We start from the raw sequence: 57,671 nt of genomic DNA on the forward strand, positions 1-57,671 counted from the left end.
ATGGGGAATAACCACACTTCACAGGCTCTGCCTTGCCTAAAAACCAAACATACTGCTGCAAATTCAAACGCCAAAGGTCAACACGCTCTAGTTTAAAATTAAAAATAACCCCATACTGGCAAGCGTTGTGTAATAAATATTATGTGTTTTATAGGCAACAATAATGGCAACGATGGCTGCGCTTAAATAAGGGTTGTGCCAGTTAAGGTTGAGCCCGTCTTCATTTATAAAAATAATGGGTACCCAAATAGCGGTTAGTACAGCGGGTGCGCTAAAGCTTAAAAACTGCTGCATTTTAGGGCCCACTTTAAAACCAAGGCGTTGATGTAAAAATAAGTAACGAGTAAAAAAGGTAATACACGCCATTAATAATATAGTGAGCATCATAATGGGCTGTCCTTTTTTTGTGTAAGCCTTGCAGTAAAGTAGCCTGCACTCATTGCAAGTAGAGCAGCACAAACCAACCACAACTCAAACCCCGTGCTTTTTAAAACTGTGGCGCTAATACCCGCAACAATCACTGTAACCAGCGAGGCTAAATTTTTTATGCCCGGTACCACAAGAGCAATAAATGTAGCTGCAATAGCAAAGTCGAGCCCTAAATTTGTTAAATCAGGGAGCACACTTCCTGCAACTATGCCTATGAGTGTCCAAAGGTTCCATGCAATATAAAAACTAAAACCCGCGCTTAAAGCGTATATTAGGCGCGCTTTTGTTTTATAGGCTTTGCGGTGATGCGAAAAGGCAAACAGCTCGTCGGTTAGTACAAAACTTATTGGTAAGCGCCACCGAAATGGCTGTGAAATAACTTTATGGCGTACGGCTAAACCGTATAAAAAATGCCGAGAGCTAATAATAAATGTGGTAAATAAAATAGTCAGTAAAGGGGTGTTACCGGCCATTAGTTCAATTGCAACTAATTGTGCTGAACCCGCGAATACAAGTAATGACATTGCTTGTGTTTCAAAGGCACTAAAGCCATTTTGAATCGCTAAAGAGCCACATAATATTCCCCAAGGAACGACCGCCAGGCAAAGCGGGAGCATATCAAAAAAACCTTTTAATACTGCGCGTTTAGTTATATTCATTAATACAAGTAAGTAATAAGTTTGTGCGTTTAGTGTGCCATAAATAGTGCTTTATGTAATATCATTAATGCAGCGGTAGTAAAACTTTGGAATAATGGCTTTAGTATCAAAATAATGTGCCAGAGCCTGGCAACAAGTTGAGGATTTATATGCAAAGTATAAAAGTATGGGATGGCTTTATAAGAAGCTTTCATTGGTTATTAGTGATTAATATTGCTGTGCTTTACTTTAGCATTGACGAGGGCATGATTGAGCTTCATTTTGTGGCTGGCTTTTTCGCAATCGCATTAATAGTGACCCGTTTAGTATGGGGGCTGGTGGGCAGTAAAACGGCAAAATTAAGCGCGTTACTGCACTCGCCAATAGCAGTACTTAAAGAGTTCAAAAACCCCAGTAAAGGAGTGGGTCATTCGGCGCCAGGTAGCTACATGGTTTTGTTGTTTTTTGTACTTATTATAGTGCAGTTAGTGACCGGGCTAATGAGCAGTGATGGCATTTTGACTGATGGGCCTTTGGTTGAGTATGTGTCGAGCTCAACGGTTGATTTTGCAAATTGGCTGCACCGCCTTAATTTCGATATTTTATTTTATGCCATTTGCCTGCATGTTACTGCCATTGTTGTGTATAAAATAAAAGGAAAACCACTTGTCAAAGCAATGATCACCGGTAAACAGGCTAACAGCGAGCAAGCCACTCAAACTAATATAGATAACACGAAAGCTCCTTGGTTGGCGTGGGCTATTTTTGTTGGGTTGTTGGTGCTACTGGCTGTTACGTGGGGCAAAGAACCACTTAGTTATTTGCTAAGTTAATAGCTAACAAAAAAACAAAACGGCGCATAAAGCGCCGTTTTAGTGTGTATTGTTTTAATTGTAATTAGTCTTTAAATTGCTTGTGGCAATCTTTACAGCCTTTGGCCCATGCGCCAAATGCTTTACCAATTACCGCCTTATCGCCAGATTGAGCTGCTAAAGCTAGCTTATCTGCATTGGCAGCAAAGGCATTGGCTTTTTTAACAAAGGTTGCATTATCAGACCATACATCAGCTAATGCTGCTGTATCACCTTTATCAGTGCCTTCGTAAAACGCTTCCCACGGCATTTTAGAAAGGGCTGCTGCGTTATTAGCGCGCATTTTAAATTGCTCTGCATCAAAAGGAATTTTACCTTTTAGCATCGCGCCCATATCGCTAATTTGCACTGAAATCATAGAAAACGCAGCTTGACGGTATTCAATAGCATCACTTGGCTCTTTAAATGCAGTATTTGCAGATACGCTAAGTGTACATGTTGCTAAAGCAACCCCTGCTAAAAATTGTTTTAATTTCATGTTTTGCCCCTGTAAGAAATTATATCTACTAATTAGACATCTTGAATCGATTACTTATTTTATTCAAGTGAAACTTTAATGTCTCGCAGCTTGTTTTCTGAATATATCATTACACCTTGTCAGTTTATTGTTAACGACTGTAAACGGTGAGTTGCTATTAAGTGCCCTGTTGTGTACCTTGAGTCATCATAAAAATAATTAACGAAGGAAGTTTATGAAGCATAATATTTTTAAAATGTCGGCACTTTCTGCCGCAGTAGTTATGACGCTAGCAGGGTGTGGTGGCAGCGACAATGACAATAATAGCCAAGTTGCTGTAGTAACTGATGTTGCACCAAAAGCAAGCGATGTAGCCGTTGCCGGTTTAAAGCAATGGGTACCTGTAACTGCTGAGTTTAATGCAAGTGATAACGATGGCGATACACTTAGTTATACATTTACTGAAAATGATGAAGCGGTTGAAGCGCAGGATGGCGTATATACTTTTAGCCACGGCTTACTCACTGTTGAAGGCGATACCTTTACTTACGTTCCTGTTTCAGGCGAAGACGCGGTAATTGATTACACCGCTAATGCAAATGGCAAATCGGCGTCTGCGCAATTAACGATTAGTGATATTGCGTCAGATCCTTTGGCTAATCAGCAATGGCACCTGCGTAACACAGGTCAAAAGTCGTACGCTCTAAGCGATGAAATGAAGCAAGGCCTAATTGATTTATATGTCAACCAATTAGGTTACAGCGAAGAAGAAGCGCAAACTATTTTTGACGAGGATTTTGCTGAATCAGAAGCAGAAGAATTGGTTGCTGGCGAAGATATGAACGTAGCAGCTGCGTACGCTCAAGGTGTTACAGGTGCTGGCGTAACGGCGGTTGTTGTTGACTCTGGTATGGAAATTCGTCACGAAGACTTAGTTGATAACGTGTTACCAAACCGTTCTTTAAATTTAGATGTTGATGTGTTGGATCGCACCGACCCTACTAGCCTGTCAAATAGCGGCGACCACGGTACCAGTGTTGCAGGCTTAATTGCAGCGAAAGGTTGGAATGGTAAGGGCGGGCGCGGTGTTGCACCAGATGCTGGTCTAATTGGCATGAACTACCTAGGTGGCGATAAAATTGAGCAAACTGATTTACTCGCGCATGGTTTCCCAGGTAGCGGTATTAGCACATCAGAAAATATTTCTGCGTTTAACCGCAGCTACGGTATTACCTTCCCAACGTTTATTGGCTACTCAGAGCTAGATGAAGCTATCGAGTCTTACCCTAACCTTAACCTTCGTGATGGTAAAGGTGCCCTAAACATGAAGTCGAGTGGTAACTCGTTTGTAGATGGTGGCGATGAAGGGTCATTATGTGCCGATAATGGCGCAAATGAGCTAGGCCTTACTTGTTATAACGGCGCGTTTGAGCCAAGCCAAGGTCACCCATATTACTTAAGCGTTGCAGCTGTAAATGCTGATGGTACGCATACAAGCTACTCAAGCGGTGGTGCTAACTTAATGGTTTCAGCCCCTGCGGGTGAATATGGGCGCTGGGCGCCTGCCATGGTAACGACTGATCAAATGACCTGTATTAATGGGTACTCAGGCTTTAATGGTAGCTCGATTACGGCATGGGCTGCAGCATATGGCGAAGACTTTGCTGCATCGCAATACCCATTCAACTACCCAGGACATGAAGATAACGCTAGCTGTAACTATACCTCTACGTTTAATGGTACTTCTTCGGCAGCACCTAATGCGTCAGGTGTAGTATCACTGATTTTATCAGCTAATTCAGAGCTAACATGGCGTGATGTCCGTCATATCTTAGCTACTACAAGCACAGTTAACGATGCAGAAGATGAAGTTGTAACACTTAGCGTTGGTGAAGGTGAATTTGTAGCGCATGACGGCTGGGTTGAAAATGCAGCAGGCTATAACTTTAATAACTTATATGGTTTTGGACGTGTAGATGCTGGTGCTGCAGTTGCGATGGCAAAAGAGTACGACGTAGCATTAGGTGAGCAAGTTATTACAGATTGGAGTGGTGTTGGCTCTGTTGTTGAAGAAGATGCCCTTACGCTAGAAATCCCAGATAACAGTGCCGCGGGTGTTACACAGCAAATCACTGTTGAAGAAGAGCTAAACATTGAAGCAATGCAGTTTAAGTTTGATGTGAGCAATACTGAAATGGGCTTTGGTTTAGCGGATGGTACGCAAACCTCTGCTGGTACCGATTTAGCAATTGAAGTGACGTCTCCATCAGGCACGCGCAGTGTATTACTAGCGTCTAAGCAAGCTCTATTTTACCCAGCTTATAGCTTTACTAACGGTTGGAACACAGGCTATGTTTTAAAAGATGCGGTACTACTGTCTAATGCTTTCTATGGCGAGACAACAAAAGGTACTTGGACTATTCGTGTTCTTGATGCTGCAGCAGATAGCTTTGCATTCAGCGATGGCGGGGATAACGGACTTGGTGCCGTAGGTATTTCAAATAACCGTGCCGCAAGCGTTTTAGAAGGCGTTTCGTTGAGAGCATTTGGTCACGCAGGTCAAGAGTAAGGAATATAGATATGAAAATGAATAAATTAGTTATTTTAGGTGCTGCTGCGTGTATTTCTCTAAGTGCAACAGCGAGTTCATTAGCAGATAAAGAGCTGCAACTTCCAAAAAAGCCGGTAAATAGTGTGAAATACAGCAAAACCGACTTTGGCTCTTACGTTGTAGAAAAAAACTTACGTTTAGTACCAACAAGTGTTGCTGCTGATGAGTATGTTGTTTCTACCAAAGGTGAGATGGCGGTTGTTGAGTCTTCTGAGGCTTCATCGTTAGTAACAAAAGGTACACTGGTACGTAATGTCCTAACAAACAACTTAACGTCGCTTTCTGGCAATATTACTGTTTTGCTTAAAGATGGCATGAACGCAACAGAGGTAGCTCAGCTGTCTGGCTTAAAGGTAGTGTCTGTTTTCCCAGGTACTAAAATAGCGGTTTTAGCTGTTAATGAGGGTCAAGATATTTTAGCTGCTGCAGAGCAATTAAAGTCAACTGATTATACTAAAGAAGCGCGAATTGAAGTGTTAGAGACTATTTATACTGCACAATAAAATTAAAATGTTGTGATAAAAGCCCGAGAAAATCTCGGGCTTTTTTATTGCTAATCGTTAATATCAGCAAATATCATCCCTCGGCGCATACTACGTGTGGCCAAAAATACCTCGCCAAGTAACGACATAAAACCACATATTAATAAGGCCATTGCAGCCACAAAACAGCTGGCAATTGTTACCCCTAAATTAATAGACTGAATGTGTGATAAAAACAACAGCATAACCACAGCGCATACTAGCAAGGCGCTTAGCACGCTCATACTAAAAGCAATATGAATACATCGAGAGCGCTTTAACAGGGCTCGCAGCTCTGTGGCTAGGGTTTTATTAAAGTCTTCATCGGTGCTTACCTTGAGTTTTCGCTCAAGTTGTCGCGCACGGTCAGTAATGCGGGCTAAGCGATTAGATAAAACCCCGAGCGTGGCAGCAATACCCGTAATTAAAAAGACTGGGGCGACGGCTGTCTGAATTACTTTAGCCATGGTTAAAATATTTATAACGTCGTTACTCATTCATTTTCCATAGAGAAGTTAGGTTTTGTTTACAGTGATTTACAAATTACAGAAAGAGAAAAACTTATTTAAAATTAGTTTGTTGTGATGTTTTTGCGATGCTATTCCTGCAGTTTTGTAATCCACTTGTAATTGAGTTGTTGCTAGCCTGAGGGCTGTAGTTCTATATTAAAATCACAATTCTAATCACATTGAATTGAGTAAATACAATAATATAAAACTCACTCCAGGGGAAATAATGTCTAATATAACACTGAAAAGAACCGCTATTTCATCAGCTATAGGTTTAGCTATGATGTCATACGATGCAGCCGCCGCACCTGATTTATCTAAAGGATATGTCCCAGAAACATCAAGTGTAAAAACATACTCTCAAGATAAAACCATTTCTACTAAAGCACGCTATATTATCCAGCTTGAAGACGAGCCGCTAGCAACCTACAAAGGCGGCATTGCAGGGCTTGAAGCAACCTCTGCAGCAGTAACTGGGGATAGTAAAGTTAATCTATCTTCAGCACCTGCGTTAAAGTACAGCAGCTACTTAAAAGCAAAACAAAAAAGTGTAGCGCAAGTAGCCGCATCTGTTAGCGGTGGCTCGGTTTCACATTCATTTAGTACGTTATTCAACGGTATCGTGGTAGAAGGTGAGCAAGGTCAACGTGAAAAGCTCGCTAAACTTGCGGGTGTAAAAAAAGTATTTTTAGATACTGAGTACCACACATTAATGGATGCTTCTATTGATGTGATTAGAGGCGTTGAGGCATGGCAGGCGCTTGGTGGTCAATCTGAAGCTGGTAAAGGCGTTAAAGTTGCTATTATTGACTCGGGTATTCGCCCAGAAAACCCTATGTTTTCAGATGTGGGTTTTGCAGCTGCAGAGTTTAGTGAAGAAGAAGCGGCTTACATCGCAGAAAACCCCGATTACTGTCGTATAGAGGGTGGTGAAGCCGATTTTTGTAATAATAAATTAATAGTGGCGCGTGCATTTGGCCCAACACCAAGTGATGTTCACCCTGATGAATATATTGGTTCTCCACTCGGTTACGACGGTCACGGAACGCATGTTGCTGGTACTGCTGTAGGTAACCCAATTGAAATTACTTACCAAGACAATAACGTGTCAATTTCAGGTGTTGCACCAGCGGCACAGTTAATGGCTTATAAAGCGCTTTGGCACACAGCCGATGGACGAGGCAGCGGTACTACCGTTGCACTAATGGGGGCATTAGAAGCGGCCATTAAAGATGGCGCAGACGTAATTAATAACTCGTGGGGCGGTGGTGCAGGTGGTAATCCATCAAGCAGTGCATACAGTGATTTATTCACAGCTGCAGAAGAAGCGGGTGTAGTGGTTGTAACCGCAGCAGGTAACGATGGTAACGGCGCACAAACTATTGGTTGTCCTAGCTGTATTGAGTCTGGTTTAACAGTTGCCAATACGCAAACAGGGCGTTTCTTCTCTCAACAAATTGAAGTGGCAGGTGAAACCTATTTAAGCATTGAAGGAAGCAATGGTTTATTAACCGACCCTATTTCACTTCCTATTATTTCGGCGCAAGTGATTGCTCCTGATAATTTTGAAGGGTGTGAAGAGTTTGCTGAAGATATCTCATTTGCAGACTCTGTAGCATTAATCTCTCGTGGTAGCTGTGCGTTTTCAGCCAAAGCTGAAAATGCGGCGAAAGCAGGTGCAACAGCGGTAATTATCCACAACAATGTTGCTGGCGGTGCAATGGGCATGTCTATGGATGACGCCACAATTCCAGCCTCAGCGATTAGCCAAGAAGATGGTTTAAGCTTGGTTGAGCTGTTAACTGCAGCTGAAGAGCCGGTTATTGCTTCACTCGACCCTAGTGTTAAAAGAACAATTCAAGAGAAATTTACTGATGCAGTAAACTCTTCAAGTTCGCGTGGTCCTAATGGTGAGCCTAGCTTCTTAAAACCTGATATTGCAGCGCCAGGTACAGATATTTTATCTGCGTACTCGCCAGATGAAGGTAATGGTATTACCTTTAATGCGATTACAGGCACAAGTATGGCAAGCCCTCATGTTGCTGGTGCAGCAGCATTGATGAAGCAAGCTCACCCAGAGTGGAATGCGGTACAAATCAAAACGGCGCTTATGAGCTCATCTAAAATGGATGGCCTACATAAAGAAGACTTAGTTACCAAAGCTGATGCATTTGATGTAGGTGCCGGTCGATTAGATATGCCTAATGCGCTAGAGGCAGCACTTACATTTGATCATGGCTCTTACGCTGACCCTAGTTGTTTAAGTGTTTGTAGTTTCTCAAATACCGTGCAAAACATGACTGATACTGCCGGTGAGTGGACTGCAAAAGTAGTAACCGATATGCAAGGCGCTGAAATTACAGTTTCGCCTAGCACCGTTATGCTTGGCGCGCATGGTTCTACCTCAACGGATGCAGAAGGTACAGAAACAAGCACTGACATGGCTGAATTTAACTTAGATATTGATTCAACATTTAACGATGTAAAAGGTTGGAACTTTGGTCATGTAGTGTGGACTCATACTGAGACAGGTCAAATCGCTCACTTACCATTTGCTATTTACGATAACGAAGCAACAAATAGCAGTGTGTTTAGTGCAACAGTCGATGCCGATTCTTTAAATTCTTCTACTCCTGCAAAAATAGGTGTGCAATTTAATAATACTCTGTTCACTGACGAGCTATCAGTAAATGTAAAACTTGACGAAAATGCAGAACTTCTTAAAGGTGCTGCCCCTGTTGTTGAAGTGACTAATGGTGCAGGTGAAGTAACATTAAGTGAAGACAATAAAGAACTAACTTGGACGGGCACATTAGGGCCAAAAGAATTTGCTATTAACAGCAGTGATTTCTTAGGTACCTTCTCATTGGCTGATGAAGGCATTGAACCACAAGCGTGTCCTGACGGGTGTGATGAGATAACCATTACGGTTGAAGCTGACTTTATTTTTGATGGGAAAGAGTACTCAGCATTTACTATCTCAGATAACGGCTTTATTGCTGTTGGTGCAGATGTAAATACAACTAACTCTTGGAGCCCTCAAGCAATGCCTAATGCACGTACACCTAATGGTGTTATTGCGCCGCTTTGGGCTGACTTTGATTTAGCGGGTGGCACGAGCGGTGGCGGTGATCTTTATGTGGCTAAATTTGATAGCGGCTATGTAGTTGTAGAATGGCATGACGTTGAGCTTTGGGGTAGTTCTTTAGGTGATAAGTACACGTTCCAAGTGATCTTAAAAGAAGGCACTGATGAAGTTCGTATGAACTACATTGATGTGCCTGCTTTACCTGCACCTTACTCAGCGGGTGTAGAGTCTGCTGATGGCAACGTAGGTGCAATGCTGGACACAGTTCCAACGGGTAATGCTATTGGTAGTGGCTACTTAGTCGATCAAATCAAAGGCGGTGTTGTTGATATTCAATATCAAGCTTTTGCAAAAGATCGCAGCCATTACACAGCTGCAGATGCAGTAGAAGTTGATGAAGAACAAACAGTGACTATTGATGTATTAGCTAATGATATGGCTGAGTCGCGTTTTGTATTTGACGCAGTAGCTTCTTCAGAAACAGAAAACGCAGAATTCTCTGCCCATAAAGGTGTAAGAATTAAAGGCAGCTTAGTGGCATCAACTGTTGAGGTGGTTTCTGCACCTGCAAATGGCTCTACAACCGTGAATGAAGATGGCACGATTGATTATACGCCAAATGCACAGTTCTCTGGTGAAGATAGCTTTACATACACAGTGCGTGAAGCATCAGGCACTAGCGCCGAAGAAACTATGGTATCAATCGTTGTTAACGATACCATTGCAGACCCTCAGCCAGTGACGCCAACACCAGAGCCTGAAAGCAATGGTTCATCGGGCTCACTAGCTTGGTTAACATTACTTGCTGCGCCGTTTGCATTTATGCGTCGCCGTAAACAAAAGTAATTTTATAACTAGCACGTTATTTTAAAGGGAGCCTCGGCTCCCTTTTTACATAGCTTCACAAACTAAATTACACCACGCTTTATTATTAGGTATATTTAATAGCACCAATAATAAAAACTATAGAGATTTCATAATGATTCGTTCTTCATTCACGCTAGCCGCGTTATCACTCGCTGTGCTAGCCGGCTGTGATAATGCGCCTAAAAGTACACCTTCAGATACAGCAACTACTATGCAAACACAACAAACAGAAAAACCAGTGAGCGCCGTGGCGCCAATTGCTAAAAAAGTACCTCATGAAATGACGATTCATGGCGATACGCGTATTGATGATTACTACTGGTTGCGTGATGACGAGCGTAAAGCACCAGACGTTATAAGTTACTTAAATGCTGAAAACGTTTATACCGAGGCAATGCTTGCGCATACTCAAACATTGCAAGATAAGTTATTTGAAGAGTTAAAAGGGCGTATTAAAAAAGACGATGACTCGGTGCCTGTTAAAAAAGGCGACTATTTTTATTCATCGCAAACGCGTGGCGAAAACGAATACCCTACCTATGTTCGCAGTAGCGATTTTAAAGGCACTGATCAGCAAGTTATTTTAGATGTAAATGCGTTGGCCAAAGATCACGACTACTTTGCTGTTAGTGGCTTATCTGTAAGTACTAACGGAAATTTAATGGCGTACGGGGAAGACACCGTTAGCCGTAGAATTTACACCATAAAGGTAAAAGATTTAACCACAGGCCAATTACTCGAAGACACGCTTGAGGGAACAAACGGCGGCGTTATTTGGGCAAACGATAATAAAACCTTTTACTACATTAAAAAAGATGCACAAACCTTACTTGGCTATCAAGTTTTTCGCCATACGTTAGGTACACCGCAAAGCGATGATGAACTTATTTACGAAGAAGCTGATACAAGTTATTACACGGGTATTAGTAAGAGCAAAGATGGCTCAGAAATATATATTTGGCACAGCAGCACCAATGCCTCTGGTATGTCGGTACTCAGCGCAGATGATAATAAAGCAAAACCTAAGCGCTTAATTGAGCGTGAGGACGACCTAGAATACAGTATTTCAAAGCTTGGCAATACGTATTACATCGTCACTAACTTAAATGCGGTTAACTTTCAGCTTATGAAGGTGGATGTAGATAAAGCGCATGATAAAGCAAATTGGCAAACGGTAATTGCGCCGCGCGATGATATTAAGCTAGAAGGCGTTGATTTATTTAAAGACTACCTTGTATATCAAGAGCGAGAACTGGGTCAGTCGCGCCTTATTGTTCGCCATTTATCGACTGGAGATGAGCACACGCTAAGCTTTAACGACAGTGCCTATACCATTGCAAGCTATGGCAACAACGATATAAACAGCGACAAATTACGTGTTTATTATACCAGTATGACGACACCGGTTTCGTCTTACGATATTGACCTTAAATCGGGTGATAAAACCCTACTTAAACAGCAAGCCGTGTTAGGTGATTTTAACGCAGATAACTATGCCTCGGAGCGTATTTTTGTAGGTGCGCGCGATGGTATAAAAGTGCCGGTAAGCTTAGTGTACCGTAAAGATACATTTAAAAAAGAAGGGACTAACCCGTTATTGCAATATGGTTATGGCTCGTACGGCGCCACCATGGATCCTACTTTTTCAAGCTCACGTTTAAGCTTATTAGACCGTGGCTTTGTGTTTGCTATAGCGCATGTGCGTGGTTCGCAAATGTTAGGACGCCCATGGTATGAAGACGGAAAGTTATTAACTAAAAAGAACACTTTTAACGACTTTGTTGATGTAACCAAATCATTAGTGGCACAAGGTTATGGCGCAAAAGACGAAATATTTGCCTACGGTGGTAGTGCTGGTGGTTTATTAATGGGCGCGGTGGTTAACCAAGCACCAGAGTTATATAAAGGGGTGGTTGCAGCAGTGCCTTTTGTTGATGTAGTCACCACCATGCTTGATGCAAGCATACCACTTACTACCAATGAGTATGGTGAGTGGGGTAACCCAAATGAAAAAGAGTATTACGATTACATGCTGTCGTACTCGCCGTATGATCAAGTCTCAAAGCAAGCGTATCCTAATATGTTAGTGACTACCGGTTTACATGACTCACAAGTTCAATATTTTGAGCCAGCTAAGTGGGTTGCAAAGCTGCGTGACTATAAAACAGATGATAATAAACTGCTGTTTAAAATAGATATGGAAGCCGGCCATGGCGGGGCGTCTGGTCGCTTTAAACGCCTAGAAGATACTGCGCTAAACTATGCATTTATGCTTGATTTAGCCGGTATTAAAAACTAACAAAATCAAAATTAAGTAATGTTCTAAAGGTATAGACGTTGGCTATACCTTTATTTTTTGCGGCAAGTTAAAGCTAAACATAGTGCCTTTGCCCAGCTCACTTTGTACATTTATTTCACTGTCCATAAGTTTTAGTAACCCCTTACAAATAGCCAACCCTAAGCCACCTTGTTGGCGCCCTTCATTATTTGAATTTGAAGCCTGGTAATGCGGATTAAAAATCGCGTTTAGCTCATCATGCTTAATACCCACGCCGGTATCAGAAACCTGCACAAATAATTGCTTTTCATCAATACGCTTAACATTTACAGCTATGCTGCCGCCTTTAGGTGTGTGCCTTATTGCGTTATCAATTAAATTACTTAAAACACGCTCAAGTTTTGCAATATCGGCTACAACAGGAAAATCGCAAATTGCTGGCTCTACCGTTAAGTTAAGGCCTTTTTTCTCGGCGGTTAGAGAAAACTTAGCAATACAATCGTAAATAAGCTCACCTAAATTAAAGGTTTCTTTGTGTATGCTTATTTCACCGTTTTCTAAATGGGCTAATTCAAAAATTTGTTCAATAAGCTGTTTAAGCTGCGCGCAGTTATTAAGGGATACATGTAAGTATGCTTGTTGTTCTTGAGCGCTTAATTGTGACCCCGACTGATTAAGCACCTCTAAAAACCCCTGCAAGGAGGCTAAGGGGGTTCTTAAATCGTGAGATAAGTGAGTAAGCAACTCCTTGCGCTGTTTATCGCTTTGCTCAAGTGCTTTAAATTGCTCGTCAATCCGGGTAACCATGGCTTGAATGTTACGGCCTAAACTGTGCACTTCGTTACTTTTTTGGGTTGAATAGTTGCTGAGTTTGGTATCGGTAAGGCTGTAATTAGCTGCTTCAATATTGCTTACATCACGGGCTAATCGCTGAATAGGGTTGGTAAAAAAGCGCAGTAAAATAAGCATCGCAATCAGTAAAAATGCAAGTGCAGCTCCAAGCCATAATGCGGCAAGCCATAGTTTGTCATTATTTTTAATTGTGTTTAAAGAGGTATCGTAAGCTTCACCGCCAATAATTACATACAAGTACCCTTGCAGCTTATCGTTATTAAAAACAGGCGCTACAGAGAATATTTTTTGCTGCGCTTTATTTCTTGGATCATCACCATAAATTGGCGCTGCAGCTGGGTTGTTAATCAGCTTTTTTAAGGGGGCTAAATTAATATGAGTGCGTTTAACTTTACCAGGCTCTGCTGAGTAAGTGAGGATTTTTCCATTTTCATCTACAAAATAAAACTCAAATGCGGGGCCTAATAACATTAAGGTATGAAATAGGTTTTCTAGGGCTGCGTAGTCGTATACACCCTCTTTTATTAATGGGTTATCTTGTACTAAATGCTCAGCAAGGGCTAAGTGCAGGTTTTGCTCGCCATGATGTTTTGAGGTGAGCTCTAGTTGTTTACTCCAGCTGTAAACGAGTGCACAAATAAAGCAAAATATAACCACCAACGACACCGCTAATTTTTGATACAAAGATAGGTTCATAATAAGGCTCTTAAGTAAGTTGGCTTGGATTTAGTTTGTAGCCAACGCCCCAAACGGTTTCGATAATAGGCGCTTGATGATGTAGCTCAAGTTTGGCGCGTAACCTATTTATATGTGAGTTAACGGTATGCTCGTACCCGCTGTGCTGATACCCCCATACTTTGTCGAGCAATTGCTGGCGGCTAAAAACATGGTTTGGGTGGCGAGCAAAATATACCAGTAAATCAAATTCAGTGGCGGTGAGGTTAAGTGCTTGTTCGTCTAAATAAACTTGATGTGAGCTAAACTCAATATTGAGTGAGCCAATATTTAGCCTTTGTTCGCTGCTCGGGCTGTCGTTTTCGTTATTTTGAATTGCTAGAAGCTGTGAGCGGTGGCGTAATTGTGTTTTAACGCGGGCTTGTAATTCGCGAGCAAAAAAGGGTTTGCAAATATAGTCATCAGCACCCATTTCAAGGCCAATTACACGGTCCATATCGCTACTGAGCGCGGTAAGTAAAATAACGGAAATGGTAGGGTAGTGCTCTTTAATTTTACGGCATAAGCTTAAGCCATCCATTTGTGGCAGGTTTATATCCAGTAAAATAAGCCCGTAAGGTTGTTTTGCTATTTTTTTAAGTGCGAGCTCAGCGCTTACAACATGATCAACATGCAAATTTAACGCAGCAAGTTGAGTTGTTATTAATTGCCCTATTTCTCTGTCGTCTTCTACTACCAGTATTTTTTCGTGCCGCATAGTTAACCTCGTAAAAAAGGGACATCCGTGTCGCCTCACATCCCCATTACAAGCTGTTTTACTGTGTACGAGTGATCACGATTTTTGATACTGGGTTATCAAACTTATGTTCAGCACCTAGTGCAGAGGTTGATAAGCCATCTTGATTAGACACAACACCTGGGTGCATTGTGATTATATCGGCAATATCGTCGCGTATTTCGTTAAACCCTTCGCCGCCAGCAGCGGGACCAGGCACAGTGTCAGCTGTTTCTGTATTCGCCTCCGTACCTGCATCGTAAACGGGCGTCGTTCGTGATATTGAACTGCCTACTTCCAATGTTGATACATCTACAGAACTAAGACCGGTAAAAGCGTCATTTGTATTCCCAAGCATGGCAGCAAAAGATAAATTAAGAACATCTTGTGCATCAACTAAAAGGGTTACAGAGGTTGTTTCGCCAGGGCCAATGCCGCCTTCAGCCGAGGCTGAAGCAAGTGCATTTTCATCGCTAAGGTACTCTTCATTAGCGCCGCTTTCAGCAATCATTTCTAAACCAACAGAAGCCGTCTCACCAAATTTCCATGGTGGGGTTTCATCAAATGCAATGACCGAGAGTGGTGATAGTGGTTGTCCAGCCGTTAAGTTACTAAAAGTGATAGTAAACTCATAAACAACAGGTTCGGGCTCTACAACAACCACAGGTTCTTGCTCTTCAATAGAGTCGTTATTATCGTTATCGCCACATGCGGATAGTGAGCTGGCTAACAGTAAAATAAGCGCACTTTTTTTAAAATTAGAAAGAGATGACATAATTAACTCTCCTATTTAACCGTCACAGTTAATTTTGCAACGGGGTTTAACCATCTGTGTACAGTGTTATTCAAATCACTGTTTCCACCTTCTAGGTCATCATCGCCAAGGGCCCCTGGGTGAATGTGCACCATCGTATTTGTATCGCCAGTTGTAATACCTGTGCCGTTAGTACCAGCTTGGCCGCCCGGCGCAGCAGGGATACCTAATACACCAGGTGCACCCGAGCCTTCTACTACAAGTTCGTTATTTGCTTCTGTACCTGCATCATAACCATTGAGGTAAACAGTGTAGGTGCCTGCTTCTGTTGGAACTTTCCAGCTATCAAGGCCTACAAAGCCATCATTGGTTGGCAGTAACATAGCCGCTACAGATAGGTATTCGTTGCCATCGGTAGTTGTGAGCTCTGCTGTTGCAGACGCCGCGGGTGCTAAAAGGCCTGCCGCTGGGTTTTCTGCAATATCGCTGCTCGATGCTGACGCTTGAGTAACAAGTGCTGATATATCGCCGCCTTCAGCCATTGCTTGCAGTGCAGCAGAGGCTTCGGTTGCAACTTCAAATAGTTTATCTTCGCTATCGTGTGCTGTTATTAGTACCGGTGTAAAGTAAAGGCCTTTAGTAAGGTTAGTAATTTCTACTTCTAGCTCTGCTGCCAATGTTGATTGGCTAGCTACTGCTAAAAGGGTTGCAACTGTAAATGCTGAAGCTTTCATTATTATTTCCTGTAAGTGATGATTCAGACTAAGTATTGAATAACCACCTCAAGAAACTCTCACAAAGTTATCACTTTTTTATCACAGCGGGTTAGGGCGTGTTATTTAACAATATAGCTGCCTCTATATAGACACCTGCTCAATAAAAAGGCAGTATGTATTAACTAATAAGGAGAGCGTAATGGAAGAAAATCAACAGCTTGAGCCGTTATCAAAAGACGAAAAAACATGGGCTATGCTTTGCCATTTAAGCGCTGTAGCCGGTTTTGTTATTCCGTTTGGCTCTATACTTGGGCCATTAGTGGTATGGCTTATTAAAAAAGATGAAATGCCAATTGTCGATTTACACGGTAAAAAATCGCTTAATTTTCAAATTACTATGGCTATAGCTTACTTTGTATGTTTTTTACTAGTCTTTGCCGTAATCGGCCTCGTTTTGCTGCCTTTAGTGGCTATTTTTTCTTTTATCATGGTGGTTTTAGCCAGTATTAAAGCCAACGAAGGGAAAGAGTTTAATTACCCACTGAGTCTAAATTTGATAAAATAAATGACGACCCTTTAATAAACCCAGCTGTATGCTGGGTTTTTACTTTAAGTACTTAATGCTTTATATCACCTTATTTTTTAGTGCGTTTGTGTCCGCTACTTTATTACCAAGTTCTTCAGAAGTGGTACTTGTTACCATGATAAGCCAAGCAAAAGCTAATCTGTGGCTGCTGTGGTTAGCCGCTACTTCAGGTAATGTGCTAGGAAGTTGTGTTAATTATTGGTTAGGAACTCATGTGCTACGTTTTAAGCACAAAAAATGGTTTCCGGTATCGGCCAAGGGGCTTGAAAAAGCGCAATCTCAATTTAAAAAATATGGGGTATATAGCTTACTGTTTGCTTGGCTGCCGATTGTGGGCGACCCACTAACGGTAATTGGCGGCATATTTAAAGTGCGTTTTAGTCTGTTTTTATTATTAGTGAGCATTGGCAAAGGCGCGCGGTATTTAGCCGTTATTGCCCTTGCCAGTGGTGCACAAGCGGTTTTGTAAAGTTACTTTGACCAATCAAGCGTGAGCGAAACTGAGTCGGCAAAGCGCAGTGCATGCGGTTTATCTACTCTGGCTTTTGCGTAATGTACGCTTGGATGTGTATGGCATACTGCAAGTATTTCGGCAACCAGCTTTTCAAGCAACAAAAAGTGCCCTTGCTCTACTAGGTTTATCACCTCTTTGGTGATCACTTTATAGTTAAGCGCTTGGTCTACTTCGTCTGTTTTACAGGCGTCATCAGCAGGGTAGTGAATTTCTAAATTAATCACTACATCTTGCTTTTTTTCCCGTTCTTCTGGGTTAAAACCAATAAATGTACGTAAGCGTAAGTTGGTTACGTTAATAATTGCGTTGGCCATAATTAACCCTTAATAAGCTGTAAAAACTCGTTACGCGTTTTAGAGTCACTTCTAAAGTTACCTAGCATTACAGAGGTACGCATACTTGAGTTTTGCTTTTCTACACCGCGCATCATCATACACATGTGTTTAGCTTCAACAATAACACCTACGCCTTTAGCACCGGTTACTTCTTCAACTGCTTTAGCAATTTGATGAGTAAGTTGCTCTTGTATCTGAAAGCGACGAGCAAACATATCAACAATACGCGCAAACTTAGATAAACCTAGTACTTTGCCATCGGGAATATAAGCAATATGGCAACGACCAATAAAAGGTAATAGGTGGTGCTCACACATAGAGTAAAGCTCTATATCTTGGACAAGTACCATATCGTCAGCGTCTGAGCTAAATACCGCATTATTGGTAATTTCATCAAGCGTTTGACGATACCCTTTGGTTAAATACTCCATGGCTTTTGCTGCACGTTTTGGTGTGTCGAGAAGACCTTCTCGGCCTGCATCTTCACCCACAGCGGTAATAATTTTTTGGTAGCTTTGCTTTAAATCGTCATGCATAAATTTCTCAGTTTAATGTGTGTTCTACTTTAAATGGCGGCCGCCATCAACAGGCAAAGCGCGGCCTGTGATGTAGTGGCTGCGCAGTAATAAATCAATACTATTAATAATTTCTTGGCAACCTGGCTCTATACCCATAAGAGATTTTTTAAGGGTTTTAGCACGGTAAGCCTCGTCATCGTGCTGATTAAAAATAATCAACGATGGCGCAACCGAATTCACCTTTATGTTTGGTGCGTACTTAGCGCTTAACGACTTGGTTAAGTTATCAAGTGCAGCCTTACTTGCGGCATAGGCAATGTGCTTTGGGCTACCTGTTTCAACAACGTAATCGGTAAGATGAATAATGTCAGCCGGTGTGCGAGCATCAGCTTGGTATGCCATTAATAGCTGTGCACAGGCATTATTAATTAAATACGGTGTTTTGGCATGAATGCGCATCATGTTATCAAACAAACTCGAAAAATCAGGGTTACTGGCTTCGCAGTCCCAGCTGGAGGCATTGTGCACAATGGCACGTAAAGAGTGAGTTTGCTGTTTGAGTGTTTCAATAAAGCTAGCTATACCGGCATCGCTGCTAAAGTCGGCGTGTATACATACGGCGCCTTGTTGTTCTAAGTCGTCGACTGCATCGTGGCGCGTACGATAGGTAATAATAATAGCTTGGCCTTGCGATAAAAAGTGCTTAGCAAGCGCAAGGCCAATACGTTGACCAGCGCCTGTTATTAAAATAGGAGATGTCATGTAATGCAGTTTTCTCTTTGGCAGGCGTTAAAATTAACTATAAATCAATTTTTTGTTTTACGTAACAATACGGTGAATAGATCAGCTAGTGCATATGCAGCACTAGCTGTTTAGCCGTTATAAATCATCGTAAATAGTCGGAATGGGTTGGCGCTTATGCTGAGTGCGAACATAAATATCAGTTAGCTTTTGCTCAACCTCTGCAGCCACCGGCTTGCCTTCTAAAAAGTCGTCAATTTGATCATAGCTCAGTCCTAATGCTTCTTCATCGGTGAGGCCTGGGCGGTCACTTTCTAAATCAGCTGTTGGGGCTTTTGTTACTAATAGCTCTGGCGCACCTAAGGCAGTTGCAAGTGCGCGAACTTGACGTTTTGATAAGCCAAATAATGGGGCTAAATCGCATGCGCCATCACCAAATTTGGTGTAAAAACCAGTAATGTTTTCAGCGCTGTGATCGGTACCTACAACGAGGCCTTGGCAAAAACCAGCTATTTCGTATTGCGCTACCATGCGTTGGCGTGCTTTTACATTACCTTTTACAAAGTCAATTTTAGCTTGCTCAGGTAGCTCTTCACCACTGCCTACTACCGCCGCCATAGCTTGCTCGTGTAATGCATCGGCAGCAGGTTTTACGTTGACGGTCATGCGTTTACTTGGCTTGATAAAATCAACGGCCATTTGCGCTTCGTCTTCATCTGCTTGTACACCGTATGGCAAACGAACCGCAATAAATTGGTACTTATTAGTGTTTTGCTCTGCGTTTAGTTCATCTACGGCTAATTGGCACAAGCGCCCGCAGGTCGATGAGTCAACACCGCCGCTAATTCCAAGCACTAGCGATACACTATGGGCTGCCACTAAACGTGCTTTTATAAAGTTAACTCGACGGGTAATTTCGGCGTTTACATCAATAGTTGGCTGAACTTTCATTTCAGCCATAATTTCGGCGCGCATGGCCAGCTCCTCGTTATTTAATAAGTTGTTTTTAAATAGGCTTACATTATCTGGTTTAGTGGTTATTAATTAAAGTCCTAAATGTGCTTTTATACGGCTAAGCTCGGCTTTTAGTTCCTCAATTTCTGCAAGTAACTCGTTAATTTCATCGTTTTTAACTTCTGCGACTTCTGTAGCTGGCACTGGGCTTGGCGCTACTGCTGGGTCAGCAAAAAGGTGCATGTAGCGACTTTCTCGTTTGCCGGGCTCGCGCTCAAGCTTTGTTACGTAGTCATCTTTTGCTAACGCGCTCAGGGCAGTTTCTACTTCGCTAACGTTTGTAAAGTCAGCTAGGCGAGCGCTGCGCGTTCTTAGCTCACCGGGTGTTTGTGCGCCGCGTAACAGCAGTAAACATATAATTGCCCGTTGCTGCGTGCTCAACTGTAAGCTACTAAATTCTGTATTACAAAAACGGTGATCGTATTTATTAACTCGTCCCGAAAGCCCTTCGTCTAGCGTTACAAGGCGCTGACTTATGAGCTCATCCAGTGTTTGTTGCACCTCACTTTCGCTCAAGTTTACAACAGGGTCTCGATTTGATTTTTGGTTACACGCATTCGTCAGTGCGTTCAACGACAGTGGATAATGCTCGGGCGTAGTGCTTTGTTTTTCTAAAAGGCAGCCAATAACGCGCTGCTGATTTGCTGATAAATGCATGGCTTTTCTTTATTAGTAAACAGTATTTTTAGCTTACACCTTTATTGTGTACCAAGCCATTGTTGTAATTTAGGTTCTAGTGCTGCGGAATCTAAAGGTTTGGTTAAATAATCGTTCATTCCTGCATCGAGGCACTTCTCTTTGTCGCCCTGCATTGCGTTTGCCGTTAAAGCAATGATTGTAATATGTTTATTATGCTTGCCCGCTTTGCCTTCGCGTATAGCTTGCGTGGCTTGGTAGCCATCCATCACGGGCATTTGGCAGTCCATTAAAACTAACTGGTATTTTTTGTCTTGGCTGCTGTTTAGCTTATCTAGTGCATCTTGGCCGTTTTGTGCAATATCAAAGGTAAGCCCAACTTGTTTTAACAACGCTGAGGCCACTACCTGATTTACTTTGTTATCTTCGACTAAAAGCACTTGTGCGTGCGCTGATATTTCTTTGGGCTTTTCGGTTAACTCATTTTGCAGTTGTGCTTGGCGCTGTTGTTGCTCAATGTATTTATCGTTAGTGAGTGAATCAAATAAATCTGATGGGGTGAGCGGTTTAAATATCAGGCAGTCTATATTTATGCCAATGTTGTTATGCTCTTGCGAATAACTCATCGGTGCCATAACAACCAGTTTGCTTTGCTTGGTGGTTACTCTGTTTTTTAATGTATTTATTTGTGGGTGCGCAGCTTGCTCAAAAAAATGATAATCGACTAGCAATGCATCTGGCTGGGTATCGCAGTTATCAAAATAATTAATGATGCCGCTATAGTCATTTAAAATATTAACGTGTGCGCCCCAAACGCGTAATTGTTTGGCGGCAATATTGGCGTTAAGTGTGCAGGCATCAATAATTAAAATATGTTTGTTATTAATTAAGTGGCTGGGTAAATCTTGCGCTTTAGTTAAACGTGGCTGTATTTTTATAGAAAACGAAAAAGTACTGCCTTCATTTAGCATGCTGGTTACGCTTACTTCGCCTTCCATGAGTTCACAAAGCTGCTTAACAATAGCTAGGCCAAGGCCTGTGCCGCCAAACTGGCGGGTGGTTGAGGCATCGGCCTGAGTGAATGAGTCGAATAAAGTTTTTTGTTTTTCTGCGTCTATTCCTATGCCGGTATCAATAATAGAGCAATGTAAAAAACTGCCATCGGTGGTTTCATCTATCTGCGCGGTCACCAGAATTTGCCCATCAATAGTAAACTTAACGGCATTGCCAATCAGGTTATTTAAAATTTGACGCAACCTATTCGGATCGCTAATTATTTCGCTGATAGTAATTTGGGTGGCATCTAAAATGAGATTGGTATTATTTTGCTCCACTTTAAGCGCAAACGACTCAACAACTTCACCAAGTAATTTAGGTAAGTTAAATTGCACATTTTCTATATCAAGTTTACCTGCTTCAATTTTAGAAAAGTCTAAAATGTCGTTAATTATATTTAACAGCGACTGAGCTGAAGATTGTGCAAGCTCAATATGGTGCTCCTGCTGTTGGTTGAGCTGAGTGCGCTTGATAATATTTAGCATGCCCAGTACGCCGTTCATGGGGGTTCTTATTTCGTGGCTCATACTGGCTAAAAATTCACTTTTAGCCATTACAGCTTGCTCTGCAGCTTCTTTGGCGGTGACTAGCTGTTGCTCTGTTTCAATACGTTGCTGACTTGAATGCAAGCTGCCCACGAGGGCGGCTACAGCAATTAAAAAGCTTTCTTCGTTACGTGACCACGGGCGCATTGAAGCACATTGCTCAGCGCATACTATGCCAATGGAGCCACTTCCCGCCGGTATGATTGCGCACAGCATGGCATTAATATTGAGCGGCGCAAAGTAATGCGCTTTAAGGGGTTTTAGTAGTGGGTGATTTTGGGCATCACTGGTGCTAAACACTGCGTGTTTTTCTATGGCTTCAAAAAAATCTGGCGCCTCTTTTTTAAGCCATACCGCATTATTATTACCCATTCTGTTTTCAATATTATGGGCTGCTATAGGACTCAATGAGGTTTTTGAGCTATTAAAAAACCAAATACTGGCTTGCTCAATGTTTAATGCATGGCAAATAGATTCAGTAATAACTTGTTTAGATTGGCTTAATTGGCCACTTAAAATAAGGTCGTTGGCTGTAAGCGACGCTAAAATTTCGTTATGTAGGGCAATTTTGCTGTTTTCAAGCTCAATACGCTTACGGGTATCAATATTTTGCAATGAGCCAAATATTCTTACACAGCGCTCGTTTTTTCGCTCAGCTTCACCATGAATAAGCACCCACATTTCGCGCCCTTCAGAGTCAATTACTTCAAGTTCGGCTTCGTAACTTTTGCCTTCTTTAATTGCAGATTCAACCAGCTGAGTGATACGTTCTCTGCTTTCACCGGCTTTAAAGTAATTTAAATTTGTAGGCCAAGTAGGCTCTTTATTTAGCGGGTACTTAAATATTTTTTTGGTCATATCTGACCAATACACTTGTTTGGTTTCTAAATTAAATGACCACGCCCCAATTTGGGCAAGATCACTCATTGCCTCCAGCATTTTTTCGTTTTGTTGCTGGCGGTTTAGCATTTTTAAAAAGAATAAGAACGCCCATATTAGTAATCCGCAAATAATTATAATGGCGATTCTAAGCGGCCATATAGTTGAAGGTGCGGGGCTCCAACCTTCTTTAGGGGCTACGTATAATTGCCAGCTTCCCCCTTGAAAATTGAGCGTAAAATCAAGCGGCTCTTGTGAGGTTATATTGTTATTGCCATAAAAAAACTCGCCTTTTTTTCCTAAACCATGACGCCCTTGAATAGCAATGTTGTAGTTTTTTTCAAGCTCTTTTATGCCTGAGTTTTTGTATACTTTTTCAATGTCGAGCACTACCGATAACAACCCCCAAAAGCGGTTTTCGGGCGGAATATAAACAGGCACTCTGGCAATAAGGGCAATGTCGCCTTGCACTAGTTTAAGTGGTCCTGCCATAACAATAGTATTGGTATCACGGGCTCTAATGGCATCTAGGCGTTGGTTTTTGTTTTCTAAAAAGTTTAAGCCAATGGCTTTTTCGTTACCTTTTAGTGGGTAAGACATACGAATTATCATGTCGGGTGCACCACCAATATGGCGCAGCTCACTGGAGGTTTTAAACAAAGGCGCGGCAATTTGCTCAAACCGTGCTTGTTGTAACTCAGGTTCAGCTGATACAGCAACCGCTAATCCACGAACAAGCTGAATGTTTGATACCAAGGTGGCTTCGAGTTGTGCACGGTATGTACTTACTTGAGATAAAATTTGTAGGCGGTGGGCGTCTTTTGCGCGATTGTAGTTAATTCTATCTAACACAATGCTCACTAATATTATTAGCGTAAGCGATAACCAAAAGGTCAGCTTATAGTTGCTAATAGTGTTTTTTTTGTTGTTATTTTTTGGCGGCATTGGCTAAGTCATGCTGTTATTTTAGGCAATTTAACTATAGCTAATTTATTGTATAAATAAAAACGGCGCTGATAAATTAGCGCCGTTTTATTTTTATAATTAGTAGTTTAACTATTAAGCATCGGTTACTTCACGTGCCCAATGGTTTTGCTTAGCGACATGTAACTTACGGTAACCATCAAGTAGTGCTGCATGCTTTTTAAAGCCTTCAAGCGATAAACCAGGGAAGGTTAAACCATTAAATAATTTACGGCCTTCTGCTATTTCAATAGCCAGCGTTACGTTATCGCTGCCAAACATTAAACCCAGTGCATCTTGGTAGTCGGCGTAGTCGCGCTCGTCATCGTATTTAATTTCAAGAATGGCTTTTAAACAGCGGAAGTGGCGCATTGCATCTTCGTTTACTTGGCCTGTGTGTAGTATCCAGTCTACCCAATCAATGGCTTCTTCGTTGCCTGCGGCTAAACATAAGTGCGCTTTAAGCTCACCAATACGCAGTGTATGCCATGGTGTGTCGGCATCGGTGGCAAGGCCAATAAATTCAGCAGCACGGATAATATCGCTGTGGCCTGCTTCTTCTAGGCTGTCGTAAATGTCCATCCACTGCTGCGCATTGTACTGATCAAGCGATAGGAATGCTTCACGGAATTTAGCGCCTTCGTTGTTGTTACGCCAAATTAGTTCATCTACTGGGTAAATGTCTGACATACCTGGTACTAAAATACGACATGCATACACGTTTAAGTGTGTGTAATCCATAATGTAAATGTCGTGGCCCATGCTGTGAATTAAGTCAGTACAGAAGTTGTATTCTTGCTCTGTAGTACCGCTAAAGTCCCAATGAACAAAGTCAAAGTCAGCGTCAGCACGGAAAAAGTCATGCGAGATTAAACCGCTTGAGTCGATAAAGTGCAGCTCAATGTTTTCAGGCGTTGCAACTTCATCGTTGTCAAAAGTAGCTGGTTGGAACACATCAAGTTGATCAAGGCGACGACCTTGTAGTAACTCAGTAACGGTACGCTCAAGTGCAACTTCAAATGATGGGTGAGCACCAAATGAGGCAAACACAGAGCCATCAACAGGGTTAATAAGCGTTACGCTCATTACAGGGTATTTACCGCCAAGTGATGCATCGGCAATACGTAAATGAAAACCATGGCTGCGTAGCTCTTCACACGCTTCGTGAATTTTAGGGTATTGCTTTACAACCTCTTCAGGGACGATAGGTAAACAAATACCTTCTGCGATAATACGGTTTTTAATGGCGCGCTCAAATACTTCTGATAGCCCTTGTACACGTGCTTCAAACTTAGTATTACCAGCGCTCATGCCGTTAGAAACAAAAATATTACCAATTACGTTTACCGGAATGTATACGTCTTGGTTATCGCGTTGGCGCGTGTATGGCAATGTACAAATGCCGCGCTCGTTATTACCTGAGTTAAAGTCAAAAAGGTGTGAGGCATTAAGCTCACGCTCTGGGTCAAAGTAATCCCAAAGGCTTTCGTCCATTATGCCCTCTGGCACTTCATTGCCTTCAACTTTAAACCATTTCTCATTTGGATAATGAGTAAAGTCGCTGTTTGCAAATTCTTCACCTAGGTAAAAGTCGGCAAAAAAGTAATTACAGCTTAATCGTTCAAAGTATTCACCTAACGCAGAGGCGATAGATGCTTTATCGGTTGCGCCTTTACCATTGGTAAACATTACACCGCAGTCGCTGTCTTTTATATGAACTGAATAACAGTTAGCTACAGGGTTAAGCCAAAGTGCTTCTTCAACATTGATGTTTAGCGCTTTTAACTTGTTTTGCATGGTAGAGATAGACGATTCTAGGTCGCGGTCTTTACCTTTGATAAATGTTTTTTCAGTCATATGAGTCTCAACTAGATCTGCACAAAATGTGGAATGGCTATTATCGTGGATTTTGATGTTTATTTCACCCTTTGCGAGTAAGAACATTATTATTTAATAAAACTATGGTTATTATATGTGCAACAAATGGTGCAAAGGACAAATTAATGTTTAAAGTAATCAAATGGCTAGTATCACTCGTTGTGGTTTTAGGGTTAGCTGGCACAGCGCTTGTATATGGCGTATTAAGTTTAAGTATGCCCACACTTGATGGTAAAGGCCAAAGTACAGCAATTAATAAGCCGGTTACTATTTCGCGTGATGCGCTAGGGCAGGCGGTTATAAAGGCCGAAAACCGCAATAGCGCGGCATACGGGCTAGGCTATGCGCATGGGCAAGACCGTTTTTTTCAAATGGACCTATTAAGACGTAACGCCGCAGGTGAGCTTAGTGAGTTATTTGGTCAAGCGGCCCTTGGGCTTGATAAAAAAATGCGCTTTCATCAATTGCGAAAACGCAGCCGCGCTATATTAAACACCTTACCCGAAAGCGATAAACAACTATTAAACAGCTACGCCCAAGGTGTAAACGAAGGGCTGGCACAAGTTGGCTTTGCAAGCTTTGAGTATTTACTTACAGGCGGAGCGCAAAAACCATGGCAAAGTGAAGATAGCCTATTAGTTATATTTAGCATGTACCTTGATTTGCAAAGTGCCACCTTTGAGCGAGATGAAGCTCTCATACATATTGAGCAAGCATACGGGCAACACATGGTTGATTTTTTAACACAACCTAGCCAATACCAAGCGGCGCTTGATGGCAGTAAACTTGCCCCGTTTACAGGCACCATTCCTCAACTTCCAGAGCAAGCACAGCACACGGTTAAAAATATTCAGGCAAACCAAGAGCGCGGCAGCAATAACTGGGCAGTAACCGGTGCGCATACCCAAACGGGTGCAGCCATGCTCTCTGACGATATGCATTTATCTATGGCGGTGCCGGTTATTTGGTACAGGGCACAGCTTAATTACACGCAAAATGGCGAGCAAGCTCAAGTAACTGGCGTATCGCTACCTGGCGCACCCGCTATTGTGGTGGGTACCAATAATAAAATCGCTTGGGGCTTTACTAATGGCTACATAGATACCGCTGATTGGATAGCGCTAAATGATGACAGTAAAACATGGCAAGTCAATGAGCCTATCGCACTGCCTAATGGCGACGTGGACGATTACTCATTAACCATGAGCGAATACGGCCCAGTAAAATATATAAATAAACAGCCTTATGCACTTAGCTGGGCTGCACACCAACTTTATGCTGTAAACATGGATCTGCTAAAACTAGAGCAAGCCACTAGTGTAGATGATGCGCTAGATGTAGCAAGCGATGTGGGTATTCCTGTACAAAATTTAATGGTGGTAGATAGCCAAGGCAGTGCTGCATGGCAACATATTGGGGCTATACCGGCGCGTAAAACACCGAGTGAGCTAAGTGTTAATGCAAACGAATACTCACCCGACTGGCAGCAAAATGAGCATCAGCGCCCTTATGTTAAAAACCCGCGAAATGGGCGATTATGGACAGGTAATTCCCGCGTGGTGTCGGCCACTGATAATGCACGCTTTGGTAATGGCGGGTACGCGCTAGGGGCACGTTCAAGCCAAATTCGTGATAGATTATTTGAAAAACAAAGCTTTGCTGAGAGCGACTTTTACGCGCTACAGCTTGATAACCAAGCCCGCTTTTTAACGCCATGGCACACATTGCTACTTAATCAGCTTAAAAAAGACAAAGCCAAAAACGCACAGTACATAAGTGCACTTGAAAACTGGCAGCAATGCGCATGTGCAAGCTCGGTAGGTTATACCTTAGTTAAACACTACCGCAGCACATTAATTAATACCGTATTTACAAGCATGGAGAACAAACTCAATGAGCAAGACGCCACGCTTAAATATGTAAAACGCGATCTAGAACCAGCTATATGGCAGCTTATTAAGGATAGGCCGGGCTCATGGGTAAACCCTGAGTATAAAAATTGGGACGAGCAGTTATTAGGTGCATTTAGCCAAACAGTGACAGCACTTGGGGCTGAGTATGGGGATAACTTACAAAATTGGCAGTGGGGTAAAGTAAATGCGCTTAATATTGAGCACCCGTTTGCTAAACAAATGCCCATACTGGCTAAGCTTTTAAATATGCCTGTAGCGCCAGCTTTTGGCGATAGCTACATGCCCGCCGTACAAGGCAAAAGCTTTGGTGCATCGCAGCGCTTTATTGCCCAACCTGGGCATTTAGAAAACGCCATTATGGCAGTGCCCGGTGGGCAGTCGGGGCATCCGCTATCCGCGTTTTATCGTGCAGGCTTTAGTGACTACATTGAAGGTAAGCACACGCCTTTACTACCACAAACGCTAATACATCAAATAGTGATAGAGCCAGCACTATGAACTAAATTACAGTTAATCACGTTCTATATAATCATTAATAAATCAACAGAGAACTAAAATGAAAAAAATACTACCCGCATTAATAACAGGCTTATTACTTAGCAGTGCAACACATGCAGATGAAACCCCGGTAACGGCAGAAAAACTAAGCGACAGTGTGTATGTACTGTTTGGCCAAGGCGGTAACATTGCCGCAAGTGTAGGGGAAGATGGCATTTACATTATTGATGACCAATTTGCTAAGCTTTCAAACGACATTAAAAAAACCATTAGCGATTTAAAACCCGGTAGTGCAGAGTTTGTAATTAATACGCATCATCATGGCGACCACACTGGCGGCAACGAAAACTTTGCCAAAGCCGGTGCGCATGTCATTGCGCACGACAACGTACATAAGCGATTAGAAGAAAAACACGGTGCAAACTCAGATTACCTGCCACGCATTAGCTTTGGCCACGATTTAAAACTGCATTTTAATAACGAACACGCCCATGTAGTGCACTACGCCCATGCACATACCGACGGTGATTCGGTGATATTTTTTAATAACGATAACATAGTGCACATGGGCGATATTTACTTTAACTTTGGCAGCTTACCGTTTGTAGATGTAGATAGCGGCGGCAGTGTTGATGGAATACTAGCAGCCGTAAATGACGTTATTAAGCAAATAGATGAGCGCACCATAGTGATACCCGGGCATGGGCCGGTAAGTGACCGTTCAGGGCTGGTAACGTATGCTAAACTTGTTAAAAAAGCCAAAGATTTAATGCTAAAAGCAATGCAAAATAACGCAAGCTTAGAGCAAGTAATTAAAGCCGATCCATTGGCAGAGCTTGGCCTTGAATACGCAGGCTGGTTGCCAAAAGAGAAAGTGACTACACTTTTTTATCGCAGCTTAAAGTAGTACGCGTAACGTAAAAAACATGATACAAAGCTGAGTGTACTTTAGCGTACATTCGGCTTTTATTTTATTATGCCCAAAGGAGTTGTGTATGTCGGCAGAAAAAACCCACCTAGAAATTTGTAACTTAACAAAAGAGCAGTATCCGCAAATTAAAACTTTGATGGATCAGGCTTATCCCGATTTAGGTGGCGCGTGGCCAAGCCATACTATTTTTAGATTGATAGATCAGTTCCCTGAAGGGCAAATAGGCATTGTAGATGATGGCGTGCTGGTGGGCTTAGCACTAAGCGTGCAAGTAGACTACGCGCGTTTTTCAAATCCTCACACATACGAAGACATAGCCGATGGGCACGACCGGGTATTTAGTGACTCCGATGGCGATGCGCTATACGGTTTAGATGTAGCAATTAGCGAAACCCACCGAGGCATGCGCTTAGGGCGCAGATTATACGATGCCCGTAAAGAGTTGTGCCGCCAATATAACTTGCGCGCTATTTTAGCCGGTGGCCGTATTCCGCGTTATTACAATCACAGCAGTGAAATGACGCCAATGGAATACATTGAAAAGGTTGACCAAAAAGAGCTTTACGATCCAATTTTAAGTTTTCAGCTTTCTAACGACTTTCAGGTAAAACGGTTACTTAAAAAGTACCTGCCGGAGGATCAAGAGTCTGTAGGTTACGCCACCTTGCTTGAGTGGAATAACATAATGTACGAGCCAACCGATACCGTGCTCGAATCAACTAAATCGATAGTGCGTATAGGTGCGGTGCAATGGCAAATGCGCTGTGTAGAGTCGGTTGACGAAATGCTAAAGCAGGTAGAATACTTTGTAGATACGGTATCTGACTACAAAAGCGATTTTATATTATTTCCGGAATTTTTTAACGCGCCACTTATGGGTTTAGGCGATCAGAATAATCAAACCGAAGCTATCCGCTATTTAGCCGAATATACCGAAACATTTAAAAACGCGATGTCGCGTATGGCAATAGAATATAACGCCAATATTATTACCGGCTCTATGCCGCTTGCCGAAGACGATAAAATTTATAACGTAAGTTACTTATGCCACCGTAGCGGTAAAATAGACGAGCAGCGAAAAATACACATAACCCCGCATGAGCAAAATGATTGGGTGATTCAAGGCGGCGACAAAATTGCCGTGTTTGATACCGATGCTGGGCGTGTAGGTATTCAAATTTGTTACGATGTAGAGTTCCCTGAGCTTTCGCGCATATTAGCCAAGCAGGGGCTTGATATACTCTTTGTGCCGTTTTGGACCGATACTAAAAATAGTTATTTACGGGTTCGCCATTGTGCGCAAGCGCGCGCAATCGAAAACGAATGTTATGTGGTTATTGCAGGTTCAGTGGGTAACTTACCTGAGGTAGAAAGCCTAGACGTACAGTACTCGCAATCGGCAGTGTTGACCCCGTCTGACTTTTCTTTTCCGCACGATGCAACATTAAATGAAGCCACACCTAATACCGAGATGTTATTATTCAGCGACCTTGATATGGATAAGCTAAAAATTCTTCATAGCGAAGGTACGGTGCGCAATTTAAAAGATCGCCGCGAAGATTTATACGACGTAATTTTGAAAAAGAGAGATGTTTAATGGCATGGGTTTATTTAGTCATTGCCGGCTTGCTTGAAATAGGCTGGCCAATTGGTTTAAAAATTTCACAAAATCCCGACACACGCTGGCAGGGTATAGTAATGGCCATTGCATTTTTAACAGCCAGTGGTTTTATGTTGTGGCTTGCACAAAAGCAAATATCAATGGGGACGTCCTACGCCGTATGGACCGGAATAGGTGCTGCGGGTACGTTTTTAGTGGGTATATTACTTTACGGTGATGCAGCCACGTTTGGCCGTATTGCTGGTGTACTCATGATCATTTGCGGTGTGATAACGCTAAAAATTAGCTCTTAAGAAGAGCGCTTAATACTCGCTTTAAAAGTTATAAGCAGCCTATAGTAGCGCAGGTTTAAAAGCCTGCGCTTTTTTATGTTCTCAATTTGGTAGCATTACTAAAACAGCGGCAATGGCTATAAGTATTAAGCCCGCGGTATCTTGCTTTTTAAGTGGCTGTTTGAGCCAAAGTACAGCAATTAGCATGGTAAAAAATACCTCTACCTGACCAAGCGTTTTAACATACGCTACGTGCTGTAAACTCATCGCGCTAAACCAGCCAATAGAGCCTACACAGCTAAAAGTACTAATTGCGGCAGTGGTGCCTTTATATTGCCAAAGTTTGCCAACAGTGTGTGGCTCTTTTAGTAATAAATAGCCAAGTAATATAAGCGTTTGTAGGCTTATTACAAATAGTAAAACCCATGCAGCTGAGTGCGGAAACAATAACCCTGAATTTAAGCTCGCTTCACGCACCCACAGCGATGTAAGGGCAAAGCTGGTACCACAGGCAAGGCCAAGTAACGCTGTTTTAGCATCAAAGTGTTTTACGCTGGTTATGCCGCTAAGTAAAAGCACCGCAATAGCGCCTAAAAATACACCCAGCCAACCAAGAAGGCTAAGCGCAGAACCAAAAAACAATACCCCTAAAATAGCCGCTACTAACGCCTCACTTTTAGCAAGCCCTGCACCTATGGCGTAATTATTCATTTTAAACAGCTTTACCATTAAGCCGGTGGCGAGTATTTGCATAACACTTGCGCCAATAACAAACCCCCAAAAGGCATTATTAAAGGTAGGCATGGCTGTGTCTTTATATTGATACAAGCCATACAAATACACTGCAGCAATAGGGCCGGCTAAAATAAAGCGCGAAAGGGTTACGCCAGCCACACTTGCATGTGCGCTTAATTTACTTTGTAGGGCATTTCGCCATGCTTGCATAAAGGCGGCTAAAAAAGTGAAAAAGATCCAGGTCATGGGGGTCGTCGGTAAAAAAATAAGGTCTATAAGTTAACAATCTTTAGTTATTAATGCGATGCATTAAGGGTGATAGTGAATATTCATCACCTGCGACATTATGCCGCACTGCTTTATAGGTAAACTTAGCTATAGTAAGTATGATGTTATTGTTTAGCCGCCTGCGTATGTCATAAAACGTGTTGGCGGCTTTTTTGTGTATGTGTGTTATATGTATTGGTTAAATAACTAGGTTTTAAAATAAGAGAATAAATTATGACAACATTAGTAGTATGCGCATTACTTGCTGTATTAATGCCTTATTTTGCAAAAATACCAGTGGCCATTGCAATGGCAAAGCTTGGCCAATACGACAATAAACACCCGCGTTCTCAACAAGCAAAATTAACGGGCTTTGGTGCGCGGACGCTCGCTGCTCATCAAAATTGTTTTGAATCACTTGCAGTGTTTGCCGTTGCTATTGCGGTGGTACTGGGAACTAACTCGGTAAATGCAGTAACCGAAACCTTGGCGGTTACTCATATAGTTTCGCGTACTTTGTATTGCATTTTTTATTGGTTGAACTTAGATATTATACGTTCGCTTGTATGGTTTATTGGCTTAGGCACTGCCATTGCCATGATTGTAGTGAGTATTTAATTTTATTGTTAAAACCACAAAGCAAGCGGCCTAAAAGGGCGCTTGCTTTGTGCTCTTGCATCACTTATTAGCCTTAATGCGATACTTTAATTCGCTCTATTAAATCGGTATTAGCAACCTCGCTGTTTATGGTAAAATCGAGCTGTACAAGTACATCATTAAAGCCTACCTCAGAGATTTTATACTCCCACTTTGCCAGCGCTTCCTTAGCTGATTTATCAAAAACGTCTGACGGCTTAGATTGAATGACACTAATGTTTTTTGTTCTGCCATTGGCGGCTATATCATACTTTAATACAACCGAGCCGCTAATGCCTTGCTTAGCTGCTTGGGCTGGGTAGACAGGTTCAATGCGTATTGTTGGTGAAATATGATCCTCTTTCGTTATTTCAGTTTGGGGCTGTTTTGCAATGGCTAAACCGCTAAGCATGCTTGTTGCTATTAGCAGTAAGCCACCTTTGGCAAGGCGAGAGTGATTGCCACTGTGCTTTATATTGGTAAGTCGTTGTAACATGGTTTTTTTATCTCCGTAGTGTGAATAAGCCATTAGGCCTGCGGGCGTTGCTGCCGCGCAGTTAACTAAGGCTTTACTGTATAAAATGTGTTGGTGTGTGGTTTTATTGGCAAGTACCCGCTGATCACAAGTTAGCTCCTGCAAGCGTCTAAAGCTTGCGTAAGCCATCCAAGCGAGCGGGTTAAACCACATTAAAATAGTAGTCAGTAACAGCAGGGCATTTATTAGGTTATCTTTGCGTTTTATGTGCACAGCCTCATGCTCTAAAATAAGTGCCAAAGTGGCTTTATCAAACTGGGTTTTGTAATTACTAGGCAGTATGAGCTTACTTTGTAAAATACCCACCACCATTGGCGATGCAATATGATTACTGGTATAGGTTTTAATGTGTGAGGTTAGAGTGTGTTCGCTATTAATTAAATAATTGAGCTGCAGGTTTTTTATAAAGCGAATATGCACAACAAACGCTATGCTAAACAGCACTAGGCTAACCACTACATAAAGCACGGCCCAATTTAGGCCTAAGTTATTAATAAGGGGTTGGTTAGGCGTTATTAAATAATGGCTAATGGCGCTATTTTGCAGTGGCTTAATGTTACTTGGTAAGTTTGCAACCAGTAACGATACGGGGATTAGCCATACTAATTTATACACAAAGCCTGGGCCAAGCAGCCTTAAACTAAAACGCTCACATATAATAAACCCGCCAAGCATTATGCTGAGTAATAATTGCTGCTCTAGTAACCAGTTAAACAGGGTTTGAATATCCATAGCCACTCCTTACTTTTGGTTTTTTTCCCAGTCATCAATGACCTTTTTTAGCTCGTTTATATCTTGCTGCGAAAGCTGCTCTGATTTAGCAAACCCGCTTACCAGCGGCGCTATGCGGCCACTAAAAAAACGCTCAATAAAGTTTTTGCTTTCTTTTAATGTGTAGTCGGCGCGCTCCATACAAGGAGTATAAATATATTGACGGCCGTCTTTTTCAAAGGTCAGTGCGCCTTTTTTAACTAATCGACCCAGTAGGGTTTTAATGGTTTTTTCGTGCCATTGTTTGTCATCGCTTAAGCGCTCAATAATTTGGCTGGCGGTTGCTGGGTAATTAATCCAAAGCACATCAAGCACGTCGAATTCTGCTTTTGATAACTCAATCATTTTATTGCCTACAAATGTAATCTTTAATTTAAGACTACACCTGTAATCTATTTTTGCAAGGTTATTTTTTAACTTTTTTGTGCGCTATTTAAACGAAGGTTAGATTTTTGAAATATCAGTTTTATTAATTTGTATGTAGTGGTTTTCAGGTAGGTTTAGGTTTGAAAGAGCAAGTTCGCTAAATTGTGCCCGATATAAATCAATTACTTTAAAGCCGCAGTAATGCGCCATTTTACGTATTTGTCTGTTAAGCCCTTGCTTTAAAATAATACTAAACTGGTTGTCAGCTATTTTTGTTACTTCACACGGTAAGGTTACTTGTTTATCTACGGGGATTCCTGCGGCCATTTTTTCGCAAAACGCGTTATTAATAGGTTTATCTACCGTGACTAAATAACGTTTAGGCTGGTGGAAGTCAGGGTGAATAAGTTGATTACAAAAATCTCCGTCGTTGGTCAAAATAAGCAAGCCACGAGAGTCTTTATCTAATCGGCCAATGGGGTAAACCCGAGTGAGGGTAGGTAAATGGTGAATAAGGCTGGCAGGGTCATTTTCATTTAATTTGCAGTCAATACCTACAGGCTTGTGGTACGCAAAATAAACCAAATCGGCAGCCCCTTTAACTGCTTGGCCATTAACTATTACGTCGTCTTGCTCATTAACGTGATCAATATGATTCGCTGGGCGATTATTTACAGTCACCACACCTTCATCAATTAAACGCGATGCCTGTTTTCGTGAGCACACACCAGCGTGAGCAATGTATTTAGCGAGTCGAATTTTATTGCTCATAAGCTTAAAAGGCAGTGATGTAATAATTTGATCGCGATTATAGCAAAGGTGCGTATCTATAAAGTTACTTTTTATTAAAAGGCGATTGTTATGGGTATGAAATTTTCTGAGTTAAAAAGGCACGAACCATTACAAAAAGTGGTCGCGCACTCCCTTGAAATGGCGCTCTATCAGGTGTCTGTCATTATAAATAACGTAGAGTATTACGTTACTGAAGAAAATGGCGAGTTTGTTAAAGCGCTCAGCCCGCTGCATATTCAAAAACGTTTTGAAAAAATAGCCTACGCCGAAATGGTACTGCGCCATACTAGCGCTTACGATGAAATGTGCGGCCAACCCGAAAAAACAAGCAGCAATTTGCTAGAAGTACCTTATGGAAAAAATAACCTTTTTTAATTAAGTTTGTTTGCTAGTATCTGCTTCTTTAAGGGCGGTACATGTATCAATTAAAAGCAGATAATACCGATGCGTTAAACTCAGCGCTTCGCACTAAAATAGTTGAATTTAATGCCCAGCATTTAGATGCGCAAAGAGTGCCATTAGGCTATAAATTTACTGATGAGCAAGGTGAGCTTGTTGCAGGTATTAGTGGGTGTGTATTTGGAAATTGGCTGATGATTAGTTGGCTTTGGTGTAGCGATATAGCGCGAGGTAATGGGCTTGCAGATAAGTTGCTAACGGCACTTGAACAATCAGCTATTGAACTAGGCGCAACAACTTCTCAGCTTGATACGCTAGATTTTCAAGCAAAACCTTTTTACGAAAAGCGCGGTTATAGTATTAAGTATCAACTTAATAATTATCCGCGCTCTGGGACGCGCTACTTTATGGAAAAGTCGCTTTAACTTTTGCTGTCTATTTTGCTTTTAGCGGCTCGCCTTCAAAGGTAACACCCAAAAATGGCGTTGCCTCTGGCGCTAACATAAACGTGCGAATGTTCATGTGATCATCGCCCTTAGGGTTTTCTAGTACGTCTTCGCGGTAAAACTTACCAAAGCAATCCAATGTATTTTGTTTACTTAAATCGTTTAATTTAGCAAACGCAAAAATTTTACATGAACCGTTGTTCTCACTTGCCGAGCTAAGTAACCCGTGGTTATTAAATCCACACGCGGTAAAATCGTAATTAGCTTCTATTACCGCCATGGTATCGCTAAATTGTATGCTTTTAGGGTTGTCTGCAAGTTGCTGTAAAAAATCGTTTAGGGTCATGTTTTTTCCTTAAATTTAAATTGTTTAGCACTTAACTCTAACTCATCTGTTTGCTGATTTATATTAAATTTAAATCGCGATAAAAAGTTCATTCCTAACAAACCTTGGCCGCGGGTGTTTTCAATACTGAGCACTTCAAAACCGTAAATAGTTTGCATCCCTACTTTAAACGACTCAATTTGGTAGCGTTTTACTCTAATTTGCCCATTCGCCGTGTTTACGGTTACATCGCCTAAATACAGGGGTCTGGGTGAAAGTTGGTTAAGCACGTCACTCGAAAGAGAAGTAATACTTGCGCCGGTATCTATCATTAGCTCTGTTTTAATTGAGCTATTTAGCTCGGTGCTAATTAAATAATGTGCGCCGTAGGGGGTAAGCGCAATAAAGTCATCTTGCGATTGAGCTTTCTCTATCATTGCGTGTAAGGCTGTTACTTCTGCTTGTAGTGGGTGATTTGATGGCATGCGCTCAATAGTTGTTAAGGCGCTAATAAAGTCCTCTAGTTGATAATAAGCATGCGCGAGTGCGTATAAAAAATGGCTATTGTCGTTTTGATAGTCGAGCCAAATTTGAGTTTGTTCACTAATTGTTTGCCAATTTTGCTGCTCACTCAAACTATGCAGTTCGTTAGTCGTTAAATGCACAAGGCGCCTATCTACAGGGCCTTGTTGGTGCTTGTTTAATAATGGGTAGAGCTCAAATAGCGCAATAATTGCGTTTTGCCGTTGCCCGCTTTTTACTAGGTAATCAACGTGTAAAGTGAGTAACTCGGTATTGTAAGGGTCTTTATTTAAAAGTGCATTTAACAATGACTGGCTAAGCGGTAGGTTTGTGTTTAGCCATTGCTTTAGTTGTACTATCCACGAAGCGTATAAAGTATGTGCTTTTTTTGGAGCGCTTAGATTTAGTTGCTGATACGTATTTAGAGCATCATCAAATTTGTGTTGTGTAAATTGCTGTTGAGCTTGGCTGAGCAGGTTACTTTTTGGCACTTTGATGCTCTTGCCGCTGTGGATTTTTTGTGTGCCAACTACAGGCTGTTTTTGTGGCCACAATAAGTAAGCGTTTAGGCTAAGCGAGCCTATTAATAGCAAGGTAATTAGCTTGGTATAATGGCTCATTGCAACCTCTTCGTTCTATTTAGGCTATTTGATAAAGTGCGCTAAGGCATGAATATTCGCAATTTCAACATCGGCAAGGCCTTTGTAGTGATAAGCCGCGCCTTGGTCGTTTAACCAAACCGATTGGCAGCCTGCATTATTAGCGCCTTGTACGTCGGTATCTAGGCTATCGCCAATATGTAAAATTTCACTTTTAGCCACGTTTAAGTGCGCGGCGGCTTTATCAAACAGTGTACCGTGGGGTTTGGCTTTACCGTGCATACCAGCTTGCAATACTAGCGCAAATTTATCGCGTAAGTTAAAGCGCTCAATTTCAACATTGCCATTGGTTATTGCAACCAGCGTAAAGTGCTGGGCTAAGTTATCTAGCAGCTTTAGTACGTCGTCGGTTACCACTATTTTACTGCGCGCATCGGCAAAGGCGTTATAGGCAGCATCGGCATGATGCTCTACCTCTTGCTCATTTAAATCTAGCTTTGAAAGGGCTAAGCGTAGCGTATGTTGGCGCCATTTAGTTACATTATCAGCAAGCTCTGGTAACTGTATTACGGCCTCATTGCGGCATTGTTGCCAGTATTTTGGGCCTTTTTGTAAGTAGCTGGGTAGCGCGTTTAAATAATCTTGCTGCGCTTTAACCGCGGCTTTTATTATAGGGTGGTTGTTATACAGGGTGTCGTCTAAATCAAAGCTCATAACTGAAAAAGGGCGAGGAGCACGATTAAATCGGATCATAATTACATTCCTAATCGGTTTGTTTTTTAGCACGCGGATGAGTGTTGTCGTACACTTTTGCTAAATGCTGAAAATCTAAATGCGTATATACTTGCGTAGCCGATAAACTACTGTGCCCTAATAATTCTTGCACAGCGCGTAAATCGCCAGATGATTCTAAAATATGAGAGGCAAACGAGTGGCGAAGTTTATGCGGGTGCACTTGTGAGCTAATGCCTTGTTTTATTCCCCACTCTTGCATGCGTAAGCGAACTTGGCGAACCGAAATACGATTTTTTTTACTGCTTAAAAACACCGCCATTTCGTCAGGCTTTGCAAATTGCCCCCGTATGTTGAGCCAGTTTTTTAACGCTGTGAGCGCTTTGCGACCCACGGGAATGAGGCGCTCTTTGTTACCTTTACCTTTGACTAATATTTCGCCGCTTGCGGCATTTATATCGCGTAAGTTGGTGCCAACTAACTCGCTAATGCGCAGCCCAGATGAGTACATAAGCTCCATCATAGCTTTGTCTCGTATGGCTAATGGGTCGTCATCGTTAATCTCTAGTAGGCTTGCCATCTGATCTACATCGAGATTTTTAGGTAAAGGCTTAGAAAATTTAGGCCCTTTAATGCCTTGTGCTGGGTTATGATAATGCGCGTGCTGAGCAATGTTTTTGGCTTTTAAAAATTTATACAAACTACGAATGCAGCTTAATTTTAAGCTAATGGTGCGCCCACTTAATTGCTTTGAACGAAGCGCCATGCTGTAGCGGCGAATATGCTCGCCTTGTACGCCAAACCAGTCATCACATAATTTACTAAAATACAGGGCGGCAAAGTTTAGTTGGCTAACATACTGATTTACAGTGTGCTCTGAGTACTGTCTTTCGTACTTTAAATAGTCACTAAATAAATGAATGGGTGTACGCCAATGCTCACTTAATTGCTCAGTGTTAGGCGTCTCGTCGCTCATGCCAATTCCAACAGCCTAAGTTGCAATGCATGAACAAAATCAAGCACGAATAGGTTATCTTGTGCGGGTTCAAAATGGTTTTCATCATGGCTGCCAAAGGCCAATATAGCGACGGGTTTTTCAGCGCAACCAATAAGATAAATAGCAGAAGACTGCGTGTTTTCACAAAATAATAGCTCACGCTCTTGCTGATTAACGCGTCCTAAGTAGTGCCCAAATTGGCTAAGGCGGTGCTCAATAAGCCCATCTAAAGTGTTGTTGTATTTAACCAACCTGCACTCGCTAATATGTGGGCTGGTACAAATAATATTGCGCAAATTAGCGGCAAGCGTATTAAAGTCGTAGTTTGTCCACAGTTGGCGGTGGCATTGGCTAAACAAGCGATACACTAGCTCATTTTGCGTAGCGTGTTCGCTCATACTGTGTATTTGATTTTTTAACTGAGTATTGTGCTCGCGCAATTGGCGCTGTTGTATGTGCACAAGCGAGGTGGCGCCTTGCGTTTTGTGGTGTAACTCAAGTTGTGCAAGTAGCTCTGGCTGCTCTATTAAAAAATCAGGGTGGCGCGCCAAATACTCAGCGACTTGCTCTTTTGTTAGCTCGCTCATAAGGCAACTTGCCCATCAAATACATGCTCGGCTGGGCCGGTCATGCGGACAGGGTGACCTTCGCCGCTCCAACGTACTTGTAAAGTGCCGCCGGGTAAATCAACTTGTACCGTGGTGTTAAGTTTGCTTTGAATGTGGCCAATTACCATTGCTGCGCAGGCACCCGTGCCACACGCTAGGGTTTCACTAACGCCGCGCTCCCACACTCTAAGTTTAATATGATCTTGCGATACCACTTGCATAAAGCCAATATTGGCACGATTTGGAAAACGTTCGTGGTTTTCAAGCAGCGGACCAAGCACCTCAACTTGTGCGGTAGCTATATCGTCAACTTCTAACACGCAATGCGGGTTACCCATAGACACAGCGCCACTAAATACAGTGTGCTCTTGAGCTCTTATTATATAAGTTAGTTCTCGCTTGCTGGCTTTAAGCGGGATTTTAGCAGGCTCAAAATTAGGATGGCCCATGTTTACCGTCACTTGGCCGTCTTTTTCTATGTATAGCGTGAGGTTGCCCGACTTAGTCGAGACACTAATTTTGTGCTTGTTAGTTAAGCCTTTCATGCGCACAAAGCGGGCAAAACAGCGTGCGCCATTTCCGCATTGCTCTACTTCATTGCCATCGGCATTAAATATACGGTAATGGAAGTCGAGATCAGGGGAGTAAGGGGCTTCAACCATAAGTAATTGGTCAAAGCCAATACCAAAGTGGCGATCAGCCAGTTTTTTGATTTGATCGCGAGACAAAAATACATTTTGTGTAATGTTATCAATTACAACAAAGTCGTTGCCTAAGCCGTGCATTTTGGAAAAATTAACTAACATAGCGCTCTAATTCGGGTTTGCTCTGCGCTAATCATGCCACAGAGCAGCGCCTTAACAAAAACGTTTATGGTAAAATTTTCTCACCTTGATAAAGGCTCTCGATGGTTTCGCGTTGGCGAATAAGGTGGTGTTGCTCACCATCTACCATTATTTCGGCCACGCGTGGGCGAGAGTTGTAGTTTGAACTCATTGTAAAACCATAGGCACCAGCACTTCGCTGCGCCAATAAGTCGCCTTGTTTAAGGGCTAGTTCGCGGTCTTTTCCTAAAAAGTCGCCGGTTTCGCACACTGGGCCCACAATATCAAAGTTATGTGTTGGGGTGTCGTCATCGCGCACCGATACAGGAATGATTTTTTGCCATGCCTGATAAAGCGAAGGGCGAAGCATGTCGTTCATACCCGCATCGACAATGGCAAAAAATTTATCTTGGTTTTGCTTAATAAACTCAACCTGCGTTACTAAAATTCCAGCATTAGCGGCTATAGCGCGCCCTGGCTCAAAAATAAGCTCAAGGTGTTTGTAATTGGCTAAGCGTTCGGTAACTTGCGCAGCATATTCACTTGGGTGAGGAGGCTGTTCATCATTGTAAGGAACGCCTAACCCGCCGCCAATATCTAAATGAGTAAGCTCAATACCATTTGCTTTAAGCTCATCTATTAATGCCATTAGCTTATCAAGCGCTTCTAAAAAAGGTTTAACCTCAGTTAATTGCGAGCCTATGTGGCAATCTACACCGGTTACTTTTAGACCTGGTAAAGACGCCGCATGCTGATAAACGCTCACAGCCGTTTGAATATCGATACCAAATTTGTTTTCTTTTAAACCGGTAGAAATATACGGGTGTGTTTTGGCATCTATATCAGGGTTTACACGAATAGAAATAGGGGCTTCTAAATTTAACTCGCACGCTACCTCAGAGATACGCTCAAGCTCTGAGGCCGATTCAACGTTAAAACATTTAATACCTAACTTTAGTGCATAAGCAATTTCGTCGGCGGTTTTAGCCACACCTGAAAACACCACTTTACTGGCATCACCGCCGGCTTTTATTACACGCGCCAGCTCACCTTTAGACACTATGTCAAACCCTGAGCCTAAACGCGCTAATATATTTAATACTGCAATATTAGAATTAGCTTTAACTGCGTAGCACACCAAGCTTTTATGATTTTTAGTGGCATTTGCAAAGGCTAAATAATGGCGCTCAAAAGTAGCACGCGAGTACACATAACACGGCGTACCATAGTGCTGAGCAATTGTGGCAATGCTGACATCTTCGGCAAATAATTGATTGTTTTGATAGTTAAAATAATCCATTTATTGCTCCTGCACTTGCTCGGTGTTGGTTTTTTTTACGGGCGTTGGCTGTGCCGTATTAGGGGGGATGTTTTGCTCAGCCTGTTGCTCTGGTAAATACAAAGGCCCGCTTTGGCCGCAGCCAGCTAATGCACTTAGCAGTAAAGTACTTATATATAGTCGTTTTAATTGTAAGGTATGTGTCGCTTTCATTAGATTAATACGGTTGCTGGCTTTATAATCGCAGAGTAACAGAATATCTAAAAAATGCAGCTATTCGCGGATGATTTTATTCCTGTTACACTAGCTGTATATAAACCGTACCCAATATTAGGCAGCTCGCCTGCAAAGGAAAATTACAATGACTGAACACGAATATCACCAATTAGCCGAAGCTCTTATGTTCACAATTGAAGAGCAAGTTGATGATTGCGAAGCAGATTTAGACTACGAATCGGCAGAGGGTATTTTAGAAATAATTTTCCCTGATAAAAGTAAAATTGTAATTAACAAACAAGCGCCTTTGCATCAAGTGTGGGTTGCGACTAAATTTAATGGCCACCATTTTGAAATGCGTGACGGCCAGTGGATTGATAACCGCTCGGGCGCAGAGTTTTGGGAGTTTATGAACCAAGCGTCTACTCGCCAAGCTGGCCAAGAAATTAAGTGGCAATCAAGCTTATGAGTTTAGAGTTTGCACAATACCCAGCGCAAGGTGAGCACAAAGCCACTGTTATTTGGTTACATGGTTTAGGCGACTCGGGCGATGGCTTTGCTCCGGTTGCACCGCAACTTAACTTACCCAGTGAGCTTGGTATACGATTTATTTTTCCGCATGCGCCTATTCAACCGGTCACCATAAATGGTGGCATGGAAATGCGCTCGTGGTACGACATTAAATCTATAGAATTAGACAAACGTGCCGATGAACAAGGCGTGAGAGATTCAGCCGAAAAAGTGCAAGCCCTGATCAATCAAGAAATTGAAAATGGTATACCTGCCGATAAAATTATTTTGGCGGGCTTTTCGCAAGGGGGCGTGGTGTCTTTACATTTAGCGCCGCGATTTGAGCACAAACTTGCAGGTGTTGTGGCGCTGTCTACTTATATGTGCGTGCCTGAAAAGCTAGCGCAAGAAGCAAAGCATACTGATTTAAATGTATTTATGGCTCATGGTAGCCAAGATAATGTAGTGCCGCATAGCGCGGGTAGAAGTGCGTTTGAAGTATTAACAGCACATAACATGGATGTAAGCTGGCAAGAATACCCTATGGCTCATCAGGTTTGCGCAGAAGAACTGCAAGCTATTCGCCAATGGTTAATTGCCCGTTTAAGCTAATTTGGAGCCGCTGAGGTCAATATGAGTCAAAAAATAGTTATTAAAGCAAATGTAAAACGCGAACCACAAAATAGTGTACCTAATGTAAGCTACGAGTGGCATTGGCGTCGTATTGCGAGTGTTTCTATGTTGGTAGCAATGACCTCGGCAGCGGTTGTGTATGGCTTAACTAGCTCGGTTAATGCCGAGCAGGGCGAGCAACCTAATGAGCAATCGCCGTATTCACCTTTAAGCGACAACACAGCAGATAATGTTGAGCCCACGGTGAGTGTAAATGACGAGCAAGCGCGCCCAAATGAGCTTACGCGTGCTATAGCGGATGTTGCGCCAGCGGTGCTTGAGGATGAAAGCGTTAATAATACTACGTTAGCGCAAAGCAATAATGAGCAAACAGATATAGAGCCAATTGCTAACGTTCAAAGCAATCAAGTTTCTGTTATTGAGCAATCAGATACCGAACTCGCTGAGCCTATCGCTAATCAGCCGCTTACTAGCACGCAGTTAAGCGCATCACCCAATGAACAGCTTCCAGATATTGAAAACGACGACGGTTCGCTAACCAGCAGTGAAGGCTTTTCATCTAATGCGCACATTGCCAGTGTTGCGTTAGGCGCACAAATTGATACCGGTAAAATTAGCCGTGCAGTGCTTACTCGCAAAGTAAGTAAGCGTGAGCCCACGAATGTATTTTCTGCAGATATTCGCTTAAATCAGTTTGAAGAAGCACTTTCGTTTTTTAGTGAACTTAAAAACCTACAAGGCCAACAAGTAAAGCATGTATGGTCTTATGAGGGTGAAACTATGGCTGAGATTTCGCTTAATGTTACCTCGCCGCGCTACAGAACGTACTCAACCAAAAATATTATGAATACACAAACAGGCCATTGGCGTGTAGATGTTGTTGATGAGCAAGGTAATTTAATTGCTCAAAAAGAATTTAGAATTTTAGCTAATTAAGCTTGGCTATTAGCTGTAACTATTTGGATACCCCTATGACAGAAAAAACAAAGTTAGTACGCATTGCAACCCGTAAAAGTGCTTTAGCGCTTTGGCAGGCTGAATTTGTAAAAGCACAGCTTGAGCATTTTCATGCTGATGTACGCGTAGAATTAGTCCCTATGTCTACTCAAGGGGATATTATTTTAGATACACCGCTTGCTAAAATTGGTGGTAAAGGCTTGTTTGTTAAAGAGCTTGAGCAAGCAATGTTAGATGGCCGCGCGGATATTGCTGTGCATTCAATGAAAGATGTACCCGTAGAATTTCCAGAAGGCTTAGCACTGCACACAATTTGTGAGCGTGAAGACCCGCGCGACGCGTTTGTATCAAATAATTTTGCCAATTTAAGCGAATTACCAAAAGGCGCTATAGTCGGTACTTCTAGCCTTCGTCGTCAGTGCCAAATTAGAGCTTTGCGCCCTGATTTAGTCATTAAAGACTTACGTGGTAATGTTAATACTCGTTTAGCTAAACTAGATGATGGCCAGTACGATGCGATTATTTTAGCCGCAGCCGGACTGCTACGTTTAAAAATGGACGCACGTATTGCTGATTATATTGAGCCTGAGGTATCTCTACCTGCTAACGGACAAGGTGCTGTCGGCATTGAATGTCGTATTGACGATGAAGTAACAAAAGCCTTATTGGCCCCGCTTGAGCATACCCAAACACGCATTCGTGTAAATGCAGAGCGTGCTATGAACCGTCATTTAGAAGGTGGCTGCCAAGTACCAATTGGTGCCTACGCATTAGTTGATGGCGAGCAAGTGCATTTACGTGGCCTCGTGGGCGCGGTAGATGGTAGTGAAATTTTACATGACGAAGTAACCGGTCATATAAATGATGCAGAAGCTATCGGTGTGCAGCTAGCTAAAAAGTTATTAGCGCAAGGCGCCGACAAAATATTAGCAGAAGTATATAGAGACGCATAAATGACACATATCCTGATAACTCGGCCCGAAGGAAAAGGCGCAGCCCTTGCTCAGCAACTTGAGCAAGCGGGTTATCAGGCGTCATTATTTCCTGTTTTAAAAATATCCTACCTTACGCCTTCTACTACCGAGCTAAGCCCGCTAATTAATGCCGATAAAATTATTTTTATCTCTCAAGATGCCGTTACTGCCCTTGCGCAATTAAAGCCAACAATAAATACCAAAGCGCAATTTTACGCAGTAGGGCAGCAAACTGCAGATACTATTTATGCGTTATTTGGCGTGCGAGCAGCAGTGCCTAAGCTACATGATTCTGAAGGGTTATTGGCGCTAAACTCGTTAGCTGAGGTTGATGGTAGCAATATTGTATTAGTAAAAGGCCAAGCGGGGCGCCCTGATATTGCCAAAACCTTAAAGGCGCGTGGGGCATTTTTAAATAACTGTGTGGTATACAAGCGCGAGCCAATAAGCGCTGAAAAAACCAACTGGACAGACCACTGGCAAAGCCTGAAAGTACAAGGTATAGTCATAACCAGTAATGCAGCAGTTGATGCAATATTTAATAACCTGACTGAACAACAGTTACAGTGGTTACAACAGTGCCGATTTTATGTTGCTAGCGAGCGTATAGCCGCTTATTTACAACAGCAACAGGTAAGCTCGGCTAATATACACATTGCCGCAGGGGCAAGCGATACCGCTATGTTTTCCTGCATAAAACAGCAAGGTAGCAAGATGAGCGAACAGTCAAAGCCAGTAACGGCAGATAATACACCAACCACTAAGGCAGCGGCCTCTGCACAAAAAAAAGAGGCAGTTAAAGCACACAGTAAACCACATAACGATAAGCAAAAAATAAGTAAATTAGCGGTATTAGCGCTGATCATTTCGCTTATTGTTGCCTGTGGTGTGGGGTATGAGTTTTACCAAAAACTCAATGCAGGTAAAGCCCAAAATGTAGCTGTTAATGAACTAAAAGAAGAAAACGCGTTATTGTCACAAGAGTTACAGGCGCTCAAGTCGGCGCAATCTAATCTTCAGCAAGCATTGTTCAATAGTGAGCAAAAAGTGGCAGCTGCGCTTAATGAAAGTGCAGAGAGTAACCAGCAACAATTAAAAGCTGCATTGCAACAAGCTCAGCAGCAAGGCGCTTCACTAAACCCGCAAGAAGTAACCAGCTTACAACGTATGGCTGAGTTTAAACTGTGGGCTGAAAAAGATTACCAAGGTGCCAGCGCTGTACTTAAACGCTTAGATGCCTTATTGAGTGAACACCCAGGTACTGTTGCAGTTCGCCAAGCAATAACACAAGACATTCAAACACTAGATAGCTTAAAACCTATCCCAACAGAAGCCATTTACCTAAAACTTAATAGCGTGTTATCAAACATAGATAAGCTTGCATTTAATGCCGTTAACATACCGCAAGAAGCAGCAGAAATTGAAAAAAATGCCTTGAGTGAAGATGTAAGCGATTGGCAGCAAAACCTAAGTAATAGCTGGAATAAGCTAGTTGATAGCTTTATTACTATTCGTCAGCACGAAGGAGTTGCTATAGAGCCACTGCTAACCGATCAGGAGCGCCACTTAATTAATCAACGTATTAAATTAAATGTGACGCAAGCTCAAGATGCATTAATGAGCAAACAAGCGAGCATTTATTTTAGTGCCATAAGTGAGGCAAAGCGTCTTGTTAATGAGTACTTTAAACAAGATGACGAGGCGACAAAAGTGGTTATAAATGCACTAACTAGCCTAGAAAAAGAGCCATTAAACTTTAACCCTGAAGTAAACTTACAAAGTACACAGCAGGTTAAGGAGTGGGCGCAATGATAGGGCTTATAATATTAATTGTGGCGATTGTTTTAGTTTTAGCGATTACGCCATTTGTACTGGATGAAAAAGGCTATGTGCTGATCTCGTTTAACAACACCACGATTGAAGGCACGATTGTATCGTTTTGTATTATGGCGGTAATTAGTGCAACTATTTTGTTTTTAACTTACAAATTAGTGCGCTATTTATTGTCGATTTATCATAATACTAAACATGGTTTTTTTGCGCGTAGCGAAGAGCGAAAGCAAGCAGCTATAGAGCAAGCCTTATGGAGTGCGATAAACGATGATTACGAGCTTGTAGAGCAAACGTTATCAGGTAATAGTGTACCCAGTAAGTTTGAAGATATACGCTTAGCGCTATTAGCAAAAGCAGCGCTTGCTAATAACCAAACTGACAAAGCTCTAGAGCGTTTATTTGAAATTAGCCCAGAGCAGCAACTTAACGTTGCTAAACTTTGGATAGCCAGTGGCGATAGCAGTGCAATAGAATCGCAAATGCGTGCTAACAGCGATTCAAAAAAAGCGACACCACTTGAGCTTAAGCTATACGCCGAAATACTTGTACAGCAACAGCACTTTAGTGCGCTTGAAGACTTTTTACCGCGTTTACTTCGTAAAAAAGTCCTCAACGATGCGCAGTGGACGCAGCTGTTTAATGCCTATTTTAATGCACAAGCTAGCGATAAAATCACTGAAAAATATAAACAACTTCCTAAAAAGCTACAAGCTCATGCTAATACAGCTTACTTAATGCAAATGGCTAAAGTGGGCCAGTTAAGTGCGATTGAAAGTGACTTAATTAAAATGGTGAAGCACGACGAGCAACATGCTCAGCTGGCTAATATATTAAGTAACGCCACCTCTGCAGAGGCTGTAAAGCTTCAAAGTAGTATTCAAGAGCGCCTGAAAAAAGATTATGCAAACAACGCATTATTACTCTCGCTTGCGTGTTTAGCTAATGCTCAAGGCGATTATGAGTTAGCCGCAAAGGTTTTTGATAAAGCCTTAAATATCGAAAACAAAAAGCAATTTGCTCAGCAAGCAGCGCTTAGCTATAAAAATACCGCACAAGCCGATAAAGCACTCGTTTTGTATCAATAAAGGCTACACTTATACTTTTGCAGCTTTGATATTCGGGAGCATTGGGTTGAAACACTTTTTCATTGTCACTGTAAGTTTAGCGTGCGCTTACTTTTTTACCGGATATTTCAGTAATTTACTATTAGCGATAGATGGCTACGCAGTGGCTGTGTGGCCGCCTTCGGGAATTGCGCTTGCTGGCTTTTTAATTTGGGGCAGAAAGAGCTTACTAGGTATTGTTTTAGGGGCTTTTTTTACTAACCTCATTCATTTAGAAAGCGCCTCAGCGATATTTCAGTTAAGTGTATTTATGCATGCTGCGGCTGTTACCTTTGCTGCTACTTTACAAGCATGGGTAGGTAGCCAATTGGTCACTAAAGTGATTAAAGCACCACTCGACTTATCTTCTTTAAAACACTGTATTCAAAGCCTCGTTGTTGCCGGCCCATTGTGCTGTGTTATAGCTGCAGGTGTAGGCACCAGCTTATTAATTTTTAATGGCGTTATTGTGTCTCAAGCCGGTTGGGATACGTTTATAGCGTGGTGGATAGGCGACAGTATTGGGGTGCTTGTTTTTACTCCGCTTATGCTAGCGGCATTTAACTATTCACAGGTAAATTATCGCCTACAAGTTATACTGCCCTCACTGTTAATTTATATGGTTATAAGTATTAGCTTTTATGGCGCGGCCAGTGTAAAAAAAGAAAAAAACATTCAAAAAGAAGAGCTGAAAATATTAGCCACTCAAGATGCTATTAACAATAAAATTAACGAAATAACAGCACACCTCGCCTTACTAGCGACCTTTTTTTCTAGTAGTGACGATGTGAGCTTTACTGAATTTAAGCAGTTTACTTCTAAGCAGCTTAGTTACAGCGAAGAAATTTTAGCATTTGAGTGGGTGCCCTACTTACCAAGTGAAAACCTAGCTCAGTATATAGAGGCTAATAACAACACAGAGCTGGCTAAATATAGCTTAAAAGAAAGAGCAAAAGATGGCAGTTGGCAGGCCGCTCCCCCACGAGATTTTTACTACCCCGTACAATACGCACATCCTTTGTCGGGAAATGAAGACGTAATTGGCTTTGATCTTGCCTCAAATGAGGTAAGGCGATCTGCATTAATAAAAGCAAAAGTGTTAAATGAGTTGGTGATCAGTGAGCCAATAAATTTAGTACAAAACGAAGCTGAGCGCGGCGTGTTGTTTTTTCATCCGGTGTTTGGCAACAATATTACCGAAGACGATTTTAAAGGTTTTGTGGTAGCCGTTGTTAGTTTAGAAAGACTATCAAACGCGGTGTTATTTGATCAAAATAACGGCGTTGCAGTGAGCTTTACAGACACCACAACAGAGAATAATGCACAGCCTATTTTTATTGCCGATCATCAACAACTATTGCCGTTAAAAGACTATAAGTTATTGGTAGGTAAGCGGGTGTGGCAGGTGGAGCTGCATCAGCCAATGCAACGAGAGTCATGGTTAGTTTACTGGCTTGCACAAATAGCCGGCATGTTATTTGTTTGGCTGCTTATTACCTTTTTAATATCGGTAACGGGTACCAACATTCGTATACGTGAGCAGGTAGCAAAACAAACTAAAATTTTACGTTTAGAAAAGCAAAAGGCCGATGAAGCCAATGAAATAAAAAGCCAATTTTTAGCAAATATGAGCCACGAAGTTCGCACGCCTATTAATGGTATTAAAGGGCTGCATTATTTAGCCCTACAGCAAAACGATTGGCAGCAAGCTCGCAGCTATATTGAGCAAGCAGATGGGGCACTGGGCGTACTGCTAAGAGTATTAAATGATGTGCTCGATTTTTCTAAAATGGAAGCAGGCAAACTTGATTTAATTCAAGAGCCAATTGATGTAGGCACACTCAGTGAAGAAGTGGCTAATTTGCTGCAGTTTGATATAGAAGCAAAGTCGCTAGAATTTATGCTTGATTACGATAAATCAAATAACTTGGTTATCAACACCGACCCAATACGCTTAAAACAAGTTTTGCTAAACCTAATCAATAATGCCATTAAGTTTACAGCCAAAGGCAGCATCACGCTTAAAGTGTGGCAATCTAAAAAAATGACTTACTTTAGCGTTAATGATACCGGTATTGGTATTAGTAAAGAGGCGCAAAAACAGCTCTTTAAACCGTTTGCACAAGCAGATAGCTCTACCTCGCGTCAATATGGAGGCACGGGCTTAGGTTTAAGTATATGCAAAAAGCTTGTAGAGTTGATGGGCGGAGAAATTGATTTAATAAGCCACGAAGGGCACGGTTCTACGTTTACTTTTAGCCTGCCAATTTATTCGCCGCTACCAAAGGCTGAGCAAATAAAGCAACAATATGATGAGATAGATGTTAGTACGCTTTCTTTTGCCGATTATAAATTATTGCTTGTTGAAGATAACCCATTAAATCAGCACGTCGCGAGCGCTATTTTAAAAACCAAAGGGTGCGTTGCTGATATTGCTAATGATGGTTTTGAGGCGATTGAAAAGCTGACAGAGCATACCTACGACATTGTGCTTATGGATATACAAATGCCAAAAATGGATGGCCTTGAAGCTACGCGAGTTATTCGTAATGAGCTTGGTTTGTTTGACCTACCTATTATTGGCTTATCTGCTAATGCCCACGATGACGATGTTAAAAAAGCAGTTGCCAGCGGTATGGATAATTATATTACTAAACCCATTGAAGCAAATACCTTATTTAAAACACTCTGGCATCACTTAGCTCATCAAAATAAGTGAACAAAAACCTAGTTTTGTTCACTTTTTGAGTAAAAAGCAGACATATGACCGCTAATATTTACTTTAACTGCTCTACACTTGAAAAATAACTGTACCTGCGTATCATGCGCGCAATTTTAACCTAACCGAGTCGCTATTATGATAAATAAAAAATTACCTCTGCTAGATATTCATCGTCATTTAGATGGCAATGTACGTGCGCAAACCATACTAGAGCTTGGTCGACAGTTTAATATTACGCTACCTGCTGATAACGTAGAGGCGCTTATCCCTCATGTACAAGTTATTGATCCTGAGCCTGATTTAATGGCTTTTTTACAAAAGCTCGACTGGGGGGTAACGGTACTGGGCGACTACGACGCCTGTAGACGCATTGCAGTTGAAAACATAGAAGATGCTCAAGCGCAGGGACTTGATTATGTAGAGCTTCGCTTTAGCCCGTATTATATGGCACAAAGCCAAGGCTTACACCCGCAAGGGGTGGTTGAGGCCGTGGTTGATGGTATTAAATCGGCTACTCAAGGCGCCAATATTAAAGCAAACTTAATTGGTATTATGTCGCGTACTTACGGTGTTAAAACTTGTCAGCAGGAGCTTGACGCATTACTTGCCTTTAAAAATGATTTAGTGGCGATTGATTTAGCCGGAGATGAAATTGGTTTTCCGGGAGAGCTTTTTGTCGAACAATTTAAGCAAGTAAGAGACGCTTACCTGGCCGCTACCATTCATGCCGGTGAAGCGCTGGGTGCAGCGAGTATTTGGCAAGCCATTAATGAATTAGGTGCAAGCCGTATAGGCCATGGGGTAAAAGCAATTGAAGACCCTAAACTAATGGACTACCTGCGCGATAACCGCATTGGTATTGAGTCGTGCTTAACCAGTAATATTCAAACCAGTACCGTAAACGATTTAGCTAAACACCCCCTTAAACAGTTTCTAGATCACGGTATTTTAGCGTGTATTAATACCGACGATCCGGCTGTAGAGGGCATTGAAATTGAGCATGAATACCTAGTGGCTGCGCCAAAGGCGGGTTTGACACAAGCCGATATGCATAAGGCGCAAGCTAATGCCTTAGAGATTGCATTTTTAAGCGATAGCGATAAAAACGCATTAACTGCGCTTGCTGCAGCACGTTAAACACGCTTAATACAAAAAATGCCGCTTATTAGCGGCATTTTTTATGTTAGCTTACTTTTGTTTGGCAGCTCACGTAATTATCAAACAGTGCTTTTAATACATCGCTTCGGCCAATCAGCCCTATCACGGTATCACCCTCAACAACGGGGTAGTTTTTTGGCTTTCCTGTTTTCATTTGCTCAGCAAGCTCGATAATGTTGGTATCGGCATTAACGGTTACAACATCGGTTTGCATAAGCTGCGAAACTTTTACAACGCCATCGCAAAAATAGCTGCTTCGCATTAATGGTTTTAACAGCTCTTGCTCAGATATAAAGCCAACCAGCGATTTATTGTCATCAAATACTGGTGCACCTAATAAGTTAAACTTTTGCAGCTCACTAATGGCGGTGGTCATTTCGGTATTTGGGGTAATGTGTGGCAACTTGCGTTGCATAAAATCTTTTACTTTTGTATTTAACATTTGGGTCTCTCCCGCTGATGTTCTATACAAAGTATGGTTTATAGATAGGAATTTAGGAAATTGTTTATACTGATTAAAGCAATAGGTTATACCAATTGATAGCTTAAATTTGATAGAAATAACAAAGGCGCCATGGGGCGCCTTTGTATTATAAATAAAAATTTATTTTATAAACGCGAATGCATCGGCGTACATGTTTTCGCGAACAGCACCGTGAGCAATAAAGTCATCACGGACAATGCCAATCATGTCAAAGCGACCAGCCATATAAATATCGTAAGGTTCTAACGACACAATATCTTGCATGACTGCTTTGTGTACAAACCCAGTATGGCCTTGCCAATTAGCTGATGGGTTTTCTACAACAGGAATAAATTTAAAGTGCTCGTTACTCTCTGCCCATGCTTGCATTTCGCTGTGAGCATACAATGCAGACTCTTCTTTAACACCCCAGTAAAATAGTACCGGGCGGTCGCAGTTAATTTCAGCTAAGTGATCAGCCATTGATTTTGCATAAGAAAAACCAGTGCCGCCAGCCAATAAAATAATAGGGCGCTCGCATTGTAGGCGTAGTTGCGATACACCAAGGCCGGCTTCTATATCTACCGGTGTATTATTTTGATGCGCATTACGCAAATGCTCAAGCGATTGCATTGCGTATGAATCGGCTTTAGATGCGCCAATATGAAGCTCTATTTCATCACATTGCGATGGACGACTTGCAATCGAAAATGCGCGCTTGTCTTTTTCGCCAAGTACAAGTTGCATGTATTGGCCAGCTTCAAACGTAACAGGTTGTTGAGGCTTTAAAATTACTTTATGAACAAATTCTGTAAGTGGGCTGATGGCAACAACTTCAGCTTTTAATGTTTGCATTTTTTACCTTTTAGCAGCGTTTACGCAGATATGCAGTTAAGTGGAGCAATATTAACATATCTGCGGGGTTATTTTATAGCCTGTTTATATTCACTAAGCGTGCTTAAAGTATATCGAGGCTTTGCCAAATTTCGTCAACACGATCTTTTGTCGCTTTATCCATGACAATTGGCTCGCCCCATTCGCGGTCGGTTTCACCTGGCCACTTATTTGTTGCATCCATACCCATTTTTGAGCCAAGCCCAGATACCGGCGATGCAAAATCGAGGTAATCTATTGGCGTGTTTTCAATTAATGTGGTGTCGCGCGCAGGGTCCATACGGGTAGTGATGGCCCAAATAACATCGTTCCAGTCACGGGCATTTACATCATCATCGCAAACAATAACAAACTTAGTGTACATAAACTGACGTAAAAACGACCATACGCCCATCATGACGCGCTTAGCATGGCCTGGGTATTGTTTTTTCATGGTTACCACGGCCATACGGTAAGAGCAGCCTTCGGGTGGTAAGTAAAAGTCGACGATTTCTGGAAACTGCTTTTGCAATATAGGCACAAACACTTCGTTTAATGCCACACCTAAAATAGCTGGCTCATCAGGTGGACGGCCGGTAAATGTACTATGGTAAATTGGGTTTTTACGGTGTGTTAAATGGGTCACTGTCATCACAGGAAAATCATCAACTTCATTGTAATAACCCGTGTGGTCGCCATATGGCCCCTCGGGAGCCATTTCGCCAGGCATAATGTAGCCTTCAAGTACTATTTCGGCACTGGCAGGGACCTGTAAGTCATTTGAAATTGACTTAACCACTTCTGTTTTACTACCGCGCAGTAAGCCAGCAAAGGCATATTCGCTTAACGTGTCTGGCACAGGTGTCACCGCACCTAAAATAGTGGCAGGATCAGCTCCTAATGCAACCGAAACTGGGTACGGTTCGCCGGGGTTTTCTTTACACCATTCTTGAAAATCGAGTGCGCCACCGCGATGCGATAACCAACGCATAATTATTTTATTTTTACCTAATAGCTGCTGGCGGTAAATACCCAAATTTTGGCGCTTTTTATAAGGCCCTTTGGTAACAGTTAAACCCCAAGTAATAAGGGGGGCGGCATCTCCAGGCCAGCAGTGCTGTATTGGTAACTTAGTTAAATCTACCTCGTCACCTTCTAGAACAACCTGTTGGCACGGTGCTTTTTTAACTTCTTTAGCCGGCATATTGAGTACTTGTTTAAATACCGGAATTTGCCCTAGTGCTTCTTTAATCCCTTTTGGTGGCTCGGGCTCTTTTAAAAAAGCGAGTAGCTTGCCAACTTCACGCAGCTCGCTTACATCTTCTTGGCCCATGCCCATAGCAACGCGCTTAGGTGTACCAAATAAGTTTGCAAGCACAGGCATGCTGTGACCTTTTGGGTTTTCGAACAATAATGCGGGGCCTTTAGCACGTAATGTACGGTCGGCTATTTCGGTCATTTCAAGATACGGGTCGATTTCTTGAGTAATACGTTTAAGTTCGCCTTTTTTTTCAAGCAAATCGATAAAATCACGTAAATCTTTATATTTCATGGTAGGCCGCTACTAAGCAAAAAGTGAAAGTATTATACCCAACTAAACAACAAATGCATGTGCAGTTGTTTAGCGTAAAAACAGGCTATTTATTACGATGAGAAAAAAGAAAAAGTTTAAATCGCGAACGACAAAATTATAAGGCGTCGGCTTGTTGAAGTTGGCAGTGGTATTTATTACCTGAAACAATCAACATCGCTTCATCGGCTTTAGACCAAAATAGCACTCGCTCATTAATATACTTTACCCCTGATGCGCTGGGCTCTTTATTAAGCGTATATGTTTGCTCATTTAAAGTAAGTGTTGCCCCCGCTCCTTGGCGGGCTAATTCTACTACGCGCTCGTTGCATAAGTAGTGGGTACTTTTAGACTCATTACTACAGGCTGATAAAACCAGCATGCTTGTAAAAATAACCACCAATGCTTTCATTAATATCCCCTAAGTAAGTTTGCCATTGATAAAAATCAGTGCGTTTAATCAGCATAACAAAGCAAAATTAACCGTTGGTGAAAATTACGGATTACGCTATGTTGATAGCATTATTTTTTAGCTAGGAAGCAACATGGCAGGCATTAACCTTTTAACATTACTTGATGATATAACCACCTTACTTGATGACATTGCCACAATGAGTAAAGTCGCCACTAAAAAAACAGCCGGTGTACTTGGTGACGACTTAGCACTTAATGCTCAGCAAGTTACAGGGGTTACAGCCGACCGCGAATTACCCGTAGTTTGGGCTGTGGCAAAGGGCTCATTTTTAAATAAAGCCATTTTGGTCCCTGGTGCATTGCTCATAAGTGTATGGCTGCCTTGGTTAATAACCCCGCTGCTAATAATCGGTGGCTTATTTTTATGTTTTGAAGGCGCTGAGAAAGTATTTGCTCGGTTTTTACCTCACCCCGAAAAAGAGGCTGATGAGTCGCAGCAATTAGACCCAGCTGAGTATGAAAAGCAAAAAGTAAAAGGAGCCATACGCACCGACTTTATTCTATCAGCCGAAATTATAGTGATCACCTTAGGAACGGTTGCAGGTGCCACACTTGTAAATCAGGCGCTTGTACTGTGTGTTATAGCCGTATTAATGACTATAGGTGTATACGGCCTTGTAGCCGGTATCGTAAAGCTTGATGACGCAGGGTTGTATTTGCTTAATCAATCAAAGGTGTCGGCTAATAAATTTAAAGAGATGCTTGGTAAGGGGTTATTAGCTGCAGCGCCAAGGCTTATGCAATTTTTAGCCTTTGCCGGCACGGTGGCCATGTTTTTAGTCGGTGGCGGCATTTTATCCCACGGTATTGAGCTACTACATCATTGGCAATTAGAAGTAATAGCCATAGGCAAGTCGTTATTAAATGGCACCGGCGAAACATTAGCCCCCCTTATATTTGACGGATTACTAGGAGTAGTAGCAGGGCTATGCATTGTTATTCTGCATTTAGTTTGGAGTAAGCTTACTAACCCTAAGCATTAGATTTATAACCCTATTAATTTACGCCTGTTTACATAAAGGGAAGAAGTATGGTGTATATTTTTGTTAAAAGTATGTAACATAAAAGCTCAATCAAAAATAAATAAAAGGAACTTTAATGAATAAGTTTTTGGCTTGTCTGTCTTTATTGCTGGCTAGTATTTTTAGCTCTCATACTACAGCAAGTAACGACTTGGTACCGATAGAAAGCTTTAGTAAAGATATAGAGTTTGCAGGTGTGAAAATTTCACCTGATGGAAAATACTTAGCTGTAATTACTCGCCCAGAAGGAAAAAATGTATTAATGGTGCTAAGCACTGATACATTTAAAGTAAGTCATGCAATTAGGTTTCCTAATGATGCCCAGGTTGGTAATTATTATTGGGTTAACAATGAAAGAATTGTACTGGCTAAAGAGTACATTAAAGGCTGGAAAGATCATCCCGAATTTCATGGTGAGCTTTTTGGAGTAAATGCTGATGGTAGCCGAGGCAAATATTTAGTGGGTTACCAAGGTGAAATGCAAACAGGAACCCGTATAAAAAAAGCGACACCCATACTTGGTACTTCTTATGTACTAGACCCGCTTATTCATGATAGGCGTAAAATGCTGATCCTAACCTACCCATGGAGCGCTTCAAATGAGCCGCATACAATAGTTTATGAAGTTGATATTTACAGCGGAAAGCGAAAAAGAGTCGCTCGCTCACCATCAAAAATGGCAGGCTTTTTAACAGATCATGATGGTAATGTGCGTGTTGCTGTTTCAAACGATGATTATATTAATCAAAAAATTTATACCCGTGAGAAGTCAGGTGGTGAATGGCAACAGCTTGATTTAGGAGAGTTAAAATACACTGATATTAGCCTCCATGCGTTTGATAGTACCGGTGCTTCTGTTTATGTTACAGCGTCAGAAAATGGCGAAGCAAAGGGGCTTTATAAACTAAATTTAGAGAGTAAAAAGTTTGAGCTTTTGCATAAAGAACCACAGGTCTCTCCAAAAAAAGTGTGGGTAGATGAAGTTTCTAAAGAATTATTCGCAATTGAAAATGAGCTTGGCTATCCTGCCTATTCCTTTATAAATAATTCACATAAAAGTGAGCGCTTAAAGGCATTAATACAATCCCTTCAAGGGCAGCAAGTTCAGCTTGTTAGTAGTACTGAAGATGGTGAGAAGAGTATTATCTTTGCGTCAAGCGATACTAACCCTGGCAGTTACTACTTGTTCGATGCCAAAAAGAATAGCTTACGCTTTTTGTTTGCGACTAAAAGCTGGATCAAGCCAAGTGAAATGGCTATAACCAAACCTGTAAATTATAAAGCGCGTGATGGCTTAACAATATACGGATATTTAACCATCCCTAATAATACTGATGAGAAAAACTTACCTTTAGTTGTTATGCCTCACGGTGGTCCTCATGGACCAA

55 protein-coding genes (1 of these 55 running past the window's edge) are annotated in these 57,671 nt (G+C 41.9%); 24 read left to right on the forward strand and 31 right to left on the reverse strand.

Annotated features, from left to right (window positions below; all coding sequences use genetic code 11):
- Positions 1 to 87 precede the first annotated feature (87 nt).
- Entirely contained in the window at positions 88 to 387 is a 300-nt protein-coding gene (locus CWB60_RS17955) for an AzlD domain-containing protein (RefSeq protein ID WP_004589018.1), read from the reverse strand.
- Positions 384 to 1,088, reverse strand: coding sequence for an AzlC family ABC transporter permease (locus CWB60_RS17960; RefSeq protein ID WP_029772236.1), 705 nt, complete (start codon positions 1,086 to 1,088; stop codon positions 384 to 386). Before CWB60_RS17960 ends, CWB60_RS17955 begins: the two co-directional genes overlap by 4 nt.
- A 149-nt stretch (positions 1,089 to 1,237) precedes the next feature.
- Between CWB60_RS17960 and CWB60_RS17965 the strand changes: the two genes are divergently transcribed.
- Positions 1,238 to 1,900: a cytochrome b/b6 domain-containing protein gene (locus CWB60_RS17965; protein WP_138579768.1), complete on the forward strand. Its 663-nt coding sequence runs from the start codon at positions 1,238 to 1,240 to the stop codon at positions 1,898 to 1,900.
- Between the two features lie 64 nt (positions 1,901 to 1,964).
- Here the strand turns inward: CWB60_RS17965 and CWB60_RS17970 are convergent, their stop codons facing one another.
- Positions 1,965 to 2,417, reverse strand: a complete 453-nt coding sequence (locus CWB60_RS17970) for a c-type cytochrome (protein ID WP_024032101.1) — start codon at positions 2,415 to 2,417, stop codon at positions 1,965 to 1,967.
- A gap of 214 nt (positions 2,418 to 2,631) precedes the next feature.
- Here CWB60_RS17970 and CWB60_RS17975 point away from each other — a divergent pair, with 214 nt between their 5' ends.
- Complete coding sequence (locus tag CWB60_RS17975) at positions 2,632 to 4,965, forward strand: S8 family serine peptidase (protein WP_138579767.1); 2,334 nt, start codon at positions 2,632 to 2,634, stop codon at positions 4,963 to 4,965.
- Positions 4,966 to 4,976: 11 nt separating this feature from the next.
- Positions 4,977 to 5,510: a serine protease external chaperone gene (locus CWB60_RS17980; RefSeq protein ID WP_138579766.1), complete on the forward strand. Its 534-nt coding sequence runs from the start codon at positions 4,977 to 4,979 to the stop codon at positions 5,508 to 5,510.
- A 50-nt stretch (positions 5,511 to 5,560) separates the two neighbouring features.
- Here CWB60_RS17980 and CWB60_RS17985 read toward each other — a convergent pair whose 3' ends face one another.
- Positions 5,561 to 6,025, reverse strand: coding sequence for a DUF2721 domain-containing protein (locus CWB60_RS17985; RefSeq protein WP_004589012.1), 465 nt, complete (start codon positions 6,023 to 6,025; stop codon positions 5,561 to 5,563).
- 238 nt (positions 6,026 to 6,263) lie between these two features.
- Here CWB60_RS17985 and CWB60_RS17990 point away from each other — a divergent pair, with 238 nt between their 5' ends.
- A complete protein-coding gene (locus CWB60_RS17990) occupies positions 6,264 to 9,971 on the forward strand; it encodes a S8 family serine peptidase (RefSeq protein WP_138579765.1) in 3,708 nt (1,235 codons plus the stop codon).
- A 133-nt stretch (positions 9,972 to 10,104) separates the two neighbouring features.
- A complete protein-coding gene (locus tag CWB60_RS17995; RefSeq protein ID WP_138579764.1) occupies positions 10,105 to 12,291 on the forward strand; it encodes a S9 family peptidase in 2,187 nt (728 codons plus the stop codon).
- Between the two features lie 42 nt (positions 12,292 to 12,333).
- On the opposite strand, the gene CWB60_RS18000 is transcribed toward CWB60_RS17995, so the two are convergent.
- The 4 genes from CWB60_RS18000 to CWB60_RS18015 are packed head-to-tail and all read right to left on the reverse strand — an operon-like array spanning position 12,334 to position 16,060.
- A complete protein-coding gene (locus tag CWB60_RS18000) occupies positions 12,334 to 13,818 on the reverse strand; it encodes a sensor histidine kinase (protein ID WP_096738879.1) in 1,485 nt (494 codons plus the stop codon).
- Between the two features lie 10 nt (positions 13,819 to 13,828).
- On the reverse strand, positions 13,829 to 14,554 hold the full coding sequence (locus CWB60_RS18005) for a response regulator transcription factor (RefSeq protein WP_055255381.1): 726 nt from the start codon (positions 14,552 to 14,554) through the stop codon (positions 13,829 to 13,831).
- Positions 14,555 to 14,612: 58 nt separating this feature from the next.
- Positions 14,613 to 15,347, reverse strand: coding sequence for a spondin domain-containing protein (locus CWB60_RS18010; RefSeq protein ID WP_138579763.1), 735 nt, complete (start codon positions 15,345 to 15,347; stop codon positions 14,613 to 14,615).
- 11 nt (positions 15,348 to 15,358) lie between these two features.
- Entirely contained in the window at positions 15,359 to 16,060 is a 702-nt protein-coding gene (locus CWB60_RS18015; RefSeq protein ID WP_024032094.1) for a spondin domain-containing protein, read from the reverse strand.
- 181 nt (positions 16,061 to 16,241) lie between these two features.
- Between CWB60_RS18015 and CWB60_RS18020 the strand changes: the two genes are divergently transcribed.
- Together CWB60_RS18020 and CWB60_RS18025 are read left to right on the forward strand one after the other, a co-directional pair.
- Entirely contained in the window at positions 16,242 to 16,607 is a 366-nt protein-coding gene (locus CWB60_RS18020) for a DUF4870 domain-containing protein (RefSeq protein ID WP_024032093.1), read from the forward strand.
- Positions 16,608 to 16,662: 55 nt separating this feature from the next.
- Positions 16,663 to 17,097 (forward strand): YqaA family protein, encoded by a 435-nt coding sequence (locus CWB60_RS18025; RefSeq protein ID WP_024032092.1) that lies wholly within the window; start codon positions 16,663 to 16,665, stop codon positions 17,095 to 17,097.
- Between the two features lie 2 nt (positions 17,098 to 17,099).
- On the opposite strand, the gene folX is transcribed toward CWB60_RS18025, so the two are convergent.
- The 7 genes from folX to ycaO form a co-directional block, all read right to left on the reverse strand.
- Positions 17,100 to 17,456: a dihydroneopterin triphosphate 2'-epimerase gene (folX, locus tag CWB60_RS18030; RefSeq protein WP_024032091.1), complete on the reverse strand. Its 357-nt coding sequence runs from the start codon at positions 17,454 to 17,456 to the stop codon at positions 17,100 to 17,102.
- A gap of 2 nt (positions 17,457 to 17,458) precedes the next feature.
- Positions 17,459 to 18,013 (reverse strand): GTP cyclohydrolase I FolE, encoded by a 555-nt coding sequence (folE, locus tag CWB60_RS18035; protein ID WP_138579762.1) that lies wholly within the window; start codon positions 18,011 to 18,013, stop codon positions 17,459 to 17,461.
- Positions 18,014 to 18,037: 24 nt separating this feature from the next.
- Positions 18,038 to 18,757, reverse strand: a complete 720-nt coding sequence (folM, locus tag CWB60_RS18040; RefSeq protein ID WP_138579761.1) for a dihydromonapterin reductase — start codon at positions 18,755 to 18,757, stop codon at positions 18,038 to 18,040.
- Positions 18,758 to 18,874: 117 nt separating this feature from the next.
- Positions 18,875 to 19,711 carry an NAD(+) synthase gene (gene nadE, locus CWB60_RS18045; RefSeq protein ID WP_055255384.1) on the reverse strand — a complete coding sequence of 279 codons (837 nt, stop codon included), beginning with the start codon at positions 19,709 to 19,711 and terminating at the stop codon, positions 18,875 to 18,877.
- A gap of 69 nt (positions 19,712 to 19,780) precedes the next feature.
- Entirely contained in the window at positions 19,781 to 20,407 is a 627-nt protein-coding gene (locus CWB60_RS18050; RefSeq protein ID WP_121636792.1) for a YceH family protein, read from the reverse strand.
- 41 nt (positions 20,408 to 20,448) lie between these two features.
- Positions 20,449 to 23,811, reverse strand: coding sequence for an ATP-binding protein (locus CWB60_RS18055; protein WP_138579760.1), 3,363 nt, complete (start codon positions 23,809 to 23,811; stop codon positions 20,449 to 20,451).
- Between the two features lie 114 nt (positions 23,812 to 23,925).
- Entirely contained in the window at positions 23,926 to 25,686 is a 1,761-nt protein-coding gene (gene ycaO, locus CWB60_RS18060) for a 30S ribosomal protein S12 methylthiotransferase accessory factor YcaO (protein WP_138579759.1), read from the reverse strand.
- 146 nt (positions 25,687 to 25,832) lie between these two features.
- Between ycaO and CWB60_RS18065 the strand changes: the two genes are divergently transcribed.
- The 4 genes from CWB60_RS18065 (at position 25,833) to CWB60_RS18080 (ending at position 30,963) form a co-directional block, all read left to right on the forward strand.
- The gene (locus tag CWB60_RS18065; protein WP_138579758.1) at positions 25,833 to 28,118 is read left to right on the forward strand and encodes a penicillin acylase family protein; all 2,286 of its coding nucleotides are present in this window, start codon (positions 25,833 to 25,835) and stop codon (positions 28,116 to 28,118) included.
- A gap of 58 nt (positions 28,119 to 28,176) precedes the next feature.
- Positions 28,177 to 29,025 (forward strand): MBL fold metallo-hydrolase, encoded by an 849-nt coding sequence (locus CWB60_RS18070; protein WP_138579757.1) that lies wholly within the window; start codon positions 28,177 to 28,179, stop codon positions 29,023 to 29,025.
- An 88-nt stretch (positions 29,026 to 29,113) separates the two neighbouring features.
- The gene (locus CWB60_RS18075; RefSeq protein WP_029773759.1) at positions 29,114 to 30,646 is read left to right on the forward strand and encodes a bifunctional GNAT family N-acetyltransferase/carbon-nitrogen hydrolase family protein; all 1,533 of its coding nucleotides are present in this window, start codon (positions 29,114 to 29,116) and stop codon (positions 30,644 to 30,646) included.
- A complete protein-coding gene (locus CWB60_RS18080) occupies positions 30,646 to 30,963 on the forward strand; it encodes a DMT family transporter (protein WP_004588993.1) in 318 nt (105 codons plus the stop codon). The genes CWB60_RS18075 and CWB60_RS18080 overlap by 1 nt, the downstream gene beginning before the upstream one ends.
- Before the next feature lie 81 nt (positions 30,964 to 31,044).
- Here CWB60_RS18080 and CWB60_RS18085 read toward each other — a convergent pair whose 3' ends face one another.
- Positions 31,045 to 31,923: an EamA family transporter gene (locus CWB60_RS18085; RefSeq protein ID WP_171036168.1), complete on the reverse strand. Its 879-nt coding sequence runs from the start codon at positions 31,921 to 31,923 to the stop codon at positions 31,045 to 31,047.
- A gap of 255 nt (positions 31,924 to 32,178) precedes the next feature.
- Here CWB60_RS18085 and CWB60_RS18090 point away from each other — a divergent pair, with 255 nt between their 5' ends.
- Positions 32,179 to 32,562, forward strand: coding sequence for an MAPEG family protein (locus CWB60_RS18090; protein WP_121636797.1), 384 nt, complete (start codon positions 32,179 to 32,181; stop codon positions 32,560 to 32,562).
- A gap of 73 nt (positions 32,563 to 32,635) precedes the next feature.
- Here CWB60_RS18090 and CWB60_RS18095 read toward each other — a convergent pair whose 3' ends face one another.
- The 3 genes from CWB60_RS18095 to CWB60_RS18105 form a co-directional block, all read right to left on the reverse strand.
- A complete protein-coding gene (locus CWB60_RS18095) occupies positions 32,636 to 33,847 on the reverse strand; it encodes a M56 family metallopeptidase (protein WP_138579756.1) in 1,212 nt (403 codons plus the stop codon).
- 9 nt (positions 33,848 to 33,856) lie between these two features.
- Entirely contained in the window at positions 33,857 to 34,231 is a 375-nt protein-coding gene (locus CWB60_RS18100; RefSeq protein ID WP_138579755.1) for a BlaI/MecI/CopY family transcriptional regulator, read from the reverse strand.
- Between the two features lie 99 nt (positions 34,232 to 34,330).
- Positions 34,331 to 35,023, reverse strand: coding sequence for a pseudouridine synthase (locus CWB60_RS18105; protein ID WP_054983710.1), 693 nt, complete (start codon positions 35,021 to 35,023; stop codon positions 34,331 to 34,333).
- 90 nt (positions 35,024 to 35,113) lie between these two features.
- On the opposite strand from CWB60_RS18105, the gene CWB60_RS18110 reads away from it, so the two are divergent.
- Positions 35,114 to 35,419, forward strand: a complete 306-nt coding sequence (locus tag CWB60_RS18110) for a DUF6482 family protein (RefSeq protein WP_024032078.1) — start codon at positions 35,114 to 35,116, stop codon at positions 35,417 to 35,419.
- A 41-nt stretch (positions 35,420 to 35,460) separates the two neighbouring features.
- Positions 35,461 to 35,868 carry a GNAT family N-acetyltransferase gene (locus CWB60_RS18115; protein ID WP_138579754.1) on the forward strand — a complete coding sequence of 136 codons (408 nt, stop codon included), beginning with the start codon at positions 35,461 to 35,463 and terminating at the stop codon, positions 35,866 to 35,868.
- Positions 35,869 to 35,878: 10 nt separating this feature from the next.
- On the opposite strand, the gene CWB60_RS18120 is transcribed toward CWB60_RS18115, so the two are convergent.
- From CWB60_RS18120 to lptM, 8 genes are all read right to left on the reverse strand, one after another.
- Positions 35,879 to 36,235 (reverse strand): HopJ type III effector protein, encoded by a 357-nt coding sequence (locus CWB60_RS18120; protein WP_138579753.1) that lies wholly within the window; start codon positions 36,233 to 36,235, stop codon positions 35,879 to 35,881.
- A complete protein-coding gene (locus CWB60_RS18125; RefSeq protein WP_138579752.1) occupies positions 36,232 to 37,356 on the reverse strand; it encodes a retroviral-like aspartic protease family protein in 1,125 nt (374 codons plus the stop codon). The genes CWB60_RS18120 and CWB60_RS18125 overlap by 4 nt, the downstream gene beginning before the upstream one ends.
- A 24-nt stretch (positions 37,357 to 37,380) precedes the next feature.
- Positions 37,381 to 38,088: an HAD-IA family hydrolase gene (locus CWB60_RS18130; protein ID WP_138579751.1), complete on the reverse strand. Its 708-nt coding sequence runs from the start codon at positions 38,086 to 38,088 to the stop codon at positions 37,381 to 37,383.
- A gap of 10 nt (positions 38,089 to 38,098) precedes the next feature.
- A complete protein-coding gene (locus tag CWB60_RS18135; protein WP_004588982.1) occupies positions 38,099 to 39,043 on the reverse strand; it encodes a tyrosine recombinase XerC in 945 nt (314 codons plus the stop codon).
- A complete protein-coding gene (locus CWB60_RS18140; RefSeq protein ID WP_024032071.1) occupies positions 39,040 to 39,651 on the reverse strand; it encodes a DUF484 family protein in 612 nt (203 codons plus the stop codon). The genes CWB60_RS18135 and CWB60_RS18140 overlap by 4 nt, the downstream gene beginning before the upstream one ends.
- Positions 39,648 to 40,478 carry a diaminopimelate epimerase gene (gene dapF / locus CWB60_RS18145; protein ID WP_004588980.1) on the reverse strand — a complete coding sequence of 277 codons (831 nt, stop codon included), beginning with the start codon at positions 40,476 to 40,478 and terminating at the stop codon, positions 39,648 to 39,650. The genes CWB60_RS18140 and dapF overlap by 4 nt, the downstream gene beginning before the upstream one ends.
- Before the next feature lie 64 nt (positions 40,479 to 40,542).
- Positions 40,543 to 41,796: a diaminopimelate decarboxylase gene (gene lysA / locus CWB60_RS18150; protein WP_029773748.1), complete on the reverse strand. Its 1,254-nt coding sequence runs from the start codon at positions 41,794 to 41,796 to the stop codon at positions 40,543 to 40,545.
- Entirely contained in the window at positions 41,797 to 41,988 is a 192-nt protein-coding gene (gene lptM, locus CWB60_RS18155; RefSeq protein WP_138579750.1) for an LPS translocon maturation chaperone LptM, read from the reverse strand.
- 148 nt (positions 41,989 to 42,136) lie between these two features.
- On the opposite strand from lptM, the gene cyaY reads away from it, so the two are divergent.
- The 8 genes from cyaY (at position 42,137) to add (ending at position 51,860) form a co-directional block, all read left to right on the forward strand.
- Entirely contained in the window at positions 42,137 to 42,460 is a 324-nt protein-coding gene (gene cyaY / locus CWB60_RS18160) for an iron donor protein CyaY (RefSeq protein ID WP_004588977.1), read from the forward strand.
- Positions 42,457 to 43,113: an alpha/beta hydrolase gene (locus tag CWB60_RS18165; RefSeq protein WP_138579749.1), complete on the forward strand. Its 657-nt coding sequence runs from the start codon at positions 42,457 to 42,459 to the stop codon at positions 43,111 to 43,113. The genes cyaY and CWB60_RS18165 overlap by 4 nt, the downstream gene beginning before the upstream one ends.
- 21 nt (positions 43,114 to 43,134) lie before the next feature.
- A complete protein-coding gene (locus CWB60_RS18170; protein ID WP_138579748.1) occupies positions 43,135 to 44,070 on the forward strand; it encodes a DUF2914 domain-containing protein in 936 nt (311 codons plus the stop codon).
- A gap of 35 nt (positions 44,071 to 44,105) precedes the next feature.
- Positions 44,106 to 45,044: a hydroxymethylbilane synthase gene (hemC, locus tag CWB60_RS18175; protein ID WP_138579747.1), complete on the forward strand. Its 939-nt coding sequence runs from the start codon at positions 44,106 to 44,108 to the stop codon at positions 45,042 to 45,044.
- Positions 45,045 to 46,877 carry a uroporphyrinogen-III synthase gene (locus tag CWB60_RS18180; protein ID WP_138579746.1) on the forward strand — a complete coding sequence of 611 codons (1,833 nt, stop codon included), beginning with the start codon at positions 45,045 to 45,047 and terminating at the stop codon, positions 46,875 to 46,877. It abuts the gene before it with no gap.
- Positions 46,874 to 47,983 (forward strand): heme biosynthesis HemY N-terminal domain-containing protein, encoded by a 1,110-nt coding sequence (locus CWB60_RS18185; protein ID WP_138579745.1) that lies wholly within the window; start codon positions 46,874 to 46,876, stop codon positions 47,981 to 47,983. The genes CWB60_RS18180 and CWB60_RS18185 overlap by 4 nt, the downstream gene beginning before the upstream one ends.
- 46 nt (positions 47,984 to 48,029) lie before the next feature.
- On the forward strand, positions 48,030 to 50,720 hold the full coding sequence (locus CWB60_RS18190) for a CHASE domain-containing protein (RefSeq protein WP_138579744.1): 2,691 nt from the start codon (positions 48,030 to 48,032) through the stop codon (positions 50,718 to 50,720).
- Between the two features lie 138 nt (positions 50,721 to 50,858).
- Complete coding sequence (gene add, locus CWB60_RS18195) at positions 50,859 to 51,860, forward strand: adenosine deaminase (protein WP_055019972.1); 1,002 nt, start codon at positions 50,859 to 50,861, stop codon at positions 51,858 to 51,860.
- A 46-nt stretch (positions 51,861 to 51,906) separates the two neighbouring features.
- On the opposite strand, the gene CWB60_RS18200 is transcribed toward add, so the two are convergent.
- The 4 genes from CWB60_RS18200 to CWB60_RS18215 all read right to left on the reverse strand — a co-directional run bounded on the left by CWB60_RS18200 (position 51,907) and on the right by CWB60_RS18215 (position 55,199).
- On the reverse strand, positions 51,907 to 52,323 hold the full coding sequence (locus CWB60_RS18200; RefSeq protein WP_055255405.1) for a CBS domain-containing protein: 417 nt from the start codon (positions 52,321 to 52,323) through the stop codon (positions 51,907 to 51,909).
- Between the two features lie 162 nt (positions 52,324 to 52,485).
- On the reverse strand, positions 52,486 to 53,199 hold the full coding sequence (fre, locus tag CWB60_RS18205) for an NAD(P)H-flavin reductase (protein ID WP_004588968.1): 714 nt from the start codon (positions 53,197 to 53,199) through the stop codon (positions 52,486 to 52,488).
- A gap of 103 nt (positions 53,200 to 53,302) precedes the next feature.
- On the reverse strand, positions 53,303 to 54,769 hold the full coding sequence (gene ubiD / locus CWB60_RS18210; protein ID WP_024032061.1) for a 4-hydroxy-3-polyprenylbenzoate decarboxylase: 1,467 nt from the start codon (positions 54,767 to 54,769) through the stop codon (positions 53,303 to 53,305).
- 136 nt (positions 54,770 to 54,905) lie between these two features.
- A complete protein-coding gene (locus CWB60_RS18215; protein WP_138579743.1) occupies positions 54,906 to 55,199 on the reverse strand; it encodes an MliC family protein in 294 nt (97 codons plus the stop codon).
- A 133-nt stretch (positions 55,200 to 55,332) separates the two neighbouring features.
- Between CWB60_RS18215 and CWB60_RS18220 the strand changes: the two genes are divergently transcribed.
- A complete protein-coding gene (locus CWB60_RS18220; RefSeq protein WP_055255408.1) occupies positions 55,333 to 56,244 on the forward strand; it encodes a DUF808 domain-containing protein in 912 nt (303 codons plus the stop codon).
- A gap of 115 nt (positions 56,245 to 56,359) precedes the next feature.
- Positions 56,360 to 57,671, forward strand: the 5' portion of a protein-coding gene (locus CWB60_RS18225; RefSeq protein ID WP_138579742.1) for a S9 family peptidase. Its footprint extends 647 nt past the window's final position; only the first 1,312 of its 1,959 coding nucleotides appear in the window; the start codon lies at positions 56,360 to 56,362; its stop codon lies beyond the right edge, outside the window.

The sequence above is a fragment of the Pseudoalteromonas sp. S327 genome, from assembly GCF_005886415.1.
Taxonomy (GTDB): Bacteria; Pseudomonadota; Gammaproteobacteria; order Enterobacterales; family Alteromonadaceae; genus Pseudoalteromonas; species Pseudoalteromonas atlantica.

Excerpts from the sequence above, each read along its gene's own strand:
- CWB60_RS17955 (WP_004589018.1), bottom strand. The coding sequence starts at position 387 with ATGATGCTCACTATATTATTAATGGCGTGTATTACCTTTTTTACTCGT.
- CWB60_RS17960 (WP_029772236.1), bottom strand. The coding sequence starts at position 1,088 with ATGAATATAACTAAACGCGCAGTATTAAAAGGTTTTTTTGATATGCTC.
- CWB60_RS17965 (WP_138579768.1), top strand. The coding sequence starts at position 1,238 with ATGCAAAGTATAAAAGTATGGGATGGCTTTATAAGAAGCTTTCATTGG.
- CWB60_RS17970 (WP_024032101.1), bottom strand. The coding sequence starts at position 2,417 with ATGAAATTAAAACAATTTTTAGCAGGGGTTGCTTTAGCAACATGTACA.
- CWB60_RS17975 (WP_138579767.1), top strand. The coding sequence starts at position 2,632 with ATGAAGCATAATATTTTTAAAATGTCGGCACTTTCTGCCGCAGTAGTT.
- CWB60_RS17980 (WP_138579766.1), top strand. The coding sequence starts at position 4,977 with ATGAAAATGAATAAATTAGTTATTTTAGGTGCTGCTGCGTGTATTTCT.
- CWB60_RS17985 (WP_004589012.1), bottom strand. The coding sequence starts at position 6,025 with ATGAGTAACGACGTTATAAATATTTTAACCATGGCTAAAGTAATTCAG.
- CWB60_RS17990 (WP_138579765.1), top strand. The coding sequence starts at position 6,264 with ATGTCTAATATAACACTGAAAAGAACCGCTATTTCATCAGCTATAGGT.
- CWB60_RS17995 (WP_138579764.1), top strand. The coding sequence starts at position 10,105 with ATGATTCGTTCTTCATTCACGCTAGCCGCGTTATCACTCGCTGTGCTA.
- CWB60_RS18000 (WP_096738879.1), bottom strand. The coding sequence starts at position 13,818 with ATGAACCTATCTTTGTATCAAAAATTAGCGGTGTCGTTGGTGGTTATA.
- CWB60_RS18005 (WP_055255381.1), bottom strand. The coding sequence starts at position 14,554 with ATGCGGCACGAAAAAATACTGGTAGTAGAAGACGACAGAGAAATAGGG.
- CWB60_RS18010 (WP_138579763.1), bottom strand. The coding sequence starts at position 15,347 with ATGTCATCTCTTTCTAATTTTAAAAAAAGTGCGCTTATTTTACTGTTA.
- CWB60_RS18015 (WP_024032094.1), bottom strand. The coding sequence starts at position 16,060 with ATGAAAGCTTCAGCATTTACAGTTGCAACCCTTTTAGCAGTAGCTAGC.
- CWB60_RS18020 (WP_024032093.1), top strand. The coding sequence starts at position 16,242 with ATGGAAGAAAATCAACAGCTTGAGCCGTTATCAAAAGACGAAAAAACA.
- CWB60_RS18025 (WP_024032092.1), top strand. The coding sequence starts at position 16,663 with ATGCTTTATATCACCTTATTTTTTAGTGCGTTTGTGTCCGCTACTTTA.
- folX (WP_024032091.1), bottom strand. The coding sequence starts at position 17,456 with ATGGCCAACGCAATTATTAACGTAACCAACTTACGCTTACGTACATTT.
- folE (WP_138579762.1), bottom strand. The coding sequence starts at position 18,013 with ATGCATGACGATTTAAAGCAAAGCTACCAAAAAATTATTACCGCTGTG.
- folM (WP_138579761.1), bottom strand. The coding sequence starts at position 18,757 with ATGACATCTCCTATTTTAATAACAGGCGCTGGTCAACGTATTGGCCTT.
- nadE (WP_055255384.1), bottom strand. The coding sequence starts at position 19,711 with ATGCGCGCCGAAATTATGGCTGAAATGAAAGTTCAGCCAACTATTGAT.
- CWB60_RS18050 (WP_121636792.1), bottom strand. The coding sequence starts at position 20,407 with ATGCATTTATCAGCAAATCAGCAGCGCGTTATTGGCTGCCTTTTAGAA.
- CWB60_RS18055 (WP_138579760.1), bottom strand. The coding sequence starts at position 23,811 with ATGCCGCCAAAAAATAACAACAAAAAAAACACTATTAGCAACTATAAG.
- ycaO (WP_138579759.1), bottom strand. The coding sequence starts at position 25,686 with ATGACTGAAAAAACATTTATCAAAGGTAAAGACCGCGACCTAGAATCG.
- CWB60_RS18065 (WP_138579758.1), top strand. The coding sequence starts at position 25,833 with ATGTTTAAAGTAATCAAATGGCTAGTATCACTCGTTGTGGTTTTAGGG.
- CWB60_RS18070 (WP_138579757.1), top strand. The coding sequence starts at position 28,177 with ATGAAAAAAATACTACCCGCATTAATAACAGGCTTATTACTTAGCAGT.
- CWB60_RS18075 (WP_029773759.1), top strand. The coding sequence starts at position 29,114 with ATGTCGGCAGAAAAAACCCACCTAGAAATTTGTAACTTAACAAAAGAG.
- CWB60_RS18080 (WP_004588993.1), top strand. The coding sequence starts at position 30,646 with ATGGCATGGGTTTATTTAGTCATTGCCGGCTTGCTTGAAATAGGCTGG.
- CWB60_RS18085 (WP_171036168.1), bottom strand. The coding sequence starts at position 31,923 with ATGACCTGGATCTTTTTCACTTTTTTAGCCGCCTTTATGCAAGCATGG.
- CWB60_RS18090 (WP_121636797.1), top strand. The coding sequence starts at position 32,179 with ATGACAACATTAGTAGTATGCGCATTACTTGCTGTATTAATGCCTTAT.
- CWB60_RS18095 (WP_138579756.1), bottom strand. The coding sequence starts at position 33,847 with ATGGATATTCAAACCCTGTTTAACTGGTTACTAGAGCAGCAATTATTA.
- CWB60_RS18100 (WP_138579755.1), bottom strand. The coding sequence starts at position 34,231 with ATGATTGAGTTATCAAAAGCAGAATTCGACGTGCTTGATGTGCTTTGG.
- CWB60_RS18105 (WP_054983710.1), bottom strand. The coding sequence starts at position 35,023 with ATGAGCAATAAAATTCGACTCGCTAAATACATTGCTCACGCTGGTGTG.
- CWB60_RS18110 (WP_024032078.1), top strand. The coding sequence starts at position 35,114 with ATGGGTATGAAATTTTCTGAGTTAAAAAGGCACGAACCATTACAAAAA.
- CWB60_RS18115 (WP_138579754.1), top strand. The coding sequence starts at position 35,461 with ATGTATCAATTAAAAGCAGATAATACCGATGCGTTAAACTCAGCGCTT.
- CWB60_RS18120 (WP_138579753.1), bottom strand. The coding sequence starts at position 36,235 with ATGACCCTAAACGATTTTTTACAGCAACTTGCAGACAACCCTAAAAGC.
- CWB60_RS18125 (WP_138579752.1), bottom strand. The coding sequence starts at position 37,356 with ATGAGCCATTATACCAAGCTAATTACCTTGCTATTAATAGGCTCGCTT.
- CWB60_RS18130 (WP_138579751.1), bottom strand. The coding sequence starts at position 38,088 with ATGATCCGATTTAATCGTGCTCCTCGCCCTTTTTCAGTTATGAGCTTT.
- CWB60_RS18135 (WP_004588982.1), bottom strand. The coding sequence starts at position 39,043 with ATGAGCGACGAGACGCCTAACACTGAGCAATTAAGTGAGCATTGGCGT.
- CWB60_RS18140 (WP_024032071.1), bottom strand. The coding sequence starts at position 39,651 with ATGAGCGAGCTAACAAAAGAGCAAGTCGCTGAGTATTTGGCGCGCCAC.
- dapF (WP_004588980.1), bottom strand. The coding sequence starts at position 40,478 with ATGTTAGTTAATTTTTCCAAAATGCACGGCTTAGGCAACGACTTTGTT.
- lysA (WP_029773748.1), bottom strand. The coding sequence starts at position 41,796 with ATGGATTATTTTAACTATCAAAACAATCAATTATTTGCCGAAGATGTC.
- lptM (WP_138579750.1), bottom strand. The coding sequence starts at position 41,988 with ATGAAAGCGACACATACCTTACAATTAAAACGACTATATATAAGTACT.
- cyaY (WP_004588977.1), top strand. The coding sequence starts at position 42,137 with ATGACTGAACACGAATATCACCAATTAGCCGAAGCTCTTATGTTCACA.
- CWB60_RS18165 (WP_138579749.1), top strand. The coding sequence starts at position 42,457 with ATGAGTTTAGAGTTTGCACAATACCCAGCGCAAGGTGAGCACAAAGCC.
- CWB60_RS18170 (WP_138579748.1), top strand. The coding sequence starts at position 43,135 with ATGAGTCAAAAAATAGTTATTAAAGCAAATGTAAAACGCGAACCACAA.
- hemC (WP_138579747.1), top strand. The coding sequence starts at position 44,106 with ATGACAGAAAAAACAAAGTTAGTACGCATTGCAACCCGTAAAAGTGCT.
- CWB60_RS18180 (WP_138579746.1), top strand. The coding sequence starts at position 45,045 with ATGACACATATCCTGATAACTCGGCCCGAAGGAAAAGGCGCAGCCCTT.
- CWB60_RS18185 (WP_138579745.1), top strand. The coding sequence starts at position 46,874 with ATGATAGGGCTTATAATATTAATTGTGGCGATTGTTTTAGTTTTAGCG.
- add (WP_055019972.1), top strand. The coding sequence starts at position 50,859 with ATGATAAATAAAAAATTACCTCTGCTAGATATTCATCGTCATTTAGAT.
- CWB60_RS18200 (WP_055255405.1), bottom strand. The coding sequence starts at position 52,323 with ATGTTAAATACAAAAGTAAAAGATTTTATGCAACGCAAGTTGCCACAC.
- fre (WP_004588968.1), bottom strand. The coding sequence starts at position 53,199 with ATGCAAACATTAAAAGCTGAAGTTGTTGCCATCAGCCCACTTACAGAA.
- ubiD (WP_024032061.1), bottom strand. The coding sequence starts at position 54,769 with ATGAAATATAAAGATTTACGTGATTTTATCGATTTGCTTGAAAAAAAA.
- CWB60_RS18215 (WP_138579743.1), bottom strand. The coding sequence starts at position 55,199 with ATGAAAGCATTGGTGGTTATTTTTACAAGCATGCTGGTTTTATCAGCC.
- CWB60_RS18220 (WP_055255408.1), top strand. The coding sequence starts at position 55,333 with ATGGCAGGCATTAACCTTTTAACATTACTTGATGATATAACCACCTTA.